General features: G+C 41.7%; 72 protein-coding genes and 1 other RNA gene (1 of these 73 running past the window's edge). 67 read left to right on the forward strand and 6 right to left on the reverse strand.

Annotation, left to right across the window (positions count from 1 at the left end; translation table 11 throughout):
* Positions 1-202: 202 nt before the first annotated feature.
* Complete coding sequence (locus Q7O90_RS05045; RefSeq protein ID WP_304128287.1) at positions 203-748, forward strand: SMI1/KNR4 family protein; 546 nt, start codon at positions 203-205, stop codon at positions 746-748.
* 209 nt (positions 749-957) lie between these two features.
* On the opposite strand, the gene Q7O90_RS05050 is transcribed toward Q7O90_RS05045, so the two are convergent.
* The 4 genes from Q7O90_RS05050 to Q7O90_RS05065 are packed head-to-tail and all read right to left on the reverse strand — an operon-like array spanning position 958 to position 3,133.
* Entirely contained in the window at positions 958-1,236 is a 279-nt protein-coding gene (locus Q7O90_RS05050; protein WP_304128289.1) for a hypothetical protein, read from the reverse strand.
* A complete protein-coding gene (locus tag Q7O90_RS05055; RefSeq protein WP_304128293.1) occupies positions 1,223-1,948 on the reverse strand; it encodes an SMI1/KNR4 family protein in 726 nt (241 codons plus the stop codon). Before Q7O90_RS05055 ends, Q7O90_RS05050 begins: the two co-directional genes overlap by 14 nt.
* Before the next feature lie 27 nt (positions 1,949-1,975).
* Positions 1,976-2,605, reverse strand: a complete 630-nt coding sequence (locus Q7O90_RS05060) for a hypothetical protein (RefSeq protein ID WP_304128296.1) — start codon at positions 2,603-2,605, stop codon at positions 1,976-1,978.
* A 9-nt stretch (positions 2,606-2,614) separates the two neighbouring features.
* Positions 2,615-3,133 (reverse strand): YfbM family protein, encoded by a 519-nt coding sequence (locus tag Q7O90_RS05065; protein WP_304128297.1) that lies wholly within the window; start codon positions 3,131-3,133, stop codon positions 2,615-2,617.
* Between the two features lie 223 nt (positions 3,134-3,356).
* On the opposite strand from Q7O90_RS05065, the gene Q7O90_RS05070 reads away from it, so the two are divergent.
* From Q7O90_RS05070 to Q7O90_RS05090, 5 genes are all read left to right on the forward strand, one after another.
* A complete protein-coding gene (locus tag Q7O90_RS05070; RefSeq protein ID WP_304128300.1) occupies positions 3,357-3,878 on the forward strand; it encodes a gamma carbonic anhydrase family protein in 522 nt (173 codons plus the stop codon).
* Positions 3,879-4,291: 413 nt separating this feature from the next.
* Entirely contained in the window at positions 4,292-4,558 is a 267-nt protein-coding gene (locus tag Q7O90_RS05075; protein WP_106057526.1) for a YdbC family protein, read from the forward strand.
* Between the two features lie 21 nt (positions 4,559-4,579).
* Positions 4,580-7,705, forward strand: coding sequence for a VaFE repeat-containing surface-anchored protein (locus Q7O90_RS05080; RefSeq protein WP_304128304.1), 3,126 nt, complete (start codon positions 4,580-4,582; stop codon positions 7,703-7,705).
* Positions 7,706-7,734: 29 nt separating this feature from the next.
* Positions 7,735-9,087, forward strand: a complete 1,353-nt coding sequence (mtaB, locus tag Q7O90_RS05085; protein WP_304128306.1) for a tRNA (N(6)-L-threonylcarbamoyladenosine(37)-C(2))-methylthiotransferase MtaB — start codon at positions 7,735-7,737, stop codon at positions 9,085-9,087.
* Positions 9,088-9,101: 14 nt separating this feature from the next.
* A complete protein-coding gene (locus tag Q7O90_RS05090) occupies positions 9,102-9,443 on the forward strand; it encodes a histidine triad nucleotide-binding protein (protein ID WP_106057523.1) in 342 nt (113 codons plus the stop codon).
* A gap of 180 nt (positions 9,444-9,623) precedes the next feature.
* Here the strand turns inward: Q7O90_RS05090 and Q7O90_RS05095 are convergent, their stop codons facing one another.
* On the reverse strand, positions 9,624-10,004 hold the full coding sequence (locus Q7O90_RS05095) for a desulfoferrodoxin family protein (RefSeq protein WP_106057522.1): 381 nt from the start codon (positions 10,002-10,004) through the stop codon (positions 9,624-9,626).
* Between the two features lie 665 nt (positions 10,005-10,669).
* On the opposite strand from Q7O90_RS05095, the gene rpsJ reads away from it, so the two are divergent.
* The 55 genes from rpsJ to Q7O90_RS05370 all read left to right on the forward strand — a co-directional run bounded on the left by rpsJ (position 10,670) and on the right by Q7O90_RS05370 (position 48,937).
* Positions 10,670-10,981 carry a 30S ribosomal protein S10 gene (rpsJ, locus tag Q7O90_RS05100; protein ID WP_009644436.1) on the forward strand — a complete coding sequence of 104 codons (312 nt, stop codon included), beginning with the start codon at positions 10,670-10,672 and terminating at the stop codon, positions 10,979-10,981.
* A gap of 80 nt (positions 10,982-11,061) precedes the next feature.
* On the forward strand, positions 11,062-11,697 hold the full coding sequence (rplC, locus tag Q7O90_RS05105; RefSeq protein WP_273136881.1) for a 50S ribosomal protein L3: 636 nt from the start codon (positions 11,062-11,064) through the stop codon (positions 11,695-11,697).
* 23 nt (positions 11,698-11,720) lie between these two features.
* Entirely contained in the window at positions 11,721-12,344 is a 624-nt protein-coding gene (gene rplD / locus Q7O90_RS05110; RefSeq protein WP_106057520.1) for a 50S ribosomal protein L4, read from the forward strand.
* Positions 12,344-12,634, forward strand: a complete 291-nt coding sequence (rplW, locus tag Q7O90_RS05115; protein WP_273279885.1) for a 50S ribosomal protein L23 — start codon at positions 12,344-12,346, stop codon at positions 12,632-12,634. The genes rplD and rplW overlap by 1 nt, the downstream gene beginning before the upstream one ends.
* A 17-nt stretch (positions 12,635-12,651) precedes the next feature.
* Positions 12,652-13,485: a 50S ribosomal protein L2 gene (rplB, locus tag Q7O90_RS05120; RefSeq protein ID WP_273136875.1), complete on the forward strand. Its 834-nt coding sequence runs from the start codon at positions 12,652-12,654 to the stop codon at positions 13,483-13,485.
* 14 nt (positions 13,486-13,499) lie between these two features.
* Positions 13,500-13,769, forward strand: coding sequence for a 30S ribosomal protein S19 (gene rpsS, locus Q7O90_RS05125; RefSeq protein WP_094233377.1), 270 nt, complete (start codon positions 13,500-13,502; stop codon positions 13,767-13,769).
* Positions 13,770-13,786: 17 nt separating this feature from the next.
* Entirely contained in the window at positions 13,787-14,176 is a 390-nt protein-coding gene (gene rplV, locus Q7O90_RS05130; protein ID WP_273136872.1) for a 50S ribosomal protein L22, read from the forward strand.
* Complete coding sequence (gene rpsC / locus Q7O90_RS05135) at positions 14,160-15,023, forward strand: 30S ribosomal protein S3 (RefSeq protein WP_106057517.1); 864 nt, start codon at positions 14,160-14,162, stop codon at positions 15,021-15,023. The genes rplV and rpsC overlap by 17 nt, the downstream gene beginning before the upstream one ends.
* A 22-nt stretch (positions 15,024-15,045) precedes the next feature.
* Positions 15,046-15,477 carry a 50S ribosomal protein L16 gene (rplP, locus tag Q7O90_RS05140; RefSeq protein WP_094233374.1) on the forward strand — a complete coding sequence of 144 codons (432 nt, stop codon included), beginning with the start codon at positions 15,046-15,048 and terminating at the stop codon, positions 15,475-15,477.
* Complete coding sequence (gene rpmC / locus Q7O90_RS05145; RefSeq protein WP_094233373.1) at positions 15,477-15,674, forward strand: 50S ribosomal protein L29; 198 nt, start codon at positions 15,477-15,479, stop codon at positions 15,672-15,674. Before rplP ends, rpmC begins: the two co-directional genes overlap by 1 nt.
* 17 nt (positions 15,675-15,691) lie before the next feature.
* Entirely contained in the window at positions 15,692-15,946 is a 255-nt protein-coding gene (gene rpsQ, locus Q7O90_RS05150) for a 30S ribosomal protein S17 (RefSeq protein ID WP_106057516.1), read from the forward strand.
* 14 nt (positions 15,947-15,960) lie between these two features.
* Positions 15,961-16,335: a 50S ribosomal protein L14 gene (gene rplN, locus Q7O90_RS05155; protein WP_009644425.1), complete on the forward strand. Its 375-nt coding sequence runs from the start codon at positions 15,961-15,963 to the stop codon at positions 16,333-16,335.
* An 11-nt stretch (positions 16,336-16,346) separates the two neighbouring features.
* Positions 16,347-16,652: a 50S ribosomal protein L24 gene (gene rplX / locus Q7O90_RS05160; protein WP_273136849.1), complete on the forward strand. Its 306-nt coding sequence runs from the start codon at positions 16,347-16,349 to the stop codon at positions 16,650-16,652.
* A gap of 16 nt (positions 16,653-16,668) precedes the next feature.
* A complete protein-coding gene (rplE, locus tag Q7O90_RS05165; protein WP_094233369.1) occupies positions 16,669-17,211 on the forward strand; it encodes a 50S ribosomal protein L5 in 543 nt (180 codons plus the stop codon).
* A gap of 14 nt (positions 17,212-17,225) precedes the next feature.
* Positions 17,226-17,411 carry a type Z 30S ribosomal protein S14 gene (locus Q7O90_RS05170; RefSeq protein ID WP_094233368.1) on the forward strand — a complete coding sequence of 62 codons (186 nt, stop codon included), beginning with the start codon at positions 17,226-17,228 and terminating at the stop codon, positions 17,409-17,411.
* 68 nt (positions 17,412-17,479) lie between these two features.
* The gene (rpsH, locus tag Q7O90_RS05175) at positions 17,480-17,878 is read left to right on the forward strand and encodes a 30S ribosomal protein S8 (protein ID WP_106057514.1); all 399 of its coding nucleotides are present in this window, start codon (positions 17,480-17,482) and stop codon (positions 17,876-17,878) included.
* A 12-nt stretch (positions 17,879-17,890) separates the two neighbouring features.
* Positions 17,891-18,436 carry a 50S ribosomal protein L6 gene (gene rplF / locus Q7O90_RS05180; protein WP_106057513.1) on the forward strand — a complete coding sequence of 182 codons (546 nt, stop codon included), beginning with the start codon at positions 17,891-17,893 and terminating at the stop codon, positions 18,434-18,436.
* 19 nt (positions 18,437-18,455) lie between these two features.
* Positions 18,456-18,821 (forward strand): 50S ribosomal protein L18, encoded by a 366-nt coding sequence (rplR, locus tag Q7O90_RS05185; protein ID WP_106057512.1) that lies wholly within the window; start codon positions 18,456-18,458, stop codon positions 18,819-18,821.
* A gap of 13 nt (positions 18,822-18,834) precedes the next feature.
* Positions 18,835-19,338 carry a 30S ribosomal protein S5 gene (gene rpsE / locus Q7O90_RS05190; RefSeq protein WP_094233364.1) on the forward strand — a complete coding sequence of 168 codons (504 nt, stop codon included), beginning with the start codon at positions 18,835-18,837 and terminating at the stop codon, positions 19,336-19,338.
* Between the two features lie 13 nt (positions 19,339-19,351).
* The gene (gene rpmD, locus Q7O90_RS05195) at positions 19,352-19,534 is read left to right on the forward strand and encodes a 50S ribosomal protein L30 (protein ID WP_094233363.1); all 183 of its coding nucleotides are present in this window, start codon (positions 19,352-19,354) and stop codon (positions 19,532-19,534) included.
* Between the two features lie 13 nt (positions 19,535-19,547).
* Entirely contained in the window at positions 19,548-19,988 is a 441-nt protein-coding gene (gene rplO, locus Q7O90_RS05200) for a 50S ribosomal protein L15 (RefSeq protein ID WP_273279887.1), read from the forward strand.
* 2 nt (positions 19,989-19,990) lie between these two features.
* Positions 19,991-21,271: a preprotein translocase subunit SecY gene (gene secY / locus Q7O90_RS05205; RefSeq protein WP_106057510.1), complete on the forward strand. Its 1,281-nt coding sequence runs from the start codon at positions 19,991-19,993 to the stop codon at positions 21,269-21,271.
* 14 nt (positions 21,272-21,285) lie between these two features.
* Entirely contained in the window at positions 21,286-21,948 is a 663-nt protein-coding gene (locus Q7O90_RS05210) for an adenylate kinase (RefSeq protein WP_106057509.1), read from the forward strand.
* A gap of 2 nt (positions 21,949-21,950) precedes the next feature.
* Positions 21,951-22,700, forward strand: a complete 750-nt coding sequence (gene map / locus Q7O90_RS05215) for a type I methionyl aminopeptidase (protein WP_106057508.1) — start codon at positions 21,951-21,953, stop codon at positions 22,698-22,700.
* A gap of 13 nt (positions 22,701-22,713) precedes the next feature.
* Positions 22,714-22,935, forward strand: coding sequence for a translation initiation factor IF-1 (infA, locus tag Q7O90_RS05220; protein ID WP_009644424.1), 222 nt, complete (start codon positions 22,714-22,716; stop codon positions 22,933-22,935).
* Positions 22,936-22,952: 17 nt separating this feature from the next.
* Positions 22,953-23,066: a 50S ribosomal protein L36 gene (rpmJ, locus tag Q7O90_RS05225; RefSeq protein WP_009644389.1), complete on the forward strand. Its 114-nt coding sequence runs from the start codon at positions 22,953-22,955 to the stop codon at positions 23,064-23,066.
* Positions 23,067-23,187: 121 nt separating this feature from the next.
* A complete protein-coding gene (rpsM, locus tag Q7O90_RS05230) occupies positions 23,188-23,553 on the forward strand; it encodes a 30S ribosomal protein S13 (RefSeq protein ID WP_094233358.1) in 366 nt (121 codons plus the stop codon).
* Positions 23,554-23,573: 20 nt separating this feature from the next.
* Positions 23,574-23,969 carry a 30S ribosomal protein S11 gene (gene rpsK / locus Q7O90_RS05235; RefSeq protein WP_009644391.1) on the forward strand — a complete coding sequence of 132 codons (396 nt, stop codon included), beginning with the start codon at positions 23,574-23,576 and terminating at the stop codon, positions 23,967-23,969.
* Between the two features lie 22 nt (positions 23,970-23,991).
* Positions 23,992-24,579 (forward strand): 30S ribosomal protein S4, encoded by a 588-nt coding sequence (rpsD, locus tag Q7O90_RS05240; protein WP_298573371.1) that lies wholly within the window; start codon positions 23,992-23,994, stop codon positions 24,577-24,579.
* A 79-nt stretch (positions 24,580-24,658) separates the two neighbouring features.
* Entirely contained in the window at positions 24,659-25,606 is a 948-nt protein-coding gene (locus tag Q7O90_RS05245) for a DNA-directed RNA polymerase subunit alpha (protein ID WP_094233356.1), read from the forward strand.
* 19 nt (positions 25,607-25,625) lie between these two features.
* Positions 25,626-25,967 (forward strand): 50S ribosomal protein L17, encoded by a 342-nt coding sequence (gene rplQ, locus Q7O90_RS05250; protein ID WP_330667053.1) that lies wholly within the window; start codon positions 25,626-25,628, stop codon positions 25,965-25,967.
* A gap of 261 nt (positions 25,968-26,228) precedes the next feature.
* The gene (locus Q7O90_RS05255) at positions 26,229-27,689 is read left to right on the forward strand and encodes a hypothetical protein (RefSeq protein ID WP_304128347.1); all 1,461 of its coding nucleotides are present in this window, start codon (positions 26,229-26,231) and stop codon (positions 27,687-27,689) included.
* 24 nt (positions 27,690-27,713) lie between these two features.
* Positions 27,714-28,001: a WXG100 family type VII secretion target gene (locus tag Q7O90_RS05260; RefSeq protein ID WP_287299935.1), complete on the forward strand. Its 288-nt coding sequence runs from the start codon at positions 27,714-27,716 to the stop codon at positions 27,999-28,001.
* Positions 28,002-28,096: 95 nt separating this feature from the next.
* The gene (locus tag Q7O90_RS05265; protein ID WP_304128351.1) at positions 28,097-28,627 is read left to right on the forward strand and encodes a hypothetical protein; all 531 of its coding nucleotides are present in this window, start codon (positions 28,097-28,099) and stop codon (positions 28,625-28,627) included.
* Complete coding sequence (locus tag Q7O90_RS05270) at positions 28,596-28,823, forward strand: hypothetical protein (RefSeq protein ID WP_298875346.1); 228 nt, start codon at positions 28,596-28,598, stop codon at positions 28,821-28,823. Before Q7O90_RS05265 ends, Q7O90_RS05270 begins: the two co-directional genes overlap by 32 nt.
* Positions 28,824-28,825: 2 nt before the next feature.
* Complete coding sequence (locus Q7O90_RS05275; protein WP_304128357.1) at positions 28,826-30,106, forward strand: type VII secretion protein EssB/YukC; 1,281 nt, start codon at positions 28,826-28,828, stop codon at positions 30,104-30,106.
* A gap of 38 nt (positions 30,107-30,144) precedes the next feature.
* Positions 30,145-34,410, forward strand: coding sequence for a type VII secretion protein EssC (gene essC / locus Q7O90_RS05280; protein WP_304128359.1), 4,266 nt, complete (start codon positions 30,145-30,147; stop codon positions 34,408-34,410).
* A gap of 14 nt (positions 34,411-34,424) precedes the next feature.
* The gene (locus tag Q7O90_RS05285) at positions 34,425-36,029 is read left to right on the forward strand and encodes a hypothetical protein (protein WP_304128362.1); all 1,605 of its coding nucleotides are present in this window, start codon (positions 34,425-34,427) and stop codon (positions 36,027-36,029) included.
* On the forward strand, positions 36,019-37,137 hold the full coding sequence (locus tag Q7O90_RS05290) for a DUF5050 domain-containing protein (RefSeq protein WP_304128364.1): 1,119 nt from the start codon (positions 36,019-36,021) through the stop codon (positions 37,135-37,137). The genes Q7O90_RS05285 and Q7O90_RS05290 overlap by 11 nt, the downstream gene beginning before the upstream one ends.
* A 13-nt stretch (positions 37,138-37,150) precedes the next feature.
* Complete coding sequence (locus Q7O90_RS05295) at positions 37,151-38,275, forward strand: DUF5050 domain-containing protein (RefSeq protein WP_304128367.1); 1,125 nt, start codon at positions 37,151-37,153, stop codon at positions 38,273-38,275.
* 12 nt (positions 38,276-38,287) lie between these two features.
* A complete protein-coding gene (locus Q7O90_RS05300) occupies positions 38,288-38,572 on the forward strand; it encodes a TIGR04197 family type VII secretion effector (protein ID WP_304128369.1) in 285 nt (94 codons plus the stop codon).
* Between the two features lie 31 nt (positions 38,573-38,603).
* Complete coding sequence (locus Q7O90_RS05305) at positions 38,604-38,945, forward strand: hypothetical protein (RefSeq protein WP_304128372.1); 342 nt, start codon at positions 38,604-38,606, stop codon at positions 38,943-38,945.
* Between the two features lie 157 nt (positions 38,946-39,102).
* Positions 39,103-39,522 carry a hypothetical protein gene (locus Q7O90_RS05310; protein WP_304128375.1) on the forward strand — a complete coding sequence of 140 codons (420 nt, stop codon included), beginning with the start codon at positions 39,103-39,105 and terminating at the stop codon, positions 39,520-39,522.
* Positions 39,523-39,546: 24 nt separating this feature from the next.
* Positions 39,547-40,392, forward strand: coding sequence for a hypothetical protein (locus Q7O90_RS05315; RefSeq protein ID WP_304128377.1), 846 nt, complete (start codon positions 39,547-39,549; stop codon positions 40,390-40,392).
* 11 nt (positions 40,393-40,403) lie between these two features.
* On the forward strand, positions 40,404-41,087 hold the full coding sequence (locus tag Q7O90_RS05320; protein WP_304128380.1) for a hypothetical protein: 684 nt from the start codon (positions 40,404-40,406) through the stop codon (positions 41,085-41,087).
* 49 nt (positions 41,088-41,136) lie between these two features.
* A complete protein-coding gene (locus tag Q7O90_RS05325) occupies positions 41,137-41,820 on the forward strand; it encodes a hypothetical protein (RefSeq protein WP_304128382.1) in 684 nt (227 codons plus the stop codon).
* 231 nt (positions 41,821-42,051) lie between these two features.
* Complete coding sequence (locus Q7O90_RS05330) at positions 42,052-42,735, forward strand: hypothetical protein (RefSeq protein WP_304128385.1); 684 nt, start codon at positions 42,052-42,054, stop codon at positions 42,733-42,735.
* A gap of 217 nt (positions 42,736-42,952) precedes the next feature.
* Entirely contained in the window at positions 42,953-44,077 is a 1,125-nt protein-coding gene (locus tag Q7O90_RS05335) for a hypothetical protein (protein WP_304128388.1), read from the forward strand.
* A 12-nt stretch (positions 44,078-44,089) separates the two neighbouring features.
* Positions 44,090-44,245: a hypothetical protein gene (locus Q7O90_RS05340; RefSeq protein ID WP_273451176.1), complete on the forward strand. Its 156-nt coding sequence runs from the start codon at positions 44,090-44,092 to the stop codon at positions 44,243-44,245.
* A gap of 60 nt (positions 44,246-44,305) precedes the next feature.
* Positions 44,306-44,520: signal recognition particle sRNA large type (gene ffs / locus Q7O90_RS05345), an RNA gene on the forward strand.
* 40 nt (positions 44,521-44,560) lie between these two features.
* Complete coding sequence (gene dnaX, locus Q7O90_RS05350) at positions 44,561-46,399, forward strand: DNA polymerase III subunit gamma/tau (protein ID WP_304128391.1); 1,839 nt, start codon at positions 44,561-44,563, stop codon at positions 46,397-46,399.
* 21 nt (positions 46,400-46,420) lie between these two features.
* The gene (locus Q7O90_RS05355; protein ID WP_106057495.1) at positions 46,421-46,783 is read left to right on the forward strand and encodes a YbaB/EbfC family nucleoid-associated protein; all 363 of its coding nucleotides are present in this window, start codon (positions 46,421-46,423) and stop codon (positions 46,781-46,783) included.
* A gap of 12 nt (positions 46,784-46,795) precedes the next feature.
* Positions 46,796-47,398, forward strand: coding sequence for a recombination mediator RecR (recR, locus tag Q7O90_RS05360; RefSeq protein ID WP_304128395.1), 603 nt, complete (start codon positions 46,796-46,798; stop codon positions 47,396-47,398).
* 108 nt (positions 47,399-47,506) lie between these two features.
* Positions 47,507-48,367 (forward strand): bifunctional DNA-formamidopyrimidine glycosylase/DNA-(apurinic or apyrimidinic site) lyase, encoded by an 861-nt coding sequence (mutM, locus tag Q7O90_RS05365; protein WP_273451172.1) that lies wholly within the window; start codon positions 47,507-47,509, stop codon positions 48,365-48,367.
* Between the two features lie 36 nt (positions 48,368-48,403).
* Complete coding sequence (locus Q7O90_RS05370; protein WP_304128398.1) at positions 48,404-48,937, forward strand: hypothetical protein; 534 nt, start codon at positions 48,404-48,406, stop codon at positions 48,935-48,937.
* Between the two features lie 95 nt (positions 48,938-49,032).
* Here the strand turns inward: Q7O90_RS05370 and Q7O90_RS05375 are convergent, their stop codons facing one another.
* Positions 49,033-49,788, reverse strand: a complete 756-nt coding sequence (locus Q7O90_RS05375; protein WP_287299947.1) for a tRNA threonylcarbamoyladenosine dehydratase — start codon at positions 49,786-49,788, stop codon at positions 49,033-49,035.
* Positions 49,789-49,948: 160 nt separating this feature from the next.
* Between Q7O90_RS05375 and Q7O90_RS05380 the strand changes: the two genes are divergently transcribed.
* The 6 genes from Q7O90_RS05380 to Q7O90_RS05405 form a co-directional block, all read left to right on the forward strand.
* Positions 49,949-50,827: a DUF445 domain-containing protein gene (locus Q7O90_RS05380; protein ID WP_304128402.1), complete on the forward strand. Its 879-nt coding sequence runs from the start codon at positions 49,949-49,951 to the stop codon at positions 50,825-50,827.
* A 143-nt stretch (positions 50,828-50,970) separates the two neighbouring features.
* A complete protein-coding gene (locus Q7O90_RS05385; protein WP_304128405.1) occupies positions 50,971-51,447 on the forward strand; it encodes a peptidylprolyl isomerase in 477 nt (158 codons plus the stop codon).
* 109 nt (positions 51,448-51,556) lie between these two features.
* A complete protein-coding gene (locus tag Q7O90_RS05390; RefSeq protein ID WP_304128407.1) occupies positions 51,557-53,209 on the forward strand; it encodes a putative manganese-dependent inorganic diphosphatase in 1,653 nt (550 codons plus the stop codon).
* Positions 53,210-53,236: 27 nt separating this feature from the next.
* Complete coding sequence (locus Q7O90_RS05395) at positions 53,237-53,995, forward strand: threonine/serine ThrE exporter family protein (RefSeq protein WP_304128410.1); 759 nt, start codon at positions 53,237-53,239, stop codon at positions 53,993-53,995.
* A 1-nt stretch (position 53,996) separates the two neighbouring features.
* The gene (locus tag Q7O90_RS05400) at positions 53,997-54,458 is read left to right on the forward strand and encodes a threonine/serine exporter family protein (protein WP_304128412.1); all 462 of its coding nucleotides are present in this window, start codon (positions 53,997-53,999) and stop codon (positions 54,456-54,458) included.
* Between the two features lie 92 nt (positions 54,459-54,550).
* Positions 54,551-54,713, forward strand: partial view of an SGNH/GDSL hydrolase family protein gene (locus Q7O90_RS05405; RefSeq protein WP_304128413.1) — the 5' portion only. The gene runs 647 nt beyond the window's last position; only the first 163 of its 810 coding nucleotides appear in the window; its start codon is at positions 54,551-54,553; its stop codon lies beyond the right edge, outside the window.

Genomic DNA, 54,713 nt, shown 5'->3' on the forward strand with positions numbered 1-54,713 from the left:
ATCGAGTAATCATAGATTACGAGGGAATACCACCAGATAACTAATGACAGGGGCGTATGCGCCCCTGTTTTTATGCTTTTAATTAGCGTCATTTGATTTTTCTATATTGAATCACTACAATAAATATATGACAGAAAGTATAATGAATATATTAGTGAAATCAGTATCCAGGCAAATTGTCGGGAGTATAACGAGGTGAAATATGTCTATAGAAAAGATTTACGATTATTTTAGAAGCTACGACAAAGAAACTTATCAGGTTTTCGCATGTGGAGATGACACGCCGTCAGAACAAGATATAGAAGCTTTTGAGAGCGAGTTCAATATAAAGCTACCGGAGGATTTCAAAGAGTTTACAATGTCTCCGCTTGGTGGTCTATACATGGAAGTAAGAGAAGAAATCTGGCCTATGGCACAGGAGTATGAAGTTGCACCATTCTGGGAGTTTTGCCGCGGAATCATGGTTTACGGCATCTCAAGCGAAGTCCCAGAGCACCTAGACTTACGTGCGAATACAAGGGCTTTCCATGAAAGTGGGCTATCTGACTGTATCCCGTTCTTCTCGGTAATAGGTGACGGCGAGCAGATATTCTGTTTCGATAGAGAAGGCAAGATAGTTGTTTTCGATGGCTATGAGATGCATGATGTTGAAGGCGATTTTGAGAGCTTTTTACTTGGTCAAATCGCTGAGCTAGAGGAACGTAAGGATAAGAAGGTTGAGAAGCTGAAGAATAGAGCTGGCAGATAAGAATTCAGACATTATAGCATCGGCGATAAGATGATACTAAAATTCAGCAGAAATCAGCGTTGAAAACACGTCATATATAAAAGTGGACTAAATTTAAAAGCTCAATCACATATAAAATAAAGGTGGGGGTTGCAAAGGCAAGCCCCCATTCTTACTAATATTAGATTTTTAAATTCTGTCCTATGAGATTCAGTGAAGTAGGTTGACGACTAATCCTCGGTATAGTAGTGGTGGTAATACGTATAAGCTAGCCTATATCCACCGCGTAAGTCGGCTGGTTTGAGGTCTAGTATTTTGTCAAAGATCATCATGCATTGGTCGATTACGTCATCTTCGCTACTACCTTCGGCTAACTCGATAGCTTTTTCAAGATTCCTTACAGCGGCTTTTTTCTTCTCATGGTGAGCGTTGCCTGCCTTTTTAGACTTAAGGGCATAAGAGTAGCCATAACGGCAATACCACATCGCATCACGACTAGCTTCTGGCACGCAATAAGTCTAGAGTCTGAATAGCAAGATCCTCTTGGTCTATATTGTTGTAAGCGCTTGCTAGCATGCCGAGAACATCTTCGCTATATGAACTAGCTTCGGCCTGCTCAAGGAGCTCTATCATGGCTCTAGAACCCTTCATGTTACGGAGCTTATTTAGAGCGAGCACTTGCTTCTCTGTATCGAGCTGCTTAAACTCTTCGATATCAGTAATCACCCTGTCGGATTCAATCTTGCATATGAACTCCTCAAAGTTATCTGCTAATATCTCTTGGCTGTAGTCATCTTCTTGATCAACTAATGTAACCATAGGTTCACCTTCTGGTCCGCACTCGCTATAATCTAGGAATACCATGTCGTGTCCACCGGAGATGGTGTCTGCAATTACAAGGCCAATTGCAGGATATCCCCACTCCTCAAGCCAGAACTCAGTTCCAAAATCACCACAAACGGAACACTCCTTATCCTTATCGATACCATAGATTCCAACCAGATGAACACACAGGTTGTCTGTTGTTACGATGTTATTTACAGGAATACCACCGTTTCGGTGCTTGATAAGCTCGATATAGGACTCTGGAAGCTTATATCCAGTCGCTTTTTCTATATCTAATATATCCCAGCCAGTAGGAGCCTTGCCTGCATAATCATCAGTATAGCCATCAGAATTGTCCCCAAATGATTTCCAGTCAAATTTCTCAAAAGGTTTCATAATATCGCCTCTTAATATTTTCACTTGCTAATAATTTAGAATCTCGTCTCTAGTCATACCCACTAGCTCGTTTACCCATAGTCCGAGAATATCCGAAATAATCCCGTCACATACAAACTCGTCTTCTCCATCTCCGAACTTGCATGTGAATGAAGGCTCTCTGCTGGCAGCTTCGTAAAATCTCGTTGCATACTCGGGGAGCTTACCAGGATCATACTCAAGCGATAACTTCCGCGCAAGCTCGCTTCTAATCTCGTCGAAATCAGTACCTTTCTCATTATATGACTTGCGTGATTTCTCGATGTAACCGCTGCAAAATGCGGATAACAGCTCATCGCTTTTGTAGATGTATTTACAGTTAAAATCCGAAATACATCCCGCATGAATTAGAAATTGAAGTAAATCCTCTATGCTTTCAGCAACTCTTCCGACGCTCCCTTCGCTGCTAATATATCCGATGCTGCCGTCTTCAAGCTTTACATATTCGCCGCCGCTTCCATCGGATGCAAATGTTTCGAACGAGGACGAATATACTTCACCATGCCCCGAATACTCAGTGCCCCTGGGCTTATCGCAGAAAAATATATCGCATTCTCGCATCAGGGCTTCATTTAAGCCTGCTGTTTTCATAATCGCATCCGCTAAATTAATCGTCATATATCTCCCTTAATAAATCGTAATAAGTGCATGTCCTCCGGCTTCGAGCACCTTCTTATAGAAGTCTCGAAGTCCTTCGATGTAATCAGCGATTTCTTCTATTAGCTCATCGACCAAGTCCTCATCATCTTCATCCCATATGTTTGGATACAGGCCAGCACTTGCACAATCTTCCATATTGAAATTTTCAAGAGCTTTTTCATAATCGAAACCCTCGAGCGCCGAAATTATTTCAGGAACACGGTCATTTTTTACACATGCGACGAATTGGCTTAAATCTTCAAATAAGTCTACGCCGATAACTGCCACGCTGAGGGGGTTAGTACTAGACCTCTCATCGGTGCTCACTCCTGTTAGAACGAAGTGCATCACATCCCACATCTTATCAGTATCAAGGAAAATTTCAGCTTCTTCGTTTAAATCTTCAATAGTTTCAAAAACTTCTTCTTTATCATCGAGATTCGCAAGGCGCAGAAGAACGTCGAGATTTGCGTCATCGATATATTGGTAGTTAGCAATCAATCCCATTGGTTTATCCTCCATCACAAGCTAATTACTGGTTGCTAGCTTAAGCTACAAGATTTACAATACATTTATTATTTAACTGAATTGTACACCTCGCGGGACGAGTTTGGAATACAAACTTTGTAGAATATTGCAAAGAGGTGTATATTTAGTATTGAAATAATTTATAAGGAAAACAGTCTGCGGCTAGAGGCTAAAGAAAATAGAAAGGCATCACATAAATAATATGGATAATAGAGAGGTAAAAAAGCTAGGGTTATACGATGATAGCGTATTCATAGCTGATGGTGTGCAGCTTAGCGGACCTGAGAATATTAAAATTGGTAAGGACGTGAATATCTGGTACAATTCTGTGCTGCGCTCTAGTGGCAAAGATATTGTAATCGGGGACAGAACCAATATCCAGGATGGCTCTATAATTCATATCGCGACAAATGGCGGGACATACATAGGAGCTGATGTGACAATAGGTCATATGTCGATTATTCACGGCTGTACGATAGGCGATTCGACGCTTATAGGTATGGGTTCGATAATAATGGATGATGCAAAAATCGGGTGTGAATGCATCGTCGGAGCGGGCTCTCTCGTCACTCAGGGTAAAGAATTCCCCGATGGCGTGCTCATAATGGGTCGTCCGGCCAAAGTGATTAGGGAACTCAGCTCTGCAGAAAGAGCGGGAATCGCTGGTGAAGCAGCTTCGTATGTGGAGACAGCTCGTAAAGAGATGAAAAGCATTCGTGATTAGAGAGCCTATGAAGAATCGAAATCGAGCAGTGATGACATGAAAAGCACATTTTTGTGTCATTCGGAACATAAAATGTGCATTTCATTACATCAACGAACTCTATGTGACATACTTATGCTAGTATTTAGACACAATAAGTGTGTTAAATATAAAACCGCCAAAGGGCGCTTAGGATCTCTACCGTGCAGAGGTCCTTTTAATTTTTTGCTTCTAAATTTTAATTCGCATCATAAAATCCGCATTAAAACTAATATTTCTAGGTCGCTCTAAATCGCATTATAAAAACTCTCATAAAAGGGATAATCTCGCTATTTATAGTGCACTTCTTGCATTGTTGTCAGCTCCACAGGAACCATATAATTTACATGAAAGTGAGGTGCGATAGCACCGTGTATAAATGGAAGGAGTTTTAAATGGCAACTAACAATGAAAGAAGTGTAACTTACAAGATTTTGGATCACATCGGGGTACTGGCTACCTATAAGAACAATTGGAGCAAGGAACTTAACCTAATTCAGTGGAACGACAGAACACCGAAGTTCGATATTCGTGACTGGGACTCTGATCACGAGCATATGAGCAGAGGGATTACTTTGCATGAGGATGAGGCTCGGGAACTCTCTAGGCTTCTTGCTGATAGGTTCGAGGATATGCCAGCTTCAGAAGATGAAGGCAATTAGAGCTGGATTTTGAGGTGAGCAATGAATATTAAACGTATTTATAATTGCATCGTCTCGATGCTATGTATAGTGATGCTTCTTGGAACATCACAGGTTTTTGCGCTAGGTTCAGGTAAAGCTCCTGATGGCAGTGTAAATATCATTCCGCCTGATACGGCTGCGAGACTTCAGCTCAAAGCAACTGGAAGTGGGGCGAAGCTTTCAGTTTTGAAGTCTGGGACTTCAGATACTACCAATCTATCAAATGGAGAGACTTTTGCCCAAAGTGCAAGGACGGGAGATGAGTACCAGATTAATTACAAGCTGGATAGAGGTGTAATTCTTGAAATTATAGCTCTTGATGGTGGAAAGAATGCGAGCGTGTACGGTGATGTGAATATGAAAGGAGACTCAGCTACTCACTTTGTAAATAAAAGTAGCGAGGGGAAATTCATCATTAAGCTGACAGGTGGTCATGCGAATTTCACCATCAAAGCGGTGAATAGCAACGAAGTTACAAGCGGAGCAGATTCATCTAATAGCGAGTCAGATGGTAATGTGCGTAGTGCCGATTCGAACATCGTAATGGAAGGCGAGTTTGATAACGAAGCAGGCAGAAGAGGAAATGTTCATAATACTAATACTTTAGAGAGAATACCAGAGTCTGCATCATATGACAATGTCAGTAGAAGAATGACTATGAGCGTAGGGGCAGCAACTCATAGAGGTGCCTCCTCGTTTAGGTCTGTGACAGCAAGTTCAGTGACTGAACCAACGAGAGGAACAGTAACATGGCATAAGCAGTACAAGGATAATAACCGTAATCATGCGAGTATATTCAAGGTGAATGTCGATGGGCTTATCCATGATGCGGCATGTGCAGATGGTAAGAACTTTAGAACTGCAGAAGCAGGGCAGGTCGTAACACTTACAAAGCAGGCATCTGATTCTCTGTTTACAAAATTCGCGTACCTTGCCAGTACAGATAAGTGGCAGAAGAGTAATTATGATGAGAAAGAGTATTACTTTGCATTAGTATGTGCCGCTAGAAGAGTTAATGGCAGACCTGCATATGAAAGAGTTAACTCAAGACCGCTAATCAATCGTATGATGCAGGATGCGAAAGCCTACAAGGGCGAAATTCCTGAAAATTTTAAATCATATCTAGCTTATCCAACGAATGGATCGCAGATGATGCTGGCATGGGGGCTAAAACCATATGGAAAGATCGAAGTTGTTAAATCCATCGGCAACAATATCAAGATTGCTGGAGAGTGCAAAGGTACATATTCTCTAGCTGGTGCAGTGTATACCGTCTACGATGAAGGAGGAACGGCAGTCGGAAAACTGACGACAGACGAAAAGGGTAGAACAGGAGCTTTGGAATTGAAGCCTGGTCGATACACTGTAAAGGAGACGACAGCACCTGTAGGCTATGAACTGGACAAGACTGTTTATAAGGTGGAGAGCAAGGCTGAGACTACGAGCACGGTACAGTCGTATGATTCGCCTGTGTTTGCTCCTGTCAAGATTTTCCTTGAGAAAAAAGCTAGTGGTGATAGTTACATGAATCCTAGTGACATGACTGGTGCTGAATTTGAAGTTAAGTATTACGATACTGTTGGACCTGTTGAAAATGCAAAGGTTGTTCGCACATGGAAGCTAAGAACGACTAAGGATGCTTCTGGTAAATACACTGCAGAGCTCAGAGATAAGAACATCGTAAAGGGCAGTGATCCTCTCTTTGTCACAGAACAGGGAGATGCTGTACTGCCTCGCGGAACAGTGACTATTCGCGAGACTAAGGCGCCAGCGGGATATCTTCTAGATAAGACTGTATACACCAAGAAAATCGATGGTGATGGTGCGGGAGCTGCGGTGTACTTCAACTCAGGAGAGCCATCTTCGCATGTCAACAATCCAGCCATCCCTAAAATCGGAACTAAAGCTATGGACGTTGCGACGGAGGATTCAATTGCAATGTACGGTCCAAAGACTAAGGTTAAGGATGTTGTGAGTTTCTCAAACCTGTATGAAGGTGAAACATATACTCTCGAAGGTGTGCTGATGGATAAGAGTACAGGAAAGCCTCTTGAACAGAATGGTAGCATGATTACCGCTCAGAAGGAGTTCACGGTTACTGCGCAGAATTCGACGATTTCTGACAGTATTGCAAGCGGAGATGTAGGTCTTGAGTTCACCTTTGATACTAATAAGCTAGCTGGAAAGGACACTGTTGTCTTTGAGACACTAAAGTATAAAGGCAAAGAGATTGCGAATCATCGCGATATAAACGATGACAACCAGACACTTCGCCATCCAGAAGTTAGAACGCAGGCACATTCAATTGAGTCCGGAACAAATACAGGTGCCCCGAGCAAGGAAGAGATAATCATCGACAAGGTTAAGTACAAGAACCTTATCATCGGCAAGAAATATAAGGTGACAGGAGTCCTAATGGACAAGGGTAAGAATAAACCTATCCTTGATAAGGATGACAAAGAGATTACTGCAGAAAAAGAATTTATAGCGGAGAACGCAGATGGAGAAATAGAGCTTGAATTCAGATACGACTCGACTCTCCGCCAGGATAAAGTGACCGTAGTGTTCGAAACACTAACTTATAGAAATATTCCCGTTGCAGTGCATGCTGATATCGACGATTCTGCACAGTCCATCTACTACCCAGCTATTGGAACCAAGATGACTGGTAAGGGAGGAGTGAAGATAATTTCAAAGGCAAAGAATGTATCGCTGGTTGACGCAGTGAGGTACGAGAATCTGATTTCGGGACATAGCTACACTGTAAGAGGTATCCTAATGGATAAGAAGGCTGGCAGGCCTTACGAAGAAGACGGAAAAGTTGTGACAGGAAGTACCACTTTTACAAGTGAAGGAAATGGCACAGCATCAGTATCATTTGAACTTAATACGTCCAAGATTGCAGGCAAGGAGCTCGTAGCATACGAAAAGGTGTATGACGATAAAGGGAAGCTCGTTGCAACACATGAAGATATAAATAACCGAGATCAAACAATCAGAGTTGCACATCCGTCAATTCCAAGAACTGGCGATGGTTCACTGCTATATATGTACCTTGGACTATTTATAATGTCATTCATCACCTTAGCTTCGTTGACCGCTATAAAGAGGTGTGTTAGACTTTAACCCATCATTGTAAAGGACGGGTAACACATATGAAGATTGCTTTTCATACGCTTGGGTGCAAGGTAAATCAATATGAGACAGAGGCTATGAAAGAAGAGTTCAGATCCCGCGGTGCAGAAATCGTGGGGGAAGATGAAGCTGCTGACGCCTATGTCATCAATACTTGCACTGTGACAAGCGTTGCTGATAGCAAGTCGCGAAAATATATAAGGCGAATGAAGAAGCTCAGCCCTGATTCCGTGATGGTGGTTACAGGATGCTATGCTCAGACCGCTAGCGAAGAGCTTGAGGCCATGCCTGATGTTGATATCGTTATTGGAAACAACCTTAAGTCTACTATCTGCGACGAGGTTATGAAGGCTATGGGGCTTAGGAAAGCTGGCAAAGAGACTGATACTGAAACCAGAGTGCTTCCTTTTAGTGAACTTGTCGGTTATGAGGAGACTGGCATTGTAATCTCAAGTGAGTCGCAGATGCAGAGAGCATACATAAAGATTGAAGAGGGCTGCAACCGATTCTGCTCCTACTGCAAGATTCCTTATGCAAGGGGGGCGGTCAGAAGCAGAGGGATAGAGGAGATTATTGCTGAGGCGAAAGCTCTTGTAGATAGAGGCTACAAGGAAATTGTGCTTACTGGCATCAATACCGCTCTATATGGAAGCGAAAAAGGTTTTACGTTTAAGAGACAGGATGATGAAGAAGGTCTTTCAGGAATTGAAGCGGTGCTGAAGAGGCTTGATGAGTTAGAAGGAGATTTCAGAGTAAGGCTGAGCTCACTTGAACCTAACGTTGTAGACAAGGAGCACGTTGAACGAATCGTCAAGTACAAGAGACTTTGCAGACATCTGCACCTATCTATACAAAGTGGCAGTAACAATGTTCTAAAGGGCATGAAACGCAGATACACTAGGGATGAGTACCTTGCGATTGTCGAGGCTATACGAAGCGTGGATCCGCTATACGGAATCACGACGGATATAATAGTTGGATTCCCTGGAGAGACAAAAGAAGATTTCGCAGACACTCTAGACGTCGTTAACAAAGCCTCGTTCGGCAGGGTTCATGCATTCAAATTCTCGCCTAGGCAGGGCACTGAGGCTGCGAAGTATAAGGAGACAGTAACGCCGGCAGACAAGACGGCTCGTGTAAATGAGCTGATTGACAGAGCGGAATACGTCGCGCAGGAGTTCCAGAAACGGAACTTTGGTGTAGTACACAGAGTGCTCGTGGAAACTTTTGAAGAAGATTACGCTACAGGATATACATCTAACTACATAAAGGTGTATATTAAGGATAAGGAGCGAAAGCTGACCTCAGGCGAATTCGTTGAGGTTCAGTTAATCTCTAATTACAAGGAAGGCTGCTTAGCTGAAGTGGTCTAGAAAGGAGGAGTCATATGGAAGATTGCATTTTCTGCAAGCTTGCAAAAGGTGAGATACCTACTGATATGGTATACGAGGATGACCTTATTTCGGTTTTCCGTGATGCTGCTCCAGAGGCACCTGTACATGTTTTGATGGTTCCCAAGAAGCACGTTGCATCTCTTAATGATTTAGAAGACGCAGATAGAGAGCTTATGGGACACATGATGCTTAAGATTAAGGATATCGCAGCTCAAGAAGGTCTAGATAATGGATATAGAACCGTTATCAATACTGGAGAAGATGGACAGCAAACTGTTCACCACCTGCACATTCATATTCTTGGGCGTAGAAAGATGACTTGGCCACCAGGTTAGAGGCTCGTTAGAGATATATAGAAGAGCAAGTAAACATAAGAAAGCATAAGCGGAAGGGCATCGCCTTCCGCTTATGCTTTTCTATGAAATCTGCAACCAATTGTTTTAATAAATCTGTATCAATCAGGACAAAGCTCCTGCGACTGAATAGTTTGTGGCATACACCTTGAACATGAAATATTAGTTCAATTCGTTAACCCAGAAACCGTGGATATTGCAATACTCGTATGCTGCTACAACTTTTTCTCCGTCCTGGATGGCAAATGTTGCAACAGGCTCTCCATCAACCTTTAAAGCTTTTCTTTGGAATCCTAGATTGGTTTCAAGGATTATGAACTGAATATGATGCTCCTCTGTCATAGGGTGAAGTGTGCTACCAACAGTAACCTTAACGAGATTGCCGTCGCACTCAACCACAGGAACGTGCTTTTCAGTAGCAGAATCAGCGGTCTTTGGCACAAGCTCTTCCATATCTTCCCCACAACATGCGAGAACTCCACCATCATCAAATACCTTGCCTACAATAGTACCGCAACTTTTACTCTTATATAACTTTTTCATTTTGTTAATACTCCTTTCAGAAATACTGAAACTCAATATCTTATAAGAGAATTGTATCATATATGTAGTCGTATAGTATCGATATGAGAATCAAATACATATAGAAACATAAAATATAAATAGACGATAAAAGACTACTAGGGCGTGTTTGGAAAATACCAACTGCTAAATAATGTATTTTTTATGTATTTTTGAGAAAACATATCAATTATTCATATTCGATCAGCTGAGTCAAATGAACGAAACGAACCCTAAAAGAGTGCAATTTATACAAAAAACATAAAAAAACGAATAGTTTTTGATGAAATATCAACACAAAGGAAACGCACGTAGCCGTGTTAGTGAAGGGCTGCCTGTAACACTTGAAAACACTGTAATTACTTTCGTAAAAAAGTGCAAAAAAGCCTTGCATTGTAAATTCTCGCCATGTATAATTTAAAAGCTTGTTTAAGGCGATGAAGCAGGAAGTTGCTGAGCTATCAGGTAATTTCTGCGGAGAATTGTCCTCGCTAGACGAGGGCGAGGGGGTTCGCCATTTTTGATTTGTGTAAACCTTTAGGAAACGCACGAAAGAGTGTAAGAGCTAAGGCGTAGCAAGTAAAAAACGGGCGAAGTCCTGTACAAGCATAGCGAAAACAGTACAAAACAAACAGGAGGAACTACTAATGAGCGAACTACAGAAAATCAGAATCAGACTGAAGGCTTATGACCATGCTCTATTGGATAAGTCGGCAGCAAAGATTGTTGAGACTGCTGAGAGAACAGGCGCTACAGTATCTGGCCCTATTCCGCTTCCAACAGAGAAGGAAGTCGTAACAATCATCAGAGCTGTTCACAAGTACAAGGACAGCAGAGAGCAGTTTGAGCAGAGAACACACAAGCGTCTTATCGACATCACTAATGCTTCGACTAAGACAACAGATGCTCTTGCTAAGCTCGATATGCCAGCAGGCATTGACATTGAAATCAAGCTCTAAGCTAGATTTTAGAAAGATCGCATGAGAGGGCAATTCGGCCAAACCAGGGCGATCCGCTGTAAGACACTAGGAGGAGAATTATGAAAACACTTTTAGGCAAGAAGATCGGCATGACACAGATCTTCGATGAGAACGGTGCTGTAGTACCAGTTACCGTAATCGAAGCCGGACCTGAGGTAGTAACACAGGTTAAGACAGTAGAGACCGACGGCTACAATGCTGTGCAGGTTGGCTACGAGGAGCAGAAGGCACACAGACTCAACAAGCCAGAGACTGGTCATTTTGAGAAGTGCGGAGTAGCTCCTAAGAAGCACCTCGCTGAGTTCAGAGTCGAAGATGGCGAGACTTACGAGGTAGGACAGGAAATCACAGTTGCTGATTTCGAAGAGGGAATGAAGCTTGACGTTACAGGCGTTTCCAAAGGTAAGGGAACTCAGGGTAACATCAAGAGACACGGACACCGCAGAGGTCCTATGACTCACGGTTCCAAGCATAAGAGACTTGCAGGTGCTCTTGCTGCTGGTACATACCCATCAAGAGTCTTCAAGGGCAACAAAGCCCCAGGAAGAATGGGTAGAGACACAGTTACAGTACAGAACATCGTTCTCGTAAAGGTTATTGCTGATCGCAACCTACTTCTCGTTAAGGGAGCTGTTCCTGGAAAGAAGGGCGGACTCCTTAAGGTTAAGGGTGCGGTAAAAGGACAGAATAAATAAGAGGCAGAAAGGAGGAATCACTAATGGCAAAAGTAAAGATGCTTAATATGGCCGGTGCTGAGGTTGGCGAAGTTACATTGAACGACGAAATCTTTGGAATCGAACCAAACGAAATCGCAGTACAGACTGTAGTCAAGAATTACTTGGCAAACCAGAGACAGGGAACCCAATCTGCCAAGACAAGAAGTGAAGTAAGAGGAGGCGGACGCAAGCCTTTCAGACAGAAGGGTACAGGTCGCCACAGACAGGGAAGCACAACAGATCCTACGCAGGTAGGTGGTGGAATTGTTTTCGCACCAAAGCCAAGGGACTACAGATATGCAGTTCCTAAGAAGGTAAAGAGACTTGCTCTTAAGTCCGTACTTTCTGCTAAGGTCGCTGATAAGGAAATCATCGTACTAGACGAGCTAAAGTTCGCTGAGCCAAAGACTAAGGAAATGGTTAAGGTTCTCGAGAACATCAAGGCTGATAAGAAGGCCCTCATCGTAATGGATGAGAAGGATGAGAACGTTGTTAGATCTGCTTCTAACATTCAGGGTGTGAGAACTGCACTTGTAAGCACAATGAATGTATATGAGATCATCAATCATTACAGCCTCGTGCTCACTAAGGCAGCAGCTGAGAGAATTGAGGAGGTATACGCATAATGAAGAGCGGTTACGACGTAATACTTAAGCCTATCATCACCGAGCAGAGCATGGACATGTCGGCTGACAAGAAGTATGTTTTCAAGGTTGCTGATACAGCTAACAAGACCGAGGTTAGACAGGCTGTCGAAGAAATCTTCGGAGTTGATGTTGCTAAGGTTAATATCATGAACGTTAATGGAAAAGTTAAGAGAATGGGAAGAACAGTAGGAAGAACAGCTTCTTATAAGAAAGCAATCGTTACTCTCACTGCGGATAGCAAAGAGATCGAAATCTTCCAGGGACTGTAAAATAGGAGGAGTAAATAATGGGAATTAAGAAGTATAATCCAACCACTCCTGGTCTGAGAGGCATGACTGTTTCGACTTTCGAGGAGATAACAGCTAGCAAGCCAGAAAAATCCCTTACTAAAACTCTGAAGAAGCATTCAGGAAGAAATGTAAGAGGTAAGATCACCGTTAGACATAGAGGTGGCGGATACAGACCTAAGTACAGAATTATCGACTTTAAGAGAACTAAAGACGGTATTCCAGCAACAGTTAAGACTATCGAGTACGATCCAAATAGAACAGCGAATATCGCTCTTCTAGTTTACGCAGATGGAGAGAAGAGATACATCGTTGCTCCTAACAAGCTGCGCGTTGGAGACGTAGTTGAATCTGGACCAGATTCGGATATCAAGGTAGGAAACGCACTGCCAATTGCGAATATCCCAGTAGGTACAATTATTCATAACATCGAGCTAAAGCCTGGAAAGGGTGCTCAGCTTGTAAGATCAGCTGGTAACGGCGCTCAGCTCATGGCTAAGGAAGGCAATTATGCTCAGGTAAGACTACCATCTGGCGAAGTAAGAATGGTAAGAATCAACTGCAGAGCTACAATCGGAGAAGTTGGCAACATTGACCACGCTAACATCCAGATTGGTAAGGCTGGTAGAAAGAGACATATGGGATGGAGACCTACAGTAAGAGGTTCCGTAATGAACCCTAACGATCACCCACACGGCGGTGGTGAAGGTAGAGCACCAGTTGGACGTAAGAGCCCAGTTACACCTTGGGGTAAACCAACTCTTGGTTACAAGACACGTAACAAGCACAAGGATTCCAACAAGTACATCGTTAGAAGAAGAAATGCTAAATAAGAAAGGAGCATATAATGGGAAGATCGCTTAAAAAGGGCCCTTTCGTCGAAAAGAAACTCATCAAGAGAATCGAAGCGATGAACGAGTCTAATGAAAAAAGTGTAATCAAGACATGGTCGAGACCATCGACGATTTTTCCTCAGATGGTTGGACATACGATCGCTGTTCACGACGGTCGTAAGCATGTTCCTGTATACATCACAGAAGATATGGTAGGTCACAGACTTGGAGAGTTCGCTCCAACTAGAACTTACAAGGGTCACGCTGGTGACAAGGCGAAATAAAGAAAGGAGAAGCTGATATGGAAGCAAAAGCAATTGCTAAATATGTAAGAATGTCTCCTAGCAAACTAAAGCCTGTTACTGACCTAGTAAGAGGAAAAGATTTGAACGAGGCATTAACAATCCTCAAGTTCACACCTGGAAAGGGTGCAGAGCTTGTAGAGAAGGTTGTTCAGTCCGCAGCAGCAAATGCTGAAAACAACTTTGACATGAACCGCGATGAGCTATATGTCGCAGAGGTTTATGCAAACCAGGGCCCTACAATGAAGAGATTCAGAGCAGGAGCTCAGGGTAGAGCATCCATGATCCTAAAGAGAACAAGCCACATTGGTGTAACTCTCAAGGAGAGAGAAGCTGTTAAGACAGTAGAAACAGTAGAAGGAGGTCAGCCAGATGGGTCAGAAGGTTAATCCACATGGATTCAGAGTTGGAGTCAACAAGAATTGGAACTCAAAGTGGTTTGCTGACAAGAGCAACTTCGCTGATTTCCTAGTTGAAGACAATAAGGTTAGAAACTACGTTAAGAAGAAGCTTTACGCTGCCGGCGTTGCAAGTGTCGTAATTGAGAGACCTGCAGCTGACAAGGTAAAGGTAATCATCGCAACAGCTAGACCAGGAATGGTAATCGGAAGATCTGGAGATGGAATTGACGAGCTAAAGAAGAACCTCGTTAAGCTAACAGGTAAGACTGTAGATATTTCCATCGAAGAGGTTAGAAGAGCTGAGCTTGATGCACAGCTAACAGCTGAGAGCATTGCACAGGCACTCGAGAGAAGAGTTTCTTTCAGAAGAGCTATGAAGTCCGCAATCCAGAGAACTATGAAGTCTGGAGCTAAGGGTATCAAGGTTCTTGTTTCCGGAAGACTTGGTGGTGCCGAGATCGCTAGAAGCGAGAAGTACAGCGAAGGAAATGTTCCTCTACACACTCTCAGAGCTGATATCGATTATGGATTTGCAGAGGCAGACACTACTTACGGAAAGATTGGTGTTAAGGTTTGGGTTAACCACGGCGAGATTCTAGATAAGGGTCTCAAGGAGGCTATTCCAGAGCAGTCCAGAAACGATAGAAGAGATCGTAAGCAGAGAAGAAACGATAAGAGAGATAAGAAGAGAAGCTTCGGAAACAGAAGAAATGATAACCGCGAAAGCAGACCAGAGGTTAAGCCAGCAACTACAAGAGTTAGAAAGGCTCCAAAGGTAACTGAGGCGGCTCCTGCTCCTGAAGTAGTTGAAACTGCACAGGGAACAGAAGAATAATCATAGAAAGGAGAGACTTGCCATGTTAATGCCAAAGCGCGTTAAACGCAGAAGAGTCCACAGAGGCAGAATGAAGGGTGTTGCAACAAAGGGTAACACCGTTACATATGGTCAGTTCGGTCTAGTTGCTGAAGAGCCAGCATGGATTGACTCAAAGCAGATCGAGGCTGCCAGAATCGCGATGACAAGATCCATCAAGAGAGGCGGAAAGGTTTACATCAAAATCTTCCCACACAAGCCAATCACAAAGAAACCAGCAGAAGTAAGAATGGGTTCCGGAAAAGGTTCACCTGAGTATTGGGTGGCAGTAGTTAAGCCGGGCAGAGTAATGTTCGAGCTTGAGGGCGTAACTGAAGCACAGGCTAAGGAGGCTTTGAGACTTGCTTCTCACAAGCTACCTGTAAGGTGTAAGTTCGTTGTCAAGAACCAGGAAGCAAAGGGTGGTGACGAATAATGGATCTGAATACAATAAGAAAAATGACTGATCAGGAGAGAACCGCCGAGCTCGCAAGAATGAAGCAGGAGCTATTCAATCTGAGATTCCAGCACGTTACCGGACAGCTCGACAACCCTGTGAAGATGAGAGAAATCAGAAGAGATATTGCCAGAGTTAAGACCATAATCAGGGAAATGGAAAAGCCTGAAGCTTAAAGGAAGGAGGATGTACAATGGAAAGAAATAGCAGAAAGACCAGAACTGGAGTAGTTGTAAGCGACAAGATGGATAAGACAATTGTTGTTGCTACAAAGGATTCAGTAAGACATTCTCTTTACGGTAAGGCTGTTAAGAGAACTAAGAAGTTCAAGGTTCACGACGAGAACAATGAGTGTGGCATCGGCGATAGAGTAAAGATTATGGAGACAAAGCCTCTTTCAAAGGATAAGAGATGGAGACTTGTCGAGATCGTTGAGAAAGCTAAATAGGGAGGCGACAAATCATGATACAGACAGAAACAAGATTGAGAGTTGCCGACAATTCCGGAGCGAAGGAGCTCCTTTGCATTCGTATCCTCGGTGGTACAGGCCGCAAGTATGCGAATATTGGAGACATCATCGTTTGCTCCGTTAAGGATGCTGCTCCAGGTGGAGTTGTTAAGAAAGGTGACGTTGTAAAGGCAGTAGTTGTTAGATCGAAGAGTGGCGCTAGAAGAGATGACGGTAGCTACGTAAAATTCGACCAGAATGCTGCTGTAATTATCAAAGACAGAAGCGATAAGAACCCTGTAGGAACACGTATCTTCGGACCTGTTGCTAGGGAACTTAGAGATAACGGCTTTATGAAGATTGTGTCTTTGGCACCGGAAGTATTATAGGGGGTGTACAAATGCAGATTAGAAAAGGCGATACAGTAGTAGTTATCTCGGGCAAGGATAAGGGCAAGGTAGGAACGGTTCTTAGAGCTATTCCTAAGGCTAACAAGGTTGTTGTTGAGGGTGTTAACGTGCAGACTAAGCACGCAAAGGCTACAAGAACATCCGCATCCGAGATTAAGCACGTAGAAGGTCCTATCGATGCATCAAATGTTATGTTCTACGAAAAGGAGAGCAAGCAGGGTGTAAGACTTGGAACTAAGATTGAGAACGGCAAGAAGGTTAGATACTCAAAGAAGACCAACGCCGTAGTAGACTAGGAAAGGAGGAGAGACAGTGGCAAATAGACTAAGAACAAAGTATGACGAGAGTGTTTTTGCAGCACTTAAGGAAAAGTTCAACTACTCCAACGCAATGGAAGTGCCAAAGCTGGAGAAGATCACAATCAACATGGGTCTTGGCGAAGCTAAGGATAATTCAAAGATCCTCGAGAGCGCTGTAAAGGAACTTTCACTCATCTCCGGACAGAGACCTGTTGTTACAAAGGCTAGAAAGTCCATCGCTAACTTCAAGGTTAGACAGGGAATGCCTGTAGGAGCTAAGGTTACTCTAAGAGGTGACAGAATGTATGCATTTGCAGATAAGTTCTTCAATCTTTCTCTTCCTAGAGTTAGAGACTTTAAGGGTGTAAGCAAGAATTCATTCGATGGAAGAGGTAACTACTCCATGGGAATTAGAGAGCAGCTCATCTTCCCAGAAATCGTTTACGATGATGTAGAGACCATCAAGGGAATGAACATTGTATTCACTACAACAGCTAAGACAGATGAGGAAGCACAGGCATTACTTGAGCTCCTCGGAATGCCTTTTGAGAAGTAATTTAGGAGGGGAACATGGCTAAGACTTCGCTGAAAGTTAAGCAGACCAGAAAGCCTAAGTATTCAACAAGGGCTTATACAAGATGCAAGATTTGTGGAAGACCACATTCGGTTCTGAAGAAGTATGGCATATGCCGTATCTGCTTCAGAGAGCTTGCTTACAAGGGTGAAATCCCAGGTGTAAGAAAAGCAAGCTGGTAGGTTATTTTGCGCAGGCCTGTCACGCATGAAGCGCGCAGGAACCACGTGGAGAAAGGAGAAAAACTGTAATGGCAATGACAGATCCAATAGCAGATATGCTAACTAGAATTAGAAATGCCAACACAGCCGGACACGCTAAGGTAGAAATCCCAGCGTCCAAGATGAAGAAGTCTATCGCAGAAATCCTTAAGAACGAGGGATTCATCAAGGACTTTTCAGTAGCTCAGGACAACGCACAGGGAACTATCACTGTAGAGCTAAAGTACGGCCCAAATAAGGAAAAGACAATCTACGGGATCAAGAAAATCTCGAAGCCAGGTCTCAGAGTTTATGCTAAGGCTGATCAGGTACCCAAGGTGCTTGGCGGTCTAGGAATCGCTATCGTTTCAACATCTAAGGGTGTTATAAGCGACAAAGAAGCTCGTAAGCTCGGAGTTGGCGGAGAAGTTATTTGTTACGTTTGGTAGGAGGTATAAAATATGTCAAGAATAGGCGTTAGACCAATTACAATCCCTGCCGGCGTAGAAGTAACGGTTGAGGATAATAATGTAATTAAGGTAAAAGGCCCTAAGGGCGAGCTGTGCCAGCCAATCGCTGAAAACCTAACTGTTGAGATTGAAGAAAACGTTCTAACAGTTAAGAGACCATCCGACTCAAAGCAGGATAAGTCTCAGCACGGACTCGGGAGAACACTTATCCACAATATGGTAGAGGGTGTTTCAAAGGGTTATGAAGTAAAGATGACAGTTAACGGTGTTGGATATACTGTTGCAAAGCAGGGAGACACACTCGTTATGAAGCTAGGTTTCTCGCACCCTGTAGAGATGAAGGACCCAGCAGGAATCACAACAGAGACTCCTGATGCTACAACAATCATCGTTAAGGGTTGCGACAAGGCAGAGGTAGGAAACTATGCTGCTAATATCAGAGCTTGGAGAAAGCCTGAGCCATATAAGGGCAAGGGTATCATCTACGATGGAGAAGTTGTGCACAAGAAGGAAGGAAAGAGCGGAGCTTCCGCATAGAGAAGGGAGGATTTGAGAAATGGCAAAAGCAAGCAGAAATGACAGAAGACTCAAGAGACATGCCAGAGTCAGAAAAGACGTTTTTGGAACTCCCGAGAAGCCAAGACTGTGCGTATTTAGATCGAACAGCAATATTTCAGCTCAGGTCATCGATGACGTTAACGGAACAACTCTTGTATCCGCATCGTCTCTCGATAAGGAACTTAAGGCAAGTATTGCAAACGGTGGAAATAAAGACGCAGCTAAGCAGGTAGGCAAAGCGGTAGGCGAAAAGGCTGTAGCTAAGGGCATCAAAGAGGTTTGCTTCGATAGAGGCGGATACCTTTATCATGGCAGAGTTAAGGAACTCGCTGATGGTGCACGTGAAGCAGGATTAGAATTCTAAGGGAGGATACAGAATGCGCACGAGAATAGATGCATCTAAGCTTGAACTTACTGAAACCATCGTTAACATCAGACGTGTTTCGAAGACTGTAAAGGGCGGAAAGAACATGAAGTTCTCCGTTACTCTCGTAGTTGGAGATGGCGCAGGCCACGTAGGTATTGGCCTTGGAAAGGCTCAGGAGATTCCTGAAGCTGTAAGAAAAGCAACTGAAGATGCTAAGAAGAAACTAATATTCGTACCTATGGTAGGAACAACCGTTCCTCACCAGACTGTAGGAATTTTCGGAGCAGGCAAAGTTTTAATCATGCCTTCAGCAGAAGGTACTGGAGTTATCGCAGGTTCATCTGTACGTACAGTACTAGAAGCTTGTGGACTCAAGGATGTTAGAGCTAAGTCGCTTGGTTCGAGTAACACAGGAAACATGGCACTTGCAACTCTAGAGGGACTGAGAAGTCTCACAACTGTAGAGGAAGTTGCTAAGCGTCGTGGTAAGACACCTGAAGAAATTTTAGGATAGGAGGAAGACGCAAATGGCAAAGGCATTAAAGATTACTTTAGTTAAGAGTGTTATTGGCGCAACTCCTAAGCAGAAGAAGACAGTAGAAGCTCTTGGCCTCAAGAAGCTACATCATTCGGTTGAGCTAGCTGATTCGTCCGCAACACGCGGCGCAATTGCTAAGGTTTCTCATCTTCTAGATGTAGAAGAGCTATAGGAGGTGCAGGACAATGAGACTTCACGAATTAAAGGCAGCTGAGGGTGCAACCAAAGCTCGCAAGAGAAGAGGTCGCGGTCAGGGTACTGGTCTCGGAACTACTGGCGGCAGAGGTATGAATGGTCAGAACTCCAGAAGCGGTGGCGGTGTTCGTCTAGGCTTCGAGGGTGGCCAGATGCCACTATACAGAAGAATTCCTAAGAGAGGATTTACAAATCGTTTCGCTAAGGAATATGCAGAAGTTAATATTGCAGATCTAAATAGATTTGAAGATGGAACAGTCGTAGACTTCGACCTAATGCTTCAGTCCGGGCTTGTTAAGCAGGTAAAGGATGGAGTTAAGGTTCTAGGAAACGGCGAACTAGAGAAGAAGCTAACTGTAAAGGCTGAGAAATTCAGCAAGAGCGCTGCTGAAAAGATTGAAAAGGCAGGCGGAAAGGCAGAGGTTATCTAATCATGGAACTTCTCAAGACACTCTCTAATGCATGGCATGTAAAGGAAATTCGTTCGAAAATTCTTTTTACACTCATGATAATGCTTGTTTTTAGAATTGGATCAAATATACCAGTTCCAGGAATCAATAGAGATTATCTTGCTCAGATGTTCCAGGGTCAAACAGGGCTTCTCGACTTGTTTGATTTATTTTCCGGAGGAGCATTCAGCAATTTCACAATATTTGCTTTGAGTATCACTCCGTATGTAACCGCTTCGATTATCGTACAGCTTCTTACAATAGCTTTTCCATACTTCGAAAGACTTTCGAAGGAAGGCAACGAAGGTCGTAAGAAAATGGCGACGATTACGAGATATTTAACCGTAGTGTTAGGATTGATTCAGGCAACAGGTTTGACGATTGGTCTTTTTAGAAGAGCAATTGTCAACCAGAATGCCTTTTCGATGATAGTAATCATAACAGTCCTAACAGCAGGAACCGCGTTCCTAATGTGGCTAGGAGAACAGATTAACGAATATGGTGTCGGAAACGGCATCTCGCTGATCATTTTCGGCGGCATTATCGCAAGAATTCCAACAGCAGTTAGAGGAATTCACACGCAGGTGAAAGAAGGAGCACTAAGTGTAGTTGCTGTTATTGCATTAATAGTTGTGGCAGTTTTAATCACTGTCGTAATCATACTGATGCAGCAGGGAACAAGAAAAATTCCAGTACAGTACGCAAAGCGTATGGTCGGAAGAAAGATGTATGGCGGCCAGTCAACCCATATTCCAATTAAGGTTAACCAGGCAGGAGTAATTCCTATTATCTTCTCGCTATCATTACTTCAGTTTCCATTGACGATAACTTACTTCGTTCCACAGTCTTCATTTGCTCAGTGGATGTCGAAGTACCTATCTCCATCAGGGAATCCAGGGATCTGGGTTTACGCAATACTAAATATCACGCTTACACTGTTCTTCACATACTTCTATACGGCTATCACATTTAAGCCAGAAGAAGTTGCAGACAATATGAGACAGAGTGGCGGTTTCGTTCCGGGAATTAGACCTGGTGCAGCAACTGAGGAGTACTTATCTAGAATTATGTCAAGACTATGCCTTGTAGGAGGAATATTTTTGGCAGGTGTAGCTACTATTCCAACTGTAGTCAGTGAATTTACACCGTTACAGCTTTCGTTCGGTGGAACATCACTTCTAATCGCAGTAGGCGTAGCGCTAGATACAGTGCAACAGATTGAGAATCAAATGCTCAATAGAAATTATCAAGGATTTCTTAAATAATCGTTTAGGAAAGGATGGCACATAACATGCTACGAGCTGTTTTACTTGGCCCTCCTGGAGCTGGTAAAGGCACGCAGGCGGCTAAGGTAATAGAAAAATACAATGTTCCACATATCTCAACAGGAGATATATTCCGCGCTAACATCAAGGAAGGAACAGAGCTTGGTAAAAAGGCAAAGGGATACATGGACGAGGGCAAGCTGGTACCGGATGAGCTAGTAGTTAATTTGGTTACAGACAGACTTCAGAAAGACGACTGTAAGGAGGGATTTCTCCTAGATGGCTTCCCAAGAACTATCTTCCAGGCCGAGCAGCTGGATAAATTCCTATCTGAAAACGGTCAAAAGCTAGATATAGTTCTTAACTTCAAAGTTAGAAAGGACGTTCTCATAGAGCGTATTGCAGGAAGACGAGTATGCAAATCCTGCGGTGCAAGCTTCCATGTAGTGAATGTTCCGCCTAAGAAGGAAGGAATATGCGATGTGTGCGGTGGAGAATTATTCCAGCGCAAGGACGATAATCGCGAAACTGTAGAAAACAGAATTAATGTGTACGAGAGCGAGACTGCTCCTCTCATTGGATACTATGAGAAGCAGAACGTGCTCGCCAACTTCGACGGAGAGAAAACTCATAACGAGGTTTTCGAAGATGTCGTAAAGGCAATTGAGGCGAAATAGTCATGATAATAATTAAGTCGAAAAGAGAAATTGACATCATGCGTGAAGCTGCCAAGGTTACAGGTGAGATCCTTCGAGATATCGAGGGATTCATCAAACCTGGCATGACAACACATGCAATCGATAATTTTGTAGAGGAGAGAATACTTCACTACAAGATGAAGCCAACCTTCAAAGGATATGGCGGATTTCCTGCTGCGGCTTGCGTATCTGTTAATGATGAGGTAGTACATGGAATCCCTTCTAGAGACAGAGTGCTCAAGGAAGGCGATATTGTAAGCGTTGATACAGGTTCAACATACAAGGGCTATTGTAGCGATGCAGCTAGAACATATGCTGTAGGCGAAATCAGTGACGAGGCTCGTAAACTGATTGACGTAACGAAGCAAAGCTTTTTTGAAGGCGTTAAATATGCGATGGTAGGATATAGACTGCATGACATAGGACACGCTGTTCAGGAATATGCTGAGTCCAATGGATTCGGTGTCATTAGAGAGTATTTAGGACACGGGATTGGACGTGATCTTCACGAAGACCCGCAAGTTCCTAATTATGGGGATGCTCACACTGGGCCACACCTCAAAGAGGGAATGGTTCTGGCAATTGAGCCGATGATTACACAAGGTTCCTACGGAACCAGAGTTCTCGGTAATGACTGGACGGTCGTTACTGACGATGGACTGCTGGCAGCTCACTATGAGAATACCGTAGTAATCACAGACGGAGAGCCTGAGCTGCTCACGTTGATATAAGGAGACTGAATTTATGTCGAAAAAGAATTCGATAGAAGTAATGGGCACGGTCATCGACGCACAGCCAAACGCAATGTTCAAGGTTAAGCTAGAGAACGGCTTCGAAGTCCTCGCCCACATTTCCGGCAAGATTAGGATGAACTACATCAGAATTCTGCCGGGTGACAAAGTAAAGGTAGAATTATCACCTTATGATTTAACACGTGGGAGGATCACGTGGCGTGATAAGAACTAATTAAAGGAGGAGCTAATATGAAAGTTAGAGCTTCAGTAAAGCCAATTTGCGAAAAGTGCAAGGTAATCAAGAGACATGGAAAAGTCATGGTAATCTGTGAAAATCCTAAGCATAAGCAGAGACAAGGCTAGTAAAATAGGTTATAATATTATGACGTGCTGTTTTGCCGGGAACTCAGTACAGCTTTATTAAATGTAACCCCTGTCTATATCACCCCCGGGTTGGTGACGGAAGATAGGAAAGGAGGAAGAAATGGCAAGAATTGCCGGAGTTGACCTACCTAGAGATAAGAGAATCGAAATCGGTCTTACTTATATCTATGGAATCGGTCTAGTAACATCCAAGGACATCCTAGCGAAAGCAGGAGTGGATGGTGACATCAGAGTAAGAGATCTTACAGAAGAAGATGCCGGAAAGATTAGAAAGGTCATTGAGACTGAGCATATCGTAGAAGGTGATCTAAGAAGAGAAGTTTCCCTCAACATCAAGAGACTGATGGAGATCGGAAGCTACAGAGGAATTAGACACAGAAGAGGTCTCCCAGTTAGAGGCCAGAAGACCAAGACAAACGCAAGAACTCGTAAGGGTCCTAAGCGTCTTGCTGGCAAGAAGAAATAAGGACAAGGAGGTAGAGAAATATGGCAGCTGTTAAGAAAACAGTTAGAAAGAAGAAAAGAGAACGTAAAAACGTTGAAAGAGGCCAGGCTCACATCCAGTCCACATTTAACAACACACTAGTTACTCTAACAGATATGGACGGAAACGCACTATCATGGTCAAGCGCTGGCTCAAATGGCTTCAGAGGTTCGAGAAAGTCGACACCTTTTGCTGCACAGAGCGCTGCTGAGGTTGCAGCAAAGGCAGCTATGGAGCATGGTCTAAAGACAGTAGAGGTATACGTAAAGGGTCCTGGTTCCGGTAGAGAAGCTGCTATCAGAGCACTTCAGACTGCTGGACTCAATGTAACAATGATTAAGGACATTACGCCAATTCCTCACAATGGATGCAGGCCACCTAAGAAGAGAAGAGTCTAAGCGGAAGGAGGAGTAACAATACATGGCTAGAAATAGAGAACCAGTACTGAAGAGAGCTAAGGCACTAGGCATTGAGCCACAGTACATGGGTATAAATAAGAAATCTAAGAGACAGGCTCAGCAGAGCAGAAGAAAGAAGAGCGAGTACGGTCTTCAGCTCAACGAGAAGCAGAAGGTTAAGTTCGTATACGGACTTCAGGAGAAACAGTTCAGAAATCTATATGCTAAGGCTGAAAAGAGACCTGGACAGGTTGGTACAAACCTTCTCGTAATGCTCGAGAGCAGATTCGACAACGTTGTATTCAGAATGGGTTTTGCAGCTACAAGAAGAGAGGCTAGACAGCTCGTTAACCACGGACACTTCCTAGTTAATGGCAAGAAGGCTAACATCCCTTCAATGGAACTCAAGGCTGGAGACGTAATCACTGTAAAGGAAAAGTCTCAGTCATCTCCTAAGTTCAAGGAGCTTAAGGATATGGTTATTACAACTCCACAGTGGATCAGCATCGATCTTAACAAGCTTGAGGGTAAAATCGTTACAGCACCAAGCCGTGAAGACATTGATCTACCGATCGCAGAGCACAGCATCGTTGAGTTCTACTCAAGATAGTCGCTCGATTAATTAATACGTTTGCATATATTGCACTAATTAATAATCGTCAGATCAGTAGATTTATGGGAGGAACAAAATGATTGAGATAGTAAAGCCAACAATTACTAAGGAAATCGATGAAAATGGACAGTACGGAAAGTTCGTTGTAGAACCTCTCGAGAGAGGATACGGTACAACGCTCGGAAACTGCATGAGAAGAATTCTTCTCAGCTCTTTACCAGGAGCAGCTATCACTTCTGTCAAGATTGACGGTGTACTCCATGAGTTCTCAACTATTCCAGGTGTCAAGGAAGATGTTACAGAGATTATCTTGAACCTCAAGAGACTCGCTGTAAGAATAAATGGCGACGAAGAGAAGAGAGCGATTATCAATGCTGTTGGTGCTAGAGAGGTAACAGCAGCGGATATCATCGTTGATTCCGATACGGAGATTTTCAATCCAGATTTACACATTGCAACTCTTGCAGAGAATGCAACTTTGGTAATGGAGATGAATATCGCTTCGGGAAGAGGATATGTACCTGCAGAGCAGAATAAGACAGATTCAACTCCTATAGCAGTTATTCCAGTAGACTCAATATTCACACCTGTTAAGAAGGTTAACTTCACAGTTGAGAATACAAGAGTTGGGCAGGTGACTGATTACGATAAGCTAACGCTTGAGCTTTGGACAGATGGTTCAATCACTCCAGAAGAGGGTGTTTCCATCGGTGCAAAGATCATGCTAGAGCACCTCAACCTATTCATTGGACTAGGCTCTGAGGTGAACGAGATGGACTTCATGGTTGAGAAGAGCGAAGCTCGCAAGGAGAAGGCGCTTGAGATGACAATTGAAGAGCTAGAGCTCTCAGTTCGTTCATTCAACTGCCTCAAGAGAGCTTCAATCAACACAGTTCAGGAGCTAACTCAGCGCACTGAAGAAGACATGATGAAGGTTAGAAACCTCGGAATGAAGTCGCTTGTAGAAGTAAAGAATAAGCTTACAGAGCTCGGATTGAGCCTTAAGCCTAATGACGAAAACTAACTGAAAGGAGTAGAGACTGATGAATGGTTACAAGAAGCTGGGCAGAAATTCTGCACACAGAAAATCCATGCTAAGAAACCTCGTAACCGATCTATTCAGAGAAGGTAGAATTACTACCACTCTAGATAGAGCGAAGGAAGCAGGTCGTGAGGCTGAGAAGCTAGTTACTCTAGCTAAACGTGGAGATCTTCATGCAAGAAGACAGGTTCTCGCATACGTTTTCGACGAAGATGTAGTTACAAAGCTCTTTGATGAGATCGCACCAGAGTACGCTGAGCGTAATGGCGGATACACAAGAGTTCTTAAGCTAGGACCTAGACAGGGAGATAATGCGGAGGTCGTATATCTCGAGCTCGTATAAGAGCAGTTGTCTAATCGATATAATTATAATAAAGGGTTCTCCGAGAGGAGGACTCTTTTTATGTTTAATTACAAGAAAATCACTATATTAGGATGAAAAATCACTATTTTTGCACAGGTATTGACACATAAGTAAATATAATGAGATAATACAATTATAAGAAATTTATGGTGTTTATGTGTTGGAATTTACATAAAACTGATTTTACACTATGCAATAGTGTTAATCAGAATTGTAAAATCCAGAATAGGTAGGGTAAAATTGAAAAAACGTACAATCACATCATTACTACTTGCTTTCATTCTTGTTACCTCGTTACTAGTAACAGGATGTTCAAAAGGAGGAAGTTCGAGCACAGAGAAGAGTTCGTCATCGAGTACTATTGCTATTGTCAATCAGGATATAGGTGTTGAGAGCTCGGGTAAGACTGTTAACTACTCAGAGGAATTTATCAAAACGCTTGATAAGAAAAAGTACAAAGTTGTTTCCAGTGCCTCTGCAGAGGAAGGTATCAAGAAGGGAACATATGCTGGCGCTATTTTCTTTCCATCTGACTTGTCGGCTAATATTCTAAATATTAACTACAAGAACCCACAGCCAATAAAGCTAGAGTATAAGATCAGTAACAAGCTGAACAAAGCATCTCATGATGGAACACAAGATCGTGTCTTTGAGACATACAAGAAATTCAACGATAAGCTTGCATACGCATACGTTAACGCGATACTTGATGAGGTGGAACTAGGACAGTACAACGTAAGTGCTATCTTTAATAATGATGGTAGCAACCTAGCAGCTGCGAGAAAGCTCGCATCTGGAAATTACAATGCAGATTTCAAAATGCCTAACATGCCTGAGCAGAATGTTAAATACAATAATCAGGACACACGCAGACTCGCTGAAAACGGAAAGGCATATGCTGCAGATTTAAACGCATTATATAAAGAGGCATATGCTAAAAATTACGATACAATACGTGGTGAACTATTATCGCCAACACTGTCTAATGCTATATATGAGAAACTCAATCTAGTAGAGCTTGATATCGATACTGCTGTAAATTACATTAACAATGTAAATAGGTATAAAGAAGCAGTAGCAAAGTACAAAGAGGAAGTAGATAAATATCTTGCTACAGGAGCAAACCGTGCTGATTTAGACGCGGCTAGAACAAAGGTCGATGATGCAGAGAGAATAGTTACGGATTCTGCTCCATCGTCATCCAATATAGCAAATCATAAAACTGATTTAGTAAACGCCGTTAGAAACTATCAAGGAACAATGGGTGACCTGTCCTCAAAGCTCAGTCCTGAAACTATGACAAGGAATAGTAATGCTGGAGTAAGCTCATCTGGAGCAACATACGAAAAGGCAATAAAGTATAGAATGGATGACTTCTTGCAGATTCTAAATAGCACAACAGAGCAGCTTAACAAGGTTCAGAATGAGAATGTTTCCAAGCTAACTGCGGCATATTCAGAAAATAGCAAATTCACAATGGATACTGTAAAGGTAATGAATGAAACGAATGCTAAGAACCATGCAGCGCTTGATGCATCGGTAAATGCATTCAATAGAACTGCTGAAGCAAACAGCCTTGATACAAAAACAAGACTCAAGGCATTTAGCGAAATTCTGTCCAATGCTAAGGTTGAAGGCAGAGTAAGCAGTGATGTTATAAAGTTTTTAATACAGCCAACAATGCTGGTTGAAAAGAAGTAAAGCAAAGTCACTAAGGAGGAAGACATGACACAGATTAGACTAAATGCAGAAGGCCTATCACAGGCATCTTCAACTCTCAGATCACAGGGTAATGAGCTCGAAGGGCTAATCACACAGATGCAGAACGTTATTAACGCTCTGCCTGATAGCTGGGAGGGTGCAGCTGCTAACGCATATGTCGAGCAGTTTGCCGGACTAAAGCCAGGACTAGATGAGACTAGAGCGCTAGTTGAGACAATCGCTAGACAGATTGATCAGTCTCTAGCTGCTGCACAGGAACTTGACGCAAACATCGCAGGACAGTTCATATAAGCATTGTTGTCCTTCGGCATCTTATGGTGCCGAAGGATTTTTTTGATGTTTAGGGGGTTAATATAACCGCTAATTAGAATTAAAAGGAAGGAATAATGAGCATTACTGATAAGGTAAAGGGTAGAGGTAATGTGAATCGTATCGTTTTAATCACAACGATACTTTTTCTGGTATTCACAGCATTCTCTTCCATATATGCATATGCAGATGGAGCTGGCATAGCACTAGATCCTGAGAGCATAAGTGGAGAGCATGGAAAAGAGGGAAATATTCTATCTCAATACGGATTCGCCGTCTTCACTGATGAAAGTATGGCGAGTATGAAGGATATTAAAGAAAAGAAAGAAGCGGACCAAAAGCAGATGGTTTCTAATCTTTTTGCCGTAGATTGGCAAGGGACAGGAAGCTATGATAGAGAGGTTCGAGATACTATAAATGAAGGCGAGCTATTTAGCAATGTAAATACTGGGACAGAAAGTACCTCGAAGACGAGCCACATCGGTATAGACACGATGAAAGTTATAGATGTATTGATCGTAGGAACTATGATGTGTATTATCTCGGTAATATTTATTAGGTGGAGAAGGAAGAAACATGAAAATATCCATAACAATAGCGCAAGGTGACACTGAAACGAGTGTAATTATAGATGACAGGAGAAGAATCTCCGATGTTATAAGTGAGCTTGCACGACAGGGGTATTTACCAAGAAATTGCAAAGCGTTCATGAGATCGGCTGTGCAGGAGCGAGTAATCAGCACTATTAATACCTTTCAGGAAGAAGGTATTTATTCGGGTGATAAAATTACGGAGATAGAGTAACGATGATGAAGATAAAAAAGAAAAAGAAAGCTGAGAGTAGTACAGCTATTAACATAGAAGAAGCTAGCAGCGATAAGAATTATACTATACGCCACCTGAAGACGGATTATCCCGTTGGAGAGGATAGAATTAAGCAACTTGCACTTACAAGCAAGAGGCTTGTTCCATGTGAGATAACTAGCGAAGATGACCACTACGTCTTTTCTTATGAGACTAAGGGACTTAAGACATTCGATAAGGTAAAAAGTGCAAGATTGATTGATAAATATGAGTTTTTGATCAACGTGAGCTTCTTGGAGGAGCTTGCTGATATATATTCATTTTCGCTAAATCCGAATAATTTAATGACAGACATAGGATTTAGAGCATATGTACTAGATAGAGAGTTCCAGACAAATGACAGTAGCTTTTTAGCCGAGTACAAGGCGCTTGCCGGAGCAGCGCTCGATGAGTCACATTCGTATGAAGATTTTTTGAAAGGGGGAAATGATCTATTTTCCCAGACGGATTTGCTAAGCAAGGTACTAACTGCAGATTCGGTAAACGGAGTAGTAAAAGCGGTAACTGAAGCGGCAGCTATTGAACATAAGAATTTAGATGAAAATTTCGTTACGGTGAAGAAAGAGGAATTAGTAAGACATAAGGTGCTACTACCAGTGTTATGCACCATCATGATTATCGCACTTGCGCTCCTAGGGTACGAATATTTATTTAAAGGCAGAACTAATAAAAAAATCTTGAATGCTACAGAACAGTATTTTGCTGAGGATTACGGTTCGGTTGGTAAGACGCTAACATCGATTAATGAAGGAAGAATGACTGATTCCACAAGATATATGGCAGCAGTTTCAGCTGTCAGAAGTAGTGGGCTTACGGCAGCGCAGAAGGATAATATTTTAAAGGCTATCAATAGATACAAGACGAACAAGGATTACCTAAACTACTGGGTAATGATTGGAAGAGGAGACTATATCGCTGCTGACGATTATGCTCAGAAGTTTGGAGATAATGAGCATCGCGTGTTTGCACTTGCTCAGAGACGCGCACAGGTGAGTAAGGATTCCTCAATGTCAGGTGCGAAGAAAACGGCGACGATTAATAAGTTAGATGAAGAGATTAAAAAGCTCCTTGAAGCAATTAAGGAAGACAAGTATGGTCTGACTAGCAAATCGGGAGATTCGGGGGCAGCGACACAATCAACTGCCGAGGCAAGTAGCTCTGGTGCGAACAACGCAAATTCAAGTGGTGATAATTCAAGTGACGAACCGAAGCTCCTTAATTAGGATCTTCGATCATAAATATATTGCAATAGGAAGATAATATGGATTACAGACTTTTATTATTCGAAGATGGCAAGTATACGGAGAGGGTAGTAGATGGAAAGTCACTAGGTGATGTGACGCCATTTTGTCGTGCCATTAATGAAGAGGGCGAGACAGAACTTGTACTTCCCAAACAGTATGAAGCACTTTCTATAAGAGGAAAGCAAGTTGTAAAAATAGGCAATGCGGCGTCATGTGTAATTCGTCCTAACTCCGAAACTCCTTACACCGTTATAACAGACAGAAGCCTCGAATCACATGGAGAAGTCTATGTTAATGGAGAAAAAGTTGCAGTGGCAGAGCTTACTCCAGGGGATAAGATTCTGATTGGCGAAACTGAATTCATATTCCACGAAGAGTGGATAGAAATATGTGGAGTTTGTGGAGAAACATACGAAACGGATCTCATTTCATATATCGGTAAACCAGAGCGTTTCGAAGATTTTCCAGTATACAAGCGTTCACCTAGAATAATCAAGACAGAGCCTTATGCTAAGATTCAGATTAAGACACCAGATAAAGAGGAGCGTCAGAAGAGAGGTGAACTCGTTAAGCGTATACTTCCTAGCTGCGTGATGATAATAGCTACGATTCTCATGAGCGTGTTCATGAGACGTGGTATGTTCATGATGGTTATGGTTGCGGCAACAGGAGCAACCATGATAATAACTATCGTTACGTATTTCGATGATAAGAAAGCTAAGGCTCAGGAGAACAAGGAGCGCACCGAGGCATACGAGGAGTACCTACTCAAGAAGAGGAAGGAGCTCTATGCTAGAACCGAGGAATTTAAGGAGTCAAAGAGGTACCACAACCTTAGCCTGGTGAAGATCGAAGATGAGGTAAACCACTATTCAAATAGGATTTACGAGAGGAATTTTAACGATGAGGACTTCTTAACCGTATCGCTAGGCACGGCACCGGGAGTACCTAGCTTCAAAATCGAGTGTGATGATGAAGGGTACGGTAGAGCTGGAGACAAGCTGTATGGTGAGATGCTTGATATATACAATAATTTCAAAGATGTTCAAGACATTCCATATGTCGTTGATCTCAAGAAGTCGCACCTTGGAATAGTTGGAAGACCCGACTACTGTAGAGCGAGGCTTAGAGATATCGTAACACAGACGTCATTTTTCCAGAGCTACCATGATGTCTGCATTGTTCCTGTTGTAGGTGAGACAAACAAGGCGGAGTATGACTGGATGCATTGGCTTCCTCATACGGAGATTAGGAGTATAAATGTTTCTGGTGTAATCACAGGAGAAAACCAGCGTGACCAAGTGCTAGGGCATATTGCAAGAGAACTCAAAGCGAGAAGTATGACCCGCGATGAGTCGAGGAAGGAAACTAGATTTACACCACACTATGTATTCATCATTGATGAGTCCAAGCTGATTATAAACCACAGCATCATGGAGCACCTCAAGGAGGAGGGAGCTGAGCTTGGATTTAGTCTAATTTATATAACGCAGACAGAGAAGAATCTGCCCGAGAATGTTAAGACGATATTAGAAGTAGAGGCTAAGAACGAGGGCAAGGTTCTCATGGACGAAGGGCATCTTATCAATAAGAAGCTCGAGTTTGACATGGCTAATATTGACTATGAGACATTTGCAAGACGCCTAAAACCGCTCATTCATAACAAAGGCGTCACCACGCAGATTCCAGAGAATATTTCGTTCCTTGAGTTATACGGCGTGAAATCACCTGCGGAAATCGATGTCAAGAATCTATGGAACAGCAACGCGACTCATAGATCGCTATCGGTACCGCTTGGTGTGCGTGGTAAAGGAGATATCGTAACTCTCGACCTTCACGAAAAGGCACATGGACCGCACGGACTTGTCGCAGGTACGACGGGCTCCGGAAAGTCGGAGATATTGCAGTCGTATATACTGTCTTTGGCATGCAACTTCCATCCGCACGATGTGGGATTCCTGCTCATAGACTACAAAGGCGGGGGAATGGCGAACCTATTCAAGAAGCTACCGCACCTCCTCGGAACAATTACGAACCTTGACGGGGCAGAGAGCATGAGAGCGCTCGCATCTATCAAGAGTGAGCTCAAGAGGCGTCAGGATGTATTTAATAGGAATGGCGTAAACAACATCAACAAGTACTCGGAGAAATTCAGAGCTGGTCAGGCGACGGAGCCTATGCCACACCTCTTTATAATCTCCGACGAGTTTGCTGAGCTCAAGAAGGAGCAACCTGAGTTTATGGCAGAGCTAGTGTCGACAGCGAGAGTCGGCCGAAGCCTCGGAGTACATCTCATACTTGCGACGCAGAAACCTACAGGTATAGTAGACGACCAGATATGGAGCAACTCCAGATTTAAGCTGTGCCTCAAGGTTCAGAACGAAGCGGACAGCCGCGAGCTTCTACACAGCGGGGATGCAGCTAATATCACAAATCCAGGACGTGCGTATTTGCAGGTAGGAAACAACGAGATATTTGAGCTCTTTCAATCCGCATATAGCGGAGGTGCATACAGCATTGAGAAAGAGCAGAGCGAAGCCGATGAAAGGATTTTCGTGCTCAATGAGCTCGGTCAGGGCAGGCTAATCAATGAAGATTTGAGCCTCGGCGAATCGAACGACATAACCAAGATTACGCAGCTCGATGCAGTTGTAGACCATATCAAGGCTATATACGAAGCAGAGCCATGCACAGAAGTGAAGAAGCCATGGCTGCCACCTCTAGCTGCGGAGATAATAAACCCTAATATTACTAATATCAAAGTTGGTGAACTACCTGATACCTCGTTTGATGTCGGCATTATTGACATGCCTGATAAGCAGAAGCAGGAAGTGTATACTCACGATTTCTCTAGGTCAGGAAATATGGCGATATTCGGCACATCCAAGGTCGGAAAGTCGACTGCCGCGACGAATGCGATTCTATCTCTTGCAGCTAAGAATTCGCCAAATACACTTAATATGTACATCGTGGACTTCGGTAACACGGCACTTTTTGCTCTTAAGGATTTGCCACAGGTTGCCGACTATATCTCCTTTGACGATACGGAGAAGTTCAGAAAGCTAAGGAATATTCTTTCAGATGAGATATCTGCGAGAAAGAAAACGTTCGCCCGTTATAATGTCACAACCCTAGAGATGTACAATGCTTCCGGCAGTGAAATCATGCCGGCGATTGTCGTAGTTATCGATAATTATGATGTCATCAAGGAGATTGATTATGATCTAGAGAACTACTTCACCCAGCTGACAAGAGATGGCGTCGGAGTAGGAATCTACACACTTGTGACGGCAACAAGAGCCAACGCTATGAAGTATGCGGTACTAAATAACTTCGGTGCTAGAATCTGCAACTTCATGTCCGATAGCAGCGAGATAGTGTCGCTCATCGGACGCAGCGAGTACAAGCTTTCGGATATTAAGGGCAGGGCGCTGGTGAGCAAGGATAATGTGTATTTGATGCAGGAGTTTTTGCCAGCAGATATTTCCGATGCTGTGAATTATAGGAATAGAATTAATGAAATGGTAGCAGCAATCACTGCTAGCCACACCGAGAGAGCAAAAGCTATACCAATGCTCCCTGAAAAGCTCGAGTTCTATGACCTACTCCAGAGGAAGGATAATAATAGAGGCATTGCGCTGGGTCTAGATAGCGAGGATGTGTCGGTGAAATATATTCCGGATGCTTCACCGTTCCTAATAGTTGGAGTAACTGGCACAGGCAAGACTAACATGCTTAGAGTGATATATAATCAAGTTAAGTCAGAAAATGTATTCCTCGTAGATTCTCGCTCAGAGGATTTCTATGATGTTGCAGGTGAACTATGTGATAAATACCTTAGCAAGGAATCTGAAATAGATGAATTTATGGATAGCCTTGGGGCATTAATAGAGGAGAGGGAGAAACTTTATGAAAATAGTGGTAAAACCATGAAGTCTAAAGATTTCTATGCGAAGCTGGAGCCAGCGTATCTGCTTATAGACGATGTTACTAGATTATCTCAAATGAAGGGCATTGAAGTTGCTCGAAACGTTTCAATCCTTGAAGCTGCAATCATGACAGGGATTAACATTGTTGCGACTATAGATGGTAGGCAGGGCTACACAACAAATTCAATCCTTAAGATTATAAAAAATACGGTAGACGGAATAATACTAGGGAATCCACAAAGCCAGCAGGTCTTCAATATCAGTGGAGGCAAGCTAAAAACAGCGACTGATTTAGGGTTTATATATAGTGGTGGATCTATGAATAGCGTTAAAATTCCATTAATAGAGAATTAGTTTGGAGGTGTGTGTTGAACAGATTAAATGAGAATAAAAAAGTAGTAGATGAAGGGCTTAAGCTGTATCCTAACTTAATTAGGATGCAGTGTTCTGATGCTGAAGATGCATTAACTAAAGAGATGGAGAAGCTAGATAGGGTTTTAGATTCAATTGATAGATTTGCAATTGATAATTCTAATTCAGGCAAAGCTATTGATGCGGTAAAAGCACACCTTAACGAATATAAGCTGGTGATTACTGCTCAGAAAAGTGCCTGCGAAGGTGACATCTTTGATTACAGGAAATTTAAAGAAGATGTAAAATCTGAGATACTGCTTGGCGATGAGATAAATGAGAAGTATAGATATGCGGCCCATATGTATAATGAAAATATGGAACGAGCTGAAAGTTATATGAAAAAATATCAAGATGGAATATCTCCATGTATGACATTATACTATAACCAATCAAAAGATTATGAGAATCTTGCAATTGTATATAAGAGACAGGCAGCCGTATGGGAAGAAAAAGGACAGGAACTTACTGAAATTAATGCATTGACCGCAGACCCAATTACCACAAGTAAAGCACTAAAAACTAAGGTTAAAAGCGGATTGAGTGCCCTAGGGCGTGCATTTGAGGGAAGCACATTCAAAAGCTGTATAGGAAGTGAATGGATTAACGGTATAAATTCCGATATGAAAACTATGGCACAAAAGATGGCCATCGGTAATGGTAAATTAGAGGGGAAAAGCGATGCTGAGATAGCACGCATATGCAAAAAGCCTTACGATGATATGACTACTCTTGAAAAAATGGAGTGGCAAAATATTGAGAATTACATCGTTAATTGCAATATCGATTCCCAGAAGAAGGTGGATTTTATAAATTTGGTTTTGAAGAGCTGTACATATAAGAAAGGAAGGCTAGCGAATTCTGCAATCGATGAATATGAATTCAATGATAAAATTCCTAGGATAAATAAAGCACTTTACTCTAATCTTACTGTTAATTCGCCTGATTCAAAGATACGAAATTCAATAGTCTGGGGGTATTTGCAAAAGACCAGCTCGATTTGTGGAATACCAAGAATTAAGATACGAGATGTTGGGTATGACGAGTATAAGGCAAAGGATTGCATAGATGTAACTGTATATGATAAGCGAACATTTTTTTCACCACAATACTCTAAAGAAAAACTTGAGTATACAATATTTCCATTAAGAAACATTAAACAAGAATCAGGGAGTGCAGATATAGAAAAACACTATAGCACCGCAAAGGGGGATCAGATAGAGAAAAAAATAAAAATAAACACTGCTGCAACGGCTTTGATGGGTGTGGGAGAACTGCCAGTTAAATATGGAATGACAATTCCATTTAGTATAGTAAGTACCTACTTCGATGAAAAGGCTAATGCTGAGACACATTATAATACTGCGAGATTTGTTGCAAGTTTATCAAATTTACCTAAGGGCAACTGCAAAGGCATGATTGTAGAAAATCCCAAATGTTATCCCCATTTAGAATTAATAAGCGATAAAGAACCAGATAGTGTTGTAAAATCCATAACGGGAAAGTTAAGTGATGGAATAGAAATAGTTGAAAAAGGAGTGAAACTGGTTGATGAAGATTAGAATTAGAAAAAAAATTATACATATGTCGAGTCTGGCAGTGGTCACAATAGCCATAATGGCAATCATAGCTTCAACATGGATTTCATTGGATAACTATGTACCCCAAAAACTGGGGAATAGCGTAAGCGCCGCTCTGAATAATCGATATGGCAGCTCGTGTTCTATTGTAGAAAATGATAAATATATCTTCTATGTGAATCGCGTAAAAGATTCGTTCCCTTTGATCCGCATAGATAAAAATAGCGGCGAAAAGAAGCTGCTAAAAAAAGATATTGGGGACGAGTATGGTTCGGCACTATTCATATATAAAAACACACTCATCTACACTAAATCAAAAGATTTGGGATATTCAAACAGTTATTATGATATCTATAGCTGTGATTTCGATGGTAAAAAAGAAAAGTTAATAAAAAAGGAATCACCAGTTCCTCATATGGTTATTGATGACTATATATACATACCTAACCTCGATAATGCATTGACTAGACTTTCGCTTATAAACGGTCGAAAAAGAACTCTTAATAAGGAGGAGTGCAATAATTTTGCAGGGGTTGATAAAAAAGGCAAGACTCTTTATTTTGAAACAGGTGCTTTAAAAATGGTAAAAGTAAAAATAAATAAAAGAAGAGCAAGCCTTTGGATAAAGAGTCCAACTGAAGCAATAGGTTTTGGAAGTATAAATGGAGAAGGGAAAAAAGCAAGCAAGATTTTAGGAATAGCAAATGGGAGCATATGGTTACGCGGACTAGATGTGGATTCAATATATGAAGTAGAAGAAATAAGGGGGGAATATAGGACCAAAAATGTATTCAAAAAAACAGGCAGCACTTTAATAGATAATTCTGTCATGGAAAAAGATAAAATCTACTATGTTTCTCCTGATAAAACTAAGCTTATTATGTTTGATATTAATACAGGAGAAGATAGAGAAATATACACAACCCCAAATAAAAATATTAAGATATTGGCTGCAATAGGGGATAATATTCTTATTTCGGAGTGGGTAAAAGACAATGAACATGTTAACTACTATGACGCTGTGAATGATAAATCAGCAAAAAATTACTACATCAATAACTCCGGCAAGGTTTTATACGAGCTAGATTAACAAAGGTAAAAGAATGGTAAAAACTAAAAAGTTATTAAAAATAGCAGTATTAGTGCTTCCTGTTGTAGCAGTAAGTACAATCATTTTAGCTGTTTGGATTTCACGCGACAACTATGTACCCCAAAAGCTGGGGAATAGCGTAAGCGCCGCTCTGAATAATCGATATGGCAGCTCGTGTTCTATTGTAGAAAATGATAAGTATATCTTCTATGTGAACTGCGTAAAGGATTCATTCCCCTTGGTGCGTATAGATAAAAATAGCGGCGAAAAGAAACTACTTAAAAAAAATATTGGAGATAGCGATGGGTCAGCATTATTTATATACAAAAACACACTTATCTACACTAAATCAAAAGATTTGGGATATTCAAACAGGTATTATGATATCTACAGATGCGATTTCGATGGGAAAAATGAAAAGTTAATAAAAAAGGAATCACCAGTTCCTCATATGGTTATTGATGACTACATATATGTACCTAATCGTGATAATGCTTTGACTAGAATCTCGCTTATAAATGGTCAAAAAAGAACTCTTAATAATAAAGAATGCAATAATTTCGTAGGGATTGATGAAAAAAGCAAGGCTTTATGTTTCGACACTGATTATCTAATGCTGGTAGAAGTAAAAATAAATAATAGAAGAGCAAATCTTGGAATAAGGAATTCCACCGAATTAATGCGCATAGGTTCTTGGAAGGGAGAAGCAAAGCACGGATTTGGAATTCTAGGGGTATCAAATGGGGCTATATGGTTTTCTGGAAAAAACAAAGACGAAGAACATGTATTGTGCAAAGCAGAAAAGGTAAACGGAAAGTGGCAGACGAAGATCATGAGTGGAAAAATTAAAGAGCTCATATTCGATCATAGTGCTGCAATGGAGAAAGACAAGATATACTACTTGTCTGATGATGAGACCAAAATTTGTATGTATGATATAAAGACTGGTGAAACTCAAAATATATATGAAAGACCAGATAGAAAGATAAAGATATTGGCTGCAATAGGTGATAATATTCTTATTTCAGAGTGGAATGAAGACGATAAACACGTGAACTACAGTAGTGCTGTTGATGACAAAGCAGTAAGACAATACTACATCAACAACTCTGGCAAGGTTTTATACGAGCTAGATTAATGGAGGCTTAAAATGAGTGAAGAAATTAAAATAAAAGAAGCAACTCTTAATAGCGTGGCGTCATCAATAATGAATATTACACAGGGTATAGGGTCAGAATCCATATCAAACCTTGATAATATGAGCACAATAGATGGTAACAAGGCTAGCATCAATTCTTACGATGAGATAAAGGAAAGCTTGAAAAATATCGGTAGTGCAATGCTATCTACTTCTCGCAACATAAGCGCTGTTGGATATTCATTTAAAGGGTATGATGCAGCTGCAAGTAATGTGTTTAAAAACAGGAAGAACTAGGCATATTGATAGAAGAACACTGGAGGATATAATGCCCGATTTTAAGAAGATGAATGAGAACGAGATACGTTCATATATCCGAGAGTCAGAAAGCGACATTGAAGAGATAGAACATAATTATCGTCAAGAAATAGAATACGAATCAGAGCAGGAAGCACAAATAGAGAGAGAATATTTCCAGTTACAAGCTTTGTTAGATTCTGCAAATGGTGATTCTAGATTGCAGGGGATTCTGTGCGAAGGACTTGATGTGATATCGAACATAAGACAACGACGATTTGAGCTCATGGATGATCTTTATAATGACAAACAGCGTAAAATTAGGGAGTCAGAAGAGAACATTCAGGAGGCTAGAAAGCAGATATATAGCTAAAAATAATCAATAGAAAGATATAGTAGGCATAGTTGCGAATATCAAGCTAACTATGCCTATATTTGCATAAACCTGCGAGCGTTCACAATGATAAGATGACTACCAACACAAACAAACTCAATTTGCAACATTGACACCACTTGCGGAACATTGCAGGATGCAGGTAAACCTCAATTCTGCAGCAAAGGAGCGAGCAGATATAGCTATTACGGCGCTGAACAATAAGATAAAGAAGATTGACGAGATTGAAAGTAATACGAACAATCTGTTTTTAGAATCCAAGTCAGCGCTCGCAGAGCTCAATAAGTGCATTTCAGAGCTAGATAAATCTGGAAAAGGTGGATTCACATACGACAGCATGCCAGCCTGGGCAGTGGCAATGAACAGTGATCTACTAGACAAGTATACGAAGAGTATGCTATCTAAAGGCAAACTAAATGAGGACTTCGTAAAGAAGTTTTCCAATCTGACCATAGCAGAGATGACTCCAGTCGAGAAAGTTATATACAATAAGTACGTTGACTTTTTGATTTTTGATGCAAATCCTGAGGATATGAATAAAGTTATAAAGCACTAATATAAAAAAACATGGTATGGAAACATGCAATGTAGAAAAAGTGCTTATGAATTAAAAGAACTGCTTGATATTCGAACTAATATGTACTGTATGACCTCGGCAGAAGGTGTTGATTCTAAAGTTCTTGAAAGATGTACAATATTAAAGATAGCTCTTTCAAGAGATGATACCTTTAAAGTTGGTAAAATTCACTTATCAAAAGGACATTACAAGTATACATATACAAAGCACACAATGTCATCATTAAACAATGCATCACCACTACCGGTCAAAGAGACATACACAACCTTTCATGTTTTCGAAACACCTTCCATTTGTGCAGATCAAGTATCTCGTGCTAAGGCAGAATATCTAAAAAATCTGTTAAGAAAAGACAATTCTGAAACTATAGCAAAGGGAGTAGTATCAGTGATAGAAAGTGGCATAAGCATAGGTATGCCAGAGATGGAAGTTGGCTGGAAAATATCAAATGAGATACTTAAAGCGTGTACTAAAAAAATCGCAGATTCATCGAAATATAAAGAGGATTTTGGCATCAACTCTAATGGAATTGCAACTATATCGAATAGCTTTGATTTAAGAGCATCACTAGCAACAGCAAAGACAAATGAAGGAGATTTAATATATAATCTATATCCAACAAAAGGGACACTAGACAAAATAAATTTCTATAACGAAGTCTTTAAAAACTACAATAAGAAGGAGATAGATTTAAATTATATATTGGAGAATCCTGAAAAGGTCAATAAAAAACTAACCAATCTTGAGGAAAAGATGAACTTAGAACCATATAAGTACAAAGATGAATTTTATAAGAACATAGATGATTTAGAAGATGAATACTATAAATCATTTAGGTTAAATAAATAATGGAGGAAGAAATGGATAGAATGCATTTAAAAATTGAAGCAAGCATTATTGCGTGTGTCATAATGATTCTTCTTTGCAGTTGCAATTTATTTGTTACAGATAAAGATAAGTTTTATTTGGATAAAGATTTAAACTACACTCTTTCAAGGATAGATATAAAAAAGACAGGACCGGATATAGTAATTCCTGAAAAAGTTGGGGATAGAACAGTATGGCGAATATATCTTGCAGACCCATACTATTCCAAAATTGATTCGTTAGATATTAGCAATGTAAAAGAACTCGAATCGTTTACGATAAAACTATTTGGTATGAACACAGGCACAAAGTTAAAAAAACTTGATTTTAGTAAAAATAAGAAACTAAAGTATATAGATATAAGTAAAACGACATCATTGAAAAAGGTTATATTTAATAACAAGTGTGAATACATTTATTTAAAAGGGACATCTATAAAGAGTGTAAACCTAAAGAACTTGAAAGAACTTGAAAGCTTTATATATCGTGACGGTCCTCTTGAGGAACTAGACACTTCAAACAATCCTAACCTTGAATCCATAAAGATTGCAGATACTAATATTAAAAGGCTTGATGTGACAAAAAATCCAAAATTGAAATACATAATTGTTGACGAAGGCACGCAAATAATTGGACCAACCAATGCGCAGATAGAGTATAACAAAAGGGCTGAGTAGTCTGTGAAGGAGACTTTAGGATAAAAATGTTATTTTCCTGGAGGAATAAATGAAAAGAGTGAACTTCAAAGCAATATATGTCACAGTCAGTTGCTTTATAATAACACTATTATGCAGTTGCAGCCTATTCGTTACAGATAAAGATAAATTCTATATAGATGAAAATTTAAACTACAGTCTTTCTCGGATAGATATAGAGAAGGCAGGAAAAGATATAGTAATACCTGCAAAGGTTGGTGATACAACTGTGAGGAGAATATATCTTGCAGACCCATACTATTCCAAAATTGATTCACTAGATGTCAGTCATGTTGAATATTTAGAATCATTTAAATTAGTGTTATATGCAGAGAATAATAAGTCTAAATTAAAGAAGCTTGATTTTAGTAAAAATAAGAAACTTAGATTTGTAGCGATAAGTGAGACTAAAGCGTTAGAAGAGGTTGTATTTAATAATAATTGCAAATCAATTCATCTAGATGGAACTTCTGTAAAGAAAGTCAACCTACAGTCACTGAAAAAGCTAGGAAATTTTGTATACCGCGACGGACCACTTGAGGAACTAGATGTTTCAAATAATCCATATCTTGAACAAATATGGATTGAAAATGCTAATATTAAAGTTTTGGATGTGTCAAAAAATCCAAAACTGAAAAATATAATCGTTGATGAAGGGACTCAAATAATTGGACCAACGAATGCACATATAAATTATAACAAAAGGACTGAATAATCCGATGGCATTAAAGTTGTTAAAGCAAAGATTTTACTTTCATGTCGACGAAGACCAAAGTAATCACTCTTATGTAGTACAGGCGTTATGTTCGAAAGAATTGGTATAAGGATATAGGCATAGCCCATGGAAGCTCATCAGTTATGCTCCAAGTTATACAAATGCGATAGCATTTGCAATGCTAATAGGATTATTTATGAGAAGTGGAGAGTTTGAAATAAGGTGAAAAAAATGAGAAAAGTGAGTTTTAGGGTAATATGTGTCACAGTCAGCTGTTTGATAATAACACTATTATGCGGCTGCAACTTATTCGTTACAGATAAAGATAAGTTTTACCTAAACAAAAATTTAGATTATGATCTTACATGGATCAATTTAGAAAAGGCAGGGACGGATATCATAATTCCTATAAAGGTGGGAGATAAAGAAATACGTGAAATATATCTAGCTGACCCATACTTTACATGGATTGATTCACTAGATGTCAGTAGAGTTAAAGAATTACGATCATTTCATTTAGAACTGTTCACCGATGAAAAGAAATCTAAATTAAGGAAACTTGACTTTAGTAAAAACAAGGAGTTGAGGGATATATTTATAAGCAAGACTAATGCTTTGAAAGAGGTTTCATTTAGTAATAATTGTAAATCGATTCATTTATCTGGTACTTCTGTAAAGAAAGTTAATCTAAGATCGTTAAAAAGGCTTAAATATTTTACATTTTACGATGGCCCTCTTGAGGAACTAGATATTTCAAAGAATCCACATCTTAAAGAGATAAGTGTTAAAAATGCTAATATTAAAGTGTTGGATGTATCAAAAAATCCAAAACTCGAAAATATAACCGTTGATGAAGGCACTCAAATAATCGGTCCAACAAATGCACGTATAGAATATAACAAAAGAACTGAATAGTCTTTGAATGGGGATTTTTAAAGGTATGATGTATATACAGAAAAGGATATCATAGTATAAAAGAAATACGGAGTGTAGTATAGTGCATTGGGGGATAACCTTACTATCAATGATTGGGCGTTTGATGTAAAGGGAGAGATATTTTACAAAAATAAGCACTATTACATCAATAACATCGGTAAGGTTTCTCATAACTATATCAATAAAGGTAGGAGAAATGATAAAAACTAACAAGTTATTTAAAATAGCAGCAGTAATGCTTTCTATTGTGGTAGTAAGCATAATCATTTTAGCAGTTTGGGTTTCACAAGATGACTATGCGCCTCAAAAATTGGGGAACAGTGTTAGTGCAGCACGAAACAATCAATCTATTAGTTCATGTTCTATCGTAGAAAATGATAAATATATCTTTTATGTGAATCGCGTAAAAGATTCGACCCCTTTGGTACGCATCGATAAAAATAGTGGCGAAAAGAAGCTGCTAAAAAAAGATGTTGGGGATAAGTACAGTTCAGCACTATTTATATATAAAAACACACTTATATATACTAATTCAAGAGACATACACTGTGATTACAAAGTTTGTGACATATACACATGTGATTTCGATGGGAAAAATGAAAAGATAATAGAAACGGAATCTCCAATTCCCCAAATGGTTATTGATGATTACATTTACATACCAAATTGCGATGGTGCTTTGTCTGAGATATCACTTATAGATGGTCAAAAGAGAACTCTTAATGATGAAGAGTGCAATCATTTCATAGGGATTGATAAAAAGAACAAGACTCTATATTTTGAGACAAATCTTGAAAAATTGATAGAAATAAAAGTTAACAAGAGAAGATCAAAATTAGGAATAAAAAATTCCACAGAATCAATGTATATAGATTCCTGGAAAGGGGAAGCAAGAGACGGATATGGAATTCTAGGAGTATCAAATGGGGTTATATGGTTTTCTGGAGAAAACGAAGATGAAGAACACTCACTGTGCAAAGCAGAAAAAGTAAACGGAAAGTGGCAGACGAAGATCATGAGTGGCAATATTAAAGAGCTCGTTTTCGACTATAGTGCTGCAATGGAGAAAGATAAGATATACTACCTGTCTGATGATGAGACCAAAATATATATGTATGATATAAAGACTGGTAAAACTAAAAATATATATGAAAAAGCGGGTAGAAATATAAAGATATTAGCTGCAATAGGAGATAATATTATTATTTCTGAATGGAATGGAAATGATAAATACGCGAACTACCAAGATGCTGTGGATGACAAAGCAGTACGACAATACTACATCAACAACTCTGGCAAAGTTTTATACGAGCTAGATTAATGGAGGCTTCAAATGAGTGAAGAAATTAAAATAAAAGAAGCAGCTCTTAACAGCGTGGCGTCATCAATAATGGACATTACACAGGGTCTAGGTTCTGAATCCATATCAAACCTTGATAATATGAGCACAATAGATGGTAACAAGGCAAGCGTAAATTCTTTCGATTGATGAGGTCTCAAGTACACCTACACTTGGTGTAGATAATCTATTGTAAAGCTACACACATTTCTGCACCATGTCTGATTGACACTAGTTAATATAGATAATATAATGTTTAGGTGCTCTTAGGCAGCTTGCGGTTTGTAGGGGGTCCTGCGCAATGGGATACTGTGAACCATGTCAGGTCCGAGAGGAAGCAGCATTAAGCGGGACATCTCATGTGCCGCAGATTCGCCTCCTACCGATCGCAAGGTGTCTAAGAGCTCGATTAATATATGGGGTTGCGTAATATAGGCGCACTAGGCTGCTAGAAGGAGGTACGATATGCATCTGGCACTATACAGGTCGGAGAGGCCGGAACGCTTTGACGAGATAATCGGACAGAAGCATATTGTGAAGATACTTCGCAATCAGATCAAGAAGGGCACGGTGAGCCAGTCGTATCTGTTTGCGGGAACTCGCGGCACAGGTAAGACGACGACTGCGAGGATTCTTGCAAAAGCTGTTAACTGCACCTGCAGTGATCCCAGCATAGACCTACCGTGTGGTGAGTGCGTTAATTGTAGGGCGATTACAGAGGGGAGATTTCTCGACGTAGTAGAGCTGGACGCAGCATCCAACAATGGTGTTGAGAGCCTGAGGCAGATTACTGAGTCTGTACAATATCCGCCAACCGTTGGGAAATACAAAGTATACATCATAGACGAGGCGCACATGCTCACCGATTCGGCGGAAAATGCATTTCTCAAGACGCTCGAAGAACCGCCGGCACACGTAATATTCATACTGGCGACAACCAATCCGGAGAAGATCAAAGCGACGATAAAATCAAGATGTCTAACGCTTAACTTCAGGCATGTCTCAGAAAATGATCTGCTGGACGGCATGAGAAGGATTTGCCAGAAGAAAGCGATTAACATAGAAGAAGATGCCCTAGCAGTTATTGCCCGCAAAGCAGACGGCTCCGTGCGAGATGCGCTCAGCTTGCTCGAGCAGTGTATCAATGCAGGTGATGAGCTGATAACCAGAGAGCTGGTTCTGGAGTACACGGGTGGCGCGGGAGATGATTTCTATATAGAGCTCACTGATGCGATTAGAGCAGGTGAAGCTGGAACTGCGCTCGCTGATATAGATAGTATGGTGAGGATAGGCAAGGATGCCAAGCAGCTGCTTGCGGATTGGCTACTGCATTATAGAAATCTCATGATTTGTAAGTATGTGCAGGATCCGTCAGAGCTTGTAAATGCTTCTGGCGAGAACACTGCGAGAATCGTCACACAGGCAAAAGCACTTAGCGATGAAGCGATAAACTATGGTATTCGCTTGCTTTCAGATACTGTCAATAAGGCGAAATTTTCGACCATGCCGAGGATTTTGCTAGAGACATGTGTTATTAAACTCATCGTAGGTGAGAGTGCGGAAGTCAAGACTGAAGCAGTTCGTATAAATGCGAATATCTCTATGGGTGCTAGGACTCCAAGGACCGAGGCAGGGACTGCACCAGCGGCGAGTAGTGCACAGCAGGTGAATATTAAGGCAGAGAACCATAGACTAGAATCAAGAAGGGTAGAAGCTTCGCAATCAGGAACACCAAAGGAAGAGCCGCAAGCTGCAAATGCTTACGAGAAGCAGGTTCAATCTTGTCCAAATGCCAGTGCGGAGAGAGCGAAGGATGTAGAGGAACCACAGCCTCTATTCGAACAGAAATTCAACCCGCTCGAGGGGGCACCACCAGATAGGCATATCGTGGAATTTGAAGCTAATCAAAACCTCGATGAGATGTGGGATAGAATCTGTGACCAGATGGCTAGAACAGATGCGATGTTCATGGCGATGGTTGCAAAGTACACGAGACTGGTCGATTTACACGGTAGCGAGCTAACTGTGGAAGTCAAGAAGACCAAGAGCCTGATGGCTGATGATGCTCTAAATGAACTGAACAGGATAACTAAGGCACTATATGGTGATAAGTTCTACATCACGCTTAGAGTTGTGGAGTATAATCCGGCGGATGCAAGGGAGCTTAGCCAAGTTGAAGAACCTGGACTTCAGAGGTTCGATGAGGAACTCATTGAGGCAGCAGAGGAAAAAGACGAAATAGCCAAGGAAGTGGCGAAGGATGTAGCTGACTTTTTTGGCGTAGATAAGATAGACATTAAATAGCACATATTGGAGGAGAAAATCATGGGCAAAGGTATGAGAGCAGGTAAGAAAAAGAAGGTTGGCGGTGGCGCTGGTAACATGCAGCAGCAGATGAAGCAGCTTCAGGCTATGCAGCGCGATATGGAGGCTGCGCAGGCTTCTATCGCTGAGCAGGAGACAACTGCAACTGCTGGCGGCGGTGCAGTTGAGGTTACTGTTAACGGTAACAAGGAGATTACAAAGCTCGTAATCGATAGAGACGTTGTTGATCCAGATGATGTAGAAATGCTTCAGGATCTCATCATGGCAGCTGTAAACGAGGGCATGCGCCAGATCGATGCAATCGCTGAGAACGAGATGGGCAAAGTAACAGGTGGGCTCAACATCCCTGGATTAGGACTGTAGAAAGGCGTTCAGATGAGGCAATATCCAAAGCCACTGAACAAGTTAATAAATGAGCTGTCTAAGCTGCCTGGAATTGGCGGCAAGACAGCACAGCGTCTAGCGTTCCACATTCTTGCGCTCGAGGAGAGCGAGGCGACATCTCTTGCAAATTCAATCGTGAATGCCAAGAGAAGCCTTCATTACTGCTCGGTGTGTGGCAATTTGACAGATACTGATCCATGCGAGATTTGCAGTGATGAATCGCGGGATAGGACCAAGGTATGTGTTGTCGAGACACCGCAGGATGTGATTGCGATGGAGCGGATAAGGGAATTTAAGGGACTATATCATGTGCTTCACGGTGCTATTTCACCGGTAGAGGGCATCGGTCCTAATGACATCAACCTCAAATCGCTGATTACTAGGCTCCAGCAGCATGATGAAATCGACGAGATAATCGTGGCAACGAACCCTAATATCGAGGGTGAGGCGACTGCCATGTACATAGCTAGGCTGCTAAAACCGTCTGGCATCAAGGTGACGAGAATTGCACACGGCATTCCTGTCGGTGGAGACCTAGAGTATGCCGATGAAGTCACGCTTCTCAAGGCGATGGAAGGAAGACGAGAGATATAACTGAAGATGAGTCGGTGCATGAGGCAGACTAAAGGCTGTGCACCGACTATTTTATTTGCATTATTTCACTCAGCGTGTATTATAATTAGTTTGAAAGGAGTAGCCAAGATGCCTGAACTAGTAGAGGTTGAAACTGCGAGAAGGATTCTCGCGCCACAGCTAAACGGCTGCACAATTGAAGATGTCGAGATTAGGCTTGCAAAGAGCATCAAGAATTACAGTCCCGAAGAGTTCAAGAAGCTGGTGCTTGGTAGTAGATTTGACACCGTACTGCGTCGTGGCAAATTCCTGATTTTCAACATGATCACACCGAAGCGTGAAGGGGCGCCAGAGGAACTTAAGCTCGTAGCTCACTACCGCATGACTGGCGTTCTATTGGTAACGCCACCTGGATATGAGGAACTCAAGCACACGCATATTGTGTTTAAGCTGCGAGATAATGATGGCACCGAGAAAGAGCTCCGCTATGTCGACCAGAGGCAGTTTGGCGGTATATGGGCTATAACGACAGGGGCTGAATTTAGAGCGACTGGTATCGGGCAGCTTGGAGCAGAGGCGACGGACGACACACTTGATGGAGAGTATCTAAAGAGTCATCTAGCGAAGAGAAAGTCTGCCATCAAGACGGGGCTCCTTGACCAAAGCGTTATCGCAGGTCTTGGAAATATCTACACCGACGAAGTCCTATACCGCTGCGGAATTACTCCGACTAGAGCTTGTAATTCGCTTACCGATGCTGATTGGCAGGCTCTCGCCAGTGAGATTCCGAAGATGATGGAGTTCATGATAGAAAAGAATCAGATTTCTGAAGAGGACTATTTGGCAGGAAAAGGGACGGACTATAGAAATACTCCGTTTCTGCAGGTATATAACCATGCTGGAGAGGAATGTCCAAAGTGCGGAAGCAAGCTTGAGAGAGCTGTAATTGCAGGCAGGAGCAGTGTGTACTGTCCTGAGTGTCAGGAGTGATTCTGGTGATATGGTTAAGGTTAGGAGCGATGAAATATGGACAAGGTTTACGAGATAGAATATATAAATCATAGGTTGGCAAATTTATTTATGATTCCACTAGGTGCAGCTGCACTTTTCGTTGCTGATAAATTACCTATAATTGAAAATTTATTGATTAATATGGCATGCAATATAATTTTTGTTTTGCTTGTTTGCATAATATTTAGTCTTATTTCAAATTTTTTCTTTCAAAAAAATGGAGTTGTAAAACTCACTAATAGTGAGCTAAAAGTCACTCTTGACAACAAAGAATACGATTATTATCTATCAGATATAAAAGAGATAATTATGGCTTATAGGAACCCTTTTGGGATAGGGTTATTAGGTAACTGCATTACTCTCATAATAAAACCTAAAGAGGGTAAATCACTAAGCATTATATCAGTTAGAAATTTTAATAAAAAAAGAATGGAAGACCATAAATATTCGAAAATATTTAATCATATAAAGGAACTTAATCCTACAATGGATTTTGAAGCATCCATAACGGGTAATTTTTTCGTATTAAAGAATCACTCGTGCAAATAAAAATATATGTTCAACGCGTAAATGCTGTCAGGGAGATTAAAGTGTGATATATCAAGATCGTGAAAATACTTTGATTCCCACAACAAAAGGTGGACCTAGCGTCCACCTTTTGTTCGTTTTCGTGAATCAAAGCCCGTGAGATCCTTTACGACTTCACTAGCTATTGCAAGCCCTGCAGCAGCAGGGACAAATGGAGTTGACCCGGGAGCTACTCTGCCTGCAGTTCCTTTGCTCTCAGCCTCTCCGCCCTCTGGTAGAATCGGCACGATAGGCTCCTCAGTGGAGCAGAGAACTTTTACACCTTTAATTCGCCTATCTTTGAGCCCTTTTCGTATAACCTTAGCCAGCGGATCCATCGATGTCTTGGCGATGTCCGTAATCGCTAGCTTCGTGGGATCAATGCGGTTACCACACCCCATACAGGAAATTATCGGAACTCTCACGCTTTTGCATCTTTCTATGATGTCGAGCTTTGCTGAAACAGTATCTACCGCATCTACAACGTAGTCGTACTCGGTGAAGTCAAAATGCTCAGCAGTATCAGGCAAGTAGAACATCTGGTGTCCGCGCACCTCGCAGTCTGGGTTCAGTATCTTAATTCGCGACTCACACACCGCTACCTTGCTTTCGCCGATAGTATCATGGGTAGCGATTATCTGTCTATTTATATTTGTCAGGCTGACATTGTCGTTATCGATGATGTCAAGAGCACCGATCCCAGCTCTAGCAAGAGACTCCACTACGTAGCCACCGACGCCGCCGACGCCAAAAACCGCAACTCGGCAGCCCTTCAGGGTCTCGAGTGCGTCTTTTCCATATATTAATTCACTTCTTGAAAATTGATTAATCATATGCTCGCAGGGGACTCGAACCCCTGTGCTTTATACCGAAATTTACAAAGCCAAATCAATAAAATATATTGCAATAAATCACTGAAATATCTTACATTATTATGCAAACAACGTCCAGTTAGTGATATAATTTCGTTCGTATGAACTGGAGGTTTTAACGATGTTTAAATATATTGCTGCTCCGCTGATTGGAGCACTTATAGGATATTGTACCAATTATATTGCGGTCAAGATGCTGTTCAGGCCGCGCCATGAGAAATACATCTTCGGCCACAAGGTGCCGCTGACACCTGGAGCTATTCCGAAGGGTAAGACGCGGCTTGCAAAGTCCGTCGGAGATGTGATATCGAATCACCTCGTCACGAGCGAAGATATCGAGGGCAAGGCGCTTAATGAAGAGACAGAAACAGCTGTTACAGAGCGAATGGTGCAGCTACTGAAATCAGATATAGATAATGGATTTAGAGCGATTTCATCCTCTGAAGAGGAGTATGAGGCTATTACGACGAATCTCGACTATGCGGTAACTCTACGAATGGCGGATGCGGTTAAGAGCATTAATTTTTCAGATATAATCAAGGTGAAGGGCGGTCAGATAATCGGAGAGCAGCTCGGCGGATCTATGATTGGGATGTTTATAAATCCGGAGATGATAGATGGCATTCTCGGTTCGATTTCGGATAATATCGGGAGATATGTTGATGATCACTGCTACAACTTCTTAGCACCTGAGGTTAGCCGTAGTATGGAGAAGCTGCGTGGTGATAACATTTACGACATGATAACGAATAATGGTGTGAGCGACGAGGAACTGAGGGCGAAGGTAAGAGAGGTTTATAGGAAAACTATCAAAGCTGTGATTCCAGAGCTTATCGCTAAAATGGATATCGCTAGTATGGTCAGTCAGAAAATCGAGGACATGGAAGTTGAACAGCTCGAGGACATGGTCATGGAGGTGATGTCGAAGGAGCTAACTACTATCGTCAATCTAGGTGCGCTAATTGGATTTATACTGGGCCTTATTAATCTTATTTTTTAGCTAAAAAATACCGAAAAAAAGCTAAAGAGTGATTATTTTTAAATAAAGCGTATTGTATCTTGCGGCTAACATTCGCATGATGTAAAATTAATAAAGTTGAACAAATTAGCATTTGATTTTTGTATAAAATGAAGGAGATATAGATGAAACATTTCGTAATTGAGATGGAAAACGGTGCTACTATGAGCGGTGAGCTCTACGAGGATATCGCACCTAAATCAGTCGAAAATTTCGTAGATCTTTGTGAGAAGGGCTTCTATGATGGTCTTATTTTCCACAGAGTTATTCCAGGCTTCATGATTCAGGGTGGATGCCCAGATGGAACTGGAATGGGTGGTCCTGGATACAGTATCCCAGGCGAGTTCTCATCCAACGGATTCAAGAACGACCTCAAGCATACTAGAGGGGTTCTCTCTATGGCTAGATCGATGAATCCTAATTCGGCTGGTTCACAGTTCTTCATCATGGTTGATGATGCTCCACATCTGGATGGACAGTATGCTGCATTTGGAAAGGTTACAGAAGGCATGGAAGAAGCAGACCGTATCGTTTCTGTTCCACGTAACATGATGGATAAGCCTAACGAAGATCAGGTAATCAAGACTATTACAATTAAGTAGTAATGCCTTCATATGCAGGTATCGGAGCATTTCGAACCGCTATATACGAAGATTCGCCGCACTCCTACGAGTGTGGCGTTCCCAATTTTTAAGATATCCGGAGGTGCCCGTGGAATCCGATAAGAAGATAATAATAATTGGACATAAGAATCCCGACACCGATTCTATTTGCTCAGCGATTGGCTATGCTGAGATTAAGAATCGAATTACGAATACCAATAATTACGTAGCTCGCCGCGCTGGTGAAATCAATGGAGAGACGGAATTTGTGCTGCAGAGATTTGGCATTAAAGTCCCTGAATACGTGGATAATGTCGCTACTCAGGTCAGAGATATGGAGATTAGGCACACCCCGGGAGTTCCTAAGGAGATGACTATCAAGGAAGCCTGGAGCATCATGGGTAAAAGTGAGGCTGTAACCCAGCCAATTACCGAGTCTGACAAGGTTATCGGGCTCATTACGAAGGGTGATATCGCACGTACGTTTATGGATGCTGAGAGCAGTGCCTTCCTTTCGAGCACATCGCCTAGGTTCAGCGATATTGCTGCTACGATTGACGGACACATTGTAGTCGGTGATGGAGAGCGTCACTTTGACAAGGGAAAGGTTCTGGTTGGAGCAGCGCTGGTCGAAAGGATGCAGGGCGTCGTTCAGGAGCACGATTTAGTAATCCTTGTTGACCGCAAGGAAAATCAAATTGGTGCGCTTGAGGCCGATGCAGGATGCATTATCCTGTGCCTAGGTGCGAAGGCCTCTAAGGAAGTCGCAGAACTTGCAAAAGCCAAGGGGGCAGTTATCATTGAAACTGATCTAGATACGTTCTCAGTATCGAGGGAAATCAACAAGAGCGTACCGCTAGAAGCATTCATGACATCTGATGGAATCGAAGGCTTTAAGCTAGATGACTATACGGACAGTGTAAAGGCGGAGATGGGAGCTACGAGGCATCGAGCGTTTCCCGTTACAGATAGCAAAGGCCGCTACATCGGAACAGTTTCGAGGCGTAATCTGCTCAATATCAGGAAGAAGCAGGTAATTCTCGTAGACCATAATGAGAAGTCACAGGCAGTGGACAATATCGATGATGCGGACATACTTGAGATTGTGGATCACCACAGACTAGGGACTATCCAGACGCTTCAGCCGATATTTTTCAATCTACAGCCAGTTGGTTGCACCGCTACAATCCTATACCAGATGTATATAGAGCGTGGTATCGATGTACCTAAGCACATTGCAGGACTATTATGTGCGGCAATCGTATCTGATACGCTTATGTTTAGATCGCCAACATGTACGACACAGGATAAGATGGCTGCTGGGGCACTCGCATTAATTGCGGGCATTGATATAGAGTCTTTTGCAACGGAGATGTTCGAGGCAGGATCAGACCTCAAGGACAAATCAGCAGAAGAAATTTTCTATCAGGATTACAAGAAATTCACATTCGGAAGCTCGAGCTTTGGAGTTGGACAGATAAGCTCGATGAACGAAGGGGAGCTGAGCAATATCAAGGAGATGTTACTTCCGCTTATGGAGAATGAGTGTGGCAAGAATAAAGTCTCGATGGTGTTCTTCCTACTTACTGACATCAAACACTCCTCGTCAGAGATGCTTTACGCCGGTGAACACGCTCGAGAGATGATAATGAATGCATTTCCAGGGGCCGTTCCGACAGATGGCGGATTTAAGATAGACGGGCTGCTATCTAGAAAGAAACAGCTCATACCAGCGTTTATGGACGCTATTCAAGGCGTTTAAATATTATTTTTTTAGGAAAGGAAAGAAATGGATTACAAGAGGATTCTTAAGGAAATTCTGAACATCGGCAGAGAGATGCTCCGTGCAGGCGCTGAGGTGAGCAGAGTTGAGGACAGTATGTACAGAATGTGCAAGAGCTATGGCTTCACACATGCAGATATCTGGGTTATCTACAGCAACATTCAGGCGACAGTTGAGACAGCGGAGGGTGATATCATAACGCAGATTAGACATATACCTTCTACTTCATCGAACTTTGATAAACTCGACTATCTCAACAATTTATCGAGACGCGTATGTCGTCAGACACCAAGCCCAGATGAGGTTGCAAACATGCTACAAGAGGTTCTGGACAGGACACCTCAGCCTGCATACCTAGAGTATCTGGCAGGAATTCTCGGGGGAACAGGATTCGGCGTGTTCTTCAACTGCGGGGTTAAGGATGCGATTATCGCTGCCATATCTTCGATAATCATTGTTTTCCTAGGCAGGAGATTGGCGAAGACAGAGAGTAATCCTCTGATTTCCAACTTCATTCAGTCATTTATCACAGAGGTATTCATCATTCTTTCTGTATATGTTGGATTTGCGGAAAAGTCAGGTAACATCACGGTCGGTGTAGTAATGCTCCTAGTCAGTGCGCTCGGATTTACGAATGGAATCAGCGACCTGCTTCACAAGGATACACTTGCTGGAATACTTAACATTTCAAATGCTATAATCGGAGCAGCGGGAATCGCCTTCGGAATAGCTTCAGCAATTCTATTATTCAAGGGGGTGTTCTAAGATGACCGAATTACATCCAAGTATAATAATACAATTTATTTCGTGTACCGCTGCCTGTGTGGGCTTCGGTCTATGGTTTAACGTTAAAGGCAAGCAGGTGCTCTTTTGCGGAATCGGGGCATTCTGCACATGGGGGATGTACGTAATTAGTGATGGAATTCTCCATAACTACTTCTTGGCGACACTTGTCAGCGCTATATTTGTAGCTGGCTACGCGCAGGTTATGGCGAGAGTCAATAAAGCACCTGCAACGATATTCCAGAGCGTATGCGCATTTCCACTAGTACCGGGAAACAACCTTTACTTCGTAATGTACGCTATGGTTATGGACATGCCTAAGGAGACCGCGAGTGAGGGCAAGCAGCTTGTACTGAACTGCCTCGGAATTGCGATGGGATTTATGGTAATAGAGATCGTGAATAAGTACGGAACTTTATTCTATCGCAAGCTCAAAAAGGCATAAAAAAATTCATGAATTAGATTAAAAAAAATAGCCACAAAAAGGTTGTATAGGTGGTACTATATAGTCTAAGGATTTTACCTGGAAGAGGAAATATGGCTAGAGTTAAGAATAATAATCGTGCTACAAATGTAGCAAAAGAATATATCAAAGACATGGATAAGAATAAAGTAGCAAGTATCATCTTGCTGCTTTTTCTTGTCGTTTTTTTATTCAACCTACTGAAGTTCAACCGCAAGGTTCCGGTAGGAAAGGATG

It is taken from the genome of Mogibacterium diversum (assembly GCF_938028775.1).
Classification (GTDB): Bacteria; Bacillota; Clostridia; order Peptostreptococcales; family Anaerovoracaceae; genus Mogibacterium; species Mogibacterium diversum_A.

Coding starts and splice junctions, on each gene's coding strand:
- Q7O90_RS05070 (WP_304128300.1), top strand. CDS start 3,357: ATGGATAATAGAGAGGTAAAAAAGCTAGGGTTATACGATGATAGCGTA.
- Q7O90_RS05340 (WP_273451176.1), top strand. CDS start 44,090: ATGAGTGAAGAAATTAAAATAAAAGAAGCAGCTCTTAACAGCGTGGCG.
- Q7O90_RS05275 (WP_304128357.1), top strand. CDS start 28,826: ATGATGAAGATAAAAAAGAAAAAGAAAGCTGAGAGTAGTACAGCTATT.
- rplB (WP_273136875.1), top strand. CDS start 12,652: ATGGGAATTAAGAAGTATAATCCAACCACTCCTGGTCTGAGAGGCATG.
- Q7O90_RS05075 (WP_106057526.1), top strand. CDS start 4,292: ATGGCAACTAACAATGAAAGAAGTGTAACTTACAAGATTTTGGATCAC.
- rpsS (WP_094233377.1), top strand. CDS start 13,500: ATGGGAAGATCGCTTAAAAAGGGCCCTTTCGTCGAAAAGAAACTCATC.
- Q7O90_RS05330 (WP_304128385.1), top strand. CDS start 42,052: ATGAGAAAAGTGAGTTTTAGGGTAATATGTGTCACAGTCAGCTGTTTG.
- mutM (WP_273451172.1), top strand. CDS start 47,507: ATGCCTGAACTAGTAGAGGTTGAAACTGCGAGAAGGATTCTCGCGCCA.
- Q7O90_RS05310 (WP_304128375.1), top strand. CDS start 39,103: ATGCAGGTAAACCTCAATTCTGCAGCAAAGGAGCGAGCAGATATAGCT.
- rplC (WP_273136881.1), top strand. CDS start 11,062: ATGAAAACACTTTTAGGCAAGAAGATCGGCATGACACAGATCTTCGAT.
- dnaX (WP_304128391.1), top strand. CDS start 44,561: ATGCATCTGGCACTATACAGGTCGGAGAGGCCGGAACGCTTTGACGAG.
- Q7O90_RS05370 (WP_304128398.1), top strand. CDS start 48,404: ATGGACAAGGTTTACGAGATAGAATATATAAATCATAGGTTGGCAAAT.
- rpsK (WP_009644391.1), top strand. CDS start 23,574: ATGGCAGCTGTTAAGAAAACAGTTAGAAAGAAGAAAAGAGAACGTAAA.
- infA (WP_009644424.1), top strand. CDS start 22,714: ATGTCGAAAAAGAATTCGATAGAAGTAATGGGCACGGTCATCGACGCA.
- Q7O90_RS05375 (WP_287299947.1), bottom strand. CDS start 49,788: ATGATTAATCAATTTTCAAGAAGTGAATTAATATATGGAAAAGACGCA.
- rpsQ (WP_106057516.1), top strand. CDS start 15,692: ATGGAAAGAAATAGCAGAAAGACCAGAACTGGAGTAGTTGTAAGCGAC.
- Q7O90_RS05395 (WP_304128410.1), top strand. CDS start 53,237: ATGGATTACAAGAGGATTCTTAAGGAAATTCTGAACATCGGCAGAGAG.
- Q7O90_RS05380 (WP_304128402.1), top strand. CDS start 49,949: ATGTTTAAATATATTGCTGCTCCGCTGATTGGAGCACTTATAGGATAT.
- rpsH (WP_106057514.1), top strand. CDS start 17,480: ATGGCAATGACAGATCCAATAGCAGATATGCTAACTAGAATTAGAAAT.
- Q7O90_RS05290 (WP_304128364.1), top strand. CDS start 36,019: ATGAAGATTAGAATTAGAAAAAAAATTATACATATGTCGAGTCTGGCA.
- Q7O90_RS05385 (WP_304128405.1), top strand. CDS start 50,971: ATGAAACATTTCGTAATTGAGATGGAAAACGGTGCTACTATGAGCGGT.
- Q7O90_RS05090 (WP_106057523.1), top strand. CDS start 9,102: ATGGAAGATTGCATTTTCTGCAAGCTTGCAAAAGGTGAGATACCTACT.
- map (WP_106057508.1), top strand. CDS start 21,951: ATGATAATAATTAAGTCGAAAAGAGAAATTGACATCATGCGTGAAGCT.
- rplX (WP_273136849.1), top strand. CDS start 16,347: ATGCAGATTAGAAAAGGCGATACAGTAGTAGTTATCTCGGGCAAGGAT.
- Q7O90_RS05065 (WP_304128297.1), bottom strand. CDS start 3,133: ATGGGATTGATTGCTAACTACCAATATATCGATGACGCAAATCTCGAC.
- rpsM (WP_094233358.1), top strand. CDS start 23,188: ATGGCAAGAATTGCCGGAGTTGACCTACCTAGAGATAAGAGAATCGAA.
- Q7O90_RS05170 (WP_094233368.1), top strand. CDS start 17,226: ATGGCTAAGACTTCGCTGAAAGTTAAGCAGACCAGAAAGCCTAAGTAT.
- Q7O90_RS05080 (WP_304128304.1), top strand. CDS start 4,580: ATGAATATTAAACGTATTTATAATTGCATCGTCTCGATGCTATGTATA.
- mtaB (WP_304128306.1), top strand. CDS start 7,735: ATGAAGATTGCTTTTCATACGCTTGGGTGCAAGGTAAATCAATATGAG.
- rpsE (WP_094233364.1), top strand. CDS start 18,835: ATGCGCACGAGAATAGATGCATCTAAGCTTGAACTTACTGAAACCATC.
- Q7O90_RS05270 (WP_298875346.1), top strand. CDS start 28,596: ATGAAAATATCCATAACAATAGCGCAAGGTGACACTGAAACGAGTGTA.
- rpsJ (WP_009644436.1), top strand. CDS start 10,670: ATGAGCGAACTACAGAAAATCAGAATCAGACTGAAGGCTTATGACCAT.
- Q7O90_RS05300 (WP_304128369.1), top strand. CDS start 38,288: ATGAGTGAAGAAATTAAAATAAAAGAAGCAACTCTTAATAGCGTGGCG.
- Q7O90_RS05245 (WP_094233356.1), top strand. CDS start 24,659: ATGATTGAGATAGTAAAGCCAACAATTACTAAGGAAATCGATGAAAAT.
- Q7O90_RS05265 (WP_304128351.1), top strand. CDS start 28,097: ATGAGCATTACTGATAAGGTAAAGGGTAGAGGTAATGTGAATCGTATC.
- rplQ (WP_330667053.1), top strand. CDS start 25,626: ATGAATGGTTACAAGAAGCTGGGCAGAAATTCTGCACACAGAAAATCC.
- rplO (WP_273279887.1), top strand. CDS start 19,548: ATGAGACTTCACGAATTAAAGGCAGCTGAGGGTGCAACCAAAGCTCGC.
- Q7O90_RS05260 (WP_287299935.1), top strand. CDS start 27,714: ATGACACAGATTAGACTAAATGCAGAAGGCCTATCACAGGCATCTTCA.
- Q7O90_RS05045 (WP_304128287.1), top strand. CDS start 203: ATGTCTATAGAAAAGATTTACGATTATTTTAGAAGCTACGACAAAGAA.
- Q7O90_RS05055 (WP_304128293.1), bottom strand. CDS start 1,948: ATGAAACCTTTTGAGAAATTTGACTGGAAATCATTTGGGGACAATTCT.
- Q7O90_RS05355 (WP_106057495.1), top strand. CDS start 46,421: ATGGGCAAAGGTATGAGAGCAGGTAAGAAAAAGAAGGTTGGCGGTGGC.
- Q7O90_RS05210 (WP_106057509.1), top strand. CDS start 21,286: ATGGCACATAACATGCTACGAGCTGTTTTACTTGGCCCTCCTGGAGCT.
- Q7O90_RS05335 (WP_304128388.1), top strand. CDS start 42,953: ATGATAAAAACTAACAAGTTATTTAAAATAGCAGCAGTAATGCTTTCT.
- rplD (WP_106057520.1), top strand. CDS start 11,721: ATGGCAAAAGTAAAGATGCTTAATATGGCCGGTGCTGAGGTTGGCGAA.
- rpmJ (WP_009644389.1), top strand. CDS start 22,953: ATGAAAGTTAGAGCTTCAGTAAAGCCAATTTGCGAAAAGTGCAAGGTA.
- rplN (WP_009644425.1), top strand. CDS start 15,961: ATGATACAGACAGAAACAAGATTGAGAGTTGCCGACAATTCCGGAGCG.
- Q7O90_RS05315 (WP_304128377.1), top strand. CDS start 39,547: ATGCAATGTAGAAAAAGTGCTTATGAATTAAAAGAACTGCTTGATATT.
- rpsC (WP_106057517.1), top strand. CDS start 14,160: ATGGGTCAGAAGGTTAATCCACATGGATTCAGAGTTGGAGTCAACAAG.
- Q7O90_RS05060 (WP_304128296.1), bottom strand. CDS start 2,605: ATGACGATTAATTTAGCGGATGCGATTATGAAAACAGCAGGCTTAAAT.
- secY (WP_106057510.1), top strand. CDS start 19,991: ATGGAACTTCTCAAGACACTCTCTAATGCATGGCATGTAAAGGAAATT.
- Q7O90_RS05325 (WP_304128382.1), top strand. CDS start 41,137: ATGAAAAGAGTGAACTTCAAAGCAATATATGTCACAGTCAGTTGCTTT.
- rpsD (WP_298573371.1), top strand. CDS start 23,992: ATGGCTAGAAATAGAGAACCAGTACTGAAGAGAGCTAAGGCACTAGGC.
- Q7O90_RS05400 (WP_304128412.1), top strand. CDS start 53,997: ATGACCGAATTACATCCAAGTATAATAATACAATTTATTTCGTGTACC.
- rplV (WP_273136872.1), top strand. CDS start 13,787: ATGGAAGCAAAAGCAATTGCTAAATATGTAAGAATGTCTCCTAGCAAA.
- Q7O90_RS05320 (WP_304128380.1), top strand. CDS start 40,404: ATGGATAGAATGCATTTAAAAATTGAAGCAAGCATTATTGCGTGTGTC.
- rplP (WP_094233374.1), top strand. CDS start 15,046: ATGTTAATGCCAAAGCGCGTTAAACGCAGAAGAGTCCACAGAGGCAGA.
- rplF (WP_106057513.1), top strand. CDS start 17,891: ATGTCAAGAATAGGCGTTAGACCAATTACAATCCCTGCCGGCGTAGAA.
- Q7O90_RS05095 (WP_106057522.1), bottom strand. CDS start 10,004: ATGAAAAAGTTATATAAGAGTAAAAGTTGCGGTACTATTGTAGGCAAG.
- rpmD (WP_094233363.1), top strand. CDS start 19,352: ATGGCAAAGGCATTAAAGATTACTTTAGTTAAGAGTGTTATTGGCGCA.
- rplW (WP_273279885.1), top strand. CDS start 12,344: ATGAAGAGCGGTTACGACGTAATACTTAAGCCTATCATCACCGAGCAG.
- Q7O90_RS05295 (WP_304128367.1), top strand. CDS start 37,151: ATGGTAAAAACTAAAAAGTTATTAAAAATAGCAGTATTAGTGCTTCCT.
- rpmC (WP_094233373.1), top strand. CDS start 15,477: ATGGATCTGAATACAATAAGAAAAATGACTGATCAGGAGAGAACCGCC.
- recR (WP_304128395.1), top strand. CDS start 46,796: ATGAGGCAATATCCAAAGCCACTGAACAAGTTAATAAATGAGCTGTCT.
- rplR (WP_106057512.1), top strand. CDS start 18,456: ATGGCAAAAGCAAGCAGAAATGACAGAAGACTCAAGAGACATGCCAGA.
- essC (WP_304128359.1), top strand. CDS start 30,145: ATGGATTACAGACTTTTATTATTCGAAGATGGCAAGTATACGGAGAGG.
- Q7O90_RS05305 (WP_304128372.1), top strand. CDS start 38,604: ATGCCCGATTTTAAGAAGATGAATGAGAACGAGATACGTTCATATATC.